Source organism: Microcoleus sp. Pol10D4, from assembly GCF_036701555.1.
In the GTDB taxonomy this organism is placed as follows: Bacteria; Cyanobacteriota; Cyanobacteriia; order Cyanobacteriales; family Microcoleaceae; genus Microcoleus.
Genome location: NZ_JAUBRA010000049.1, coordinates 1 through 55,896, shown reverse-complemented (window position 1 = coordinate 55,896; position 55,896 = coordinate 1). Strand labels below are relative to the sequence as shown.

Here is a 55,896-nt window from a genome sequence, read left to right as displayed (position 1 = left end):
CTGGCAGGAAATCGGAGAATATTTAACAATTCCTAGTCGTCGTAGTCAGCGAATAAATGTACTAGGAATTATGAATCGAAATAACCATCTTGAAACTTATATTTCATCTCAAAGTATTAATTCAGATGTGGTTATTGCCTGTATTGATGCTTTTTTCCCCACCGTAGATAAGCCAACGGTGATTGTCACTGATCAAGCTTCTATTCATACCAGTGATGCTATTGTTGACAAACTTGAAGAGTGGAAACAACGTAATATTACTCTCTTTGAGTTGCCTTCTTACTCTCCAGAATTAAATTTAATTGAAATTTTATGGCGGTTTATTAAGTATGAATGGATTGAGATATCTGCTTACAAGAATTGGGGTACTTTTGTTACCTCTGTGGAAAAAATCCTGAAAGAATTTGGAGAAAACTATGTAATTAATTTTGTCTAGCTACTTACTATGTATTTGTGTAATTAATTCTGTCTGACTACTTAAAAGCGATCGTTCTAGTCCGCATCAAGGTAGTGGAAAACTTCTCCAAAACTTCGGAATCTTGTAGCGGGCTGGCGGCATAGTGGCTAGCCCGCTAACCGTCCGTCCTATCAGAGAAACCCTACAAACCAGAGCAAAGAGAATGCGTTACTTTATGTAGAAGGGCATTGATCACTAAAAATGTGCTCAACGCCTAGCGGTATCAAAAGTTTAGGAATCACAAAAGTTCTTGATGAGTTCCACTATAAAAAAGAGCGATCCACCGTTAACACCTTCGCCTTCAGCAACTATTTGCTCCATTCGTCCCATGCTGCCAAAGCCACTTTTGCGATGACTTCCTCGCGTACCGCATCGTTTGCTCTAGAGTCTGAAACAAAAACAGCGATCGCCAGATGCCGTCCATTGGGGAGCGTCACGAGTCCAACATCATTGGTTGCAGCCGTCACTCCATTTACAGTAGAAGAAGTACCGGTTTTGTGAGCTACAACCGTCCCATCAGGCAACAGTCCTTTAATGCGCTTTGGGCCTGTAGTTGTCTCTGTCATCAATTGCAGCAATAAAGCTTGACTAGATTTGGAAAGTCCTTTTCCCTCATGAAAGGCGCGCAACAAAACGATGGTGGCATCAGGTGTTGCATAGTTACGATACTGCACTGCTGTGTCTTGCCCTAGCTCCTTCTCCGTGTTAGCAACGACGATATCGTTGACGCCAATACCCCGCAAATACTCCGTGACAATCATTGGTTTTCCGAGTTGTCGTAACAGCACATCAGAAGCCGTATTATCACTTTCAGAAACCATGTACTTCAATAGTTCAGCCAGACTGAATTCCATTCCCTGCGATTTCTCGTCGAGAATCCGACTACCCTGGAGGACATCACTGGCTTCAACACGAATTTTCTGGTCTAGCTTCAGTTTTCCTTGGTCTACTTGAGCCAGAACAGCCATTGCAATAGGAAATTTGTAAACGCTTTGCATCGGAAATTGCTGATTTCCATTCAGACTCACTGACTCTCCGGTTTCTAGCACTGTGGCTGTAACTCCAACACGCCCGATCGCTGCTTGAGAAATTTGTTCGATCCGATCGCGTAATTCGTTGGTGCGATCGGCGTTGGATATTGTGATACCGCGAGGCGCACTTGTCTCGGTGTTGGGAGCGTCTTCTCTATTACTGGAGGAGTTAACGCTCGTGCAACCAAGAGTCAGTAAACACAAGCAAAATGTGTAAATCCAAACTTTTTTAATCGCTGGAATCATGTCAATAGTTCTCGGTTAGGGTGAAGCCGTATTAAGGATAGAATAAGTTAGGGGTGAGGTTTTAATGGGTACAGCTTCGACTCTACCTCTCGGCTGTAGCCCTAATAGATTAACGAGGAAAGAATGGTATGTTACATTGATTAACCATTAACCGAGAGAATCGTTAGGTCATCGCACACGAGCGCTCAATTAATTGTTGTAACATCCGATCGATCTCAGCGATCGATCGGATGTTGAGACAAAAAACATTCTCAAGGGTAGCGCGTAACTCTGCAACCGTTGAAAGGACGCGGTGTTCTGTTCGACCATCCAAATAATGCACCGTAAACTGATTGTTCCACAAGGCATAACGACAATTTGAATCCGGTTTTGCCACCATCAAATTAGTAACAAAAATCGAGTTTGGATGAGTTGAAACATACCAATTACTCACCTCATAATCGGGTAATTCTTGCTCCTGAAGGTCGAATCTGTAAAGGGATTTCCACTCCTGCTTGATATATGCTTGCATAATGTAGCTGCGATCGGTTGCAATCAATCGAAATGGTTCATGGGATGTAGGTTGTTCAATATCCGGTATCAAAGCAAGCGGCGCGGTAAGCGTTAATCCTCCGAATCCCACATCTGCAATGTATGGCTCTCCATCAATATTGACCCCCAGCACCATATGGCTGCGAGGTGCGATCGTCCCCCCCCGATGGCAAATTCCACAGCACGCGGGCTGCTAGATTCGTTACCTCAAAGCCAAGAGCAAGCAAAACAGCCCGCAACAATGAGTTTTGCTCAAAACAATAGCCACCCCGTCCTTCGTGGATTAGTTTTTGTTGCAAGGATGCTAAATCCAGCTTCACAGGTTGTTTCAGGAGTGAATTGAGGTTTTCAAAGGCGATCGTGTGGGAATGTCGCTGATGAATTGCCTGTAACGTTGTCAGCCTGGGCGAGGAGTCACCGCTATAGCCAATTCGTTGAAAATAGGCATCCAGGTCTATCTCAGTCAGTCGCTGTTGCAATTGCATATTTTATTATCAGAGTCAATGCTGAGTTTATTCATGGGTAATAATTAATCATTACGCATCCAACGTTCCTTCATGTTTAACATCGGAGAAATCATAGATTGTGAGCGCTCCTTCACGTCGAATCATCCGCTTCCCCAGCATATCGCTCCTTTCATCCCATCAAGTAAATCGGTAATGTCTCTTTGGTCGGGGTCGCGATTAGCGCATAGCTGTGCTGACATAACGCATCTCCTTTGCTAATCTCAAAGTTAGTTCTTTACCGCAATTGCTCATGGGTAGCCAATCTACAGCCAAAACTATCTTTCTGGTCGCCTCTATGGTGGGCTGGCTTATCGTTGGTGCATCTTTGATGTATCTTTTTCCGGTCGTCGCAGATTGGTTAATATCCTCCGCTCGCACCCATCTATGGATGCAGACCCTCAGCCGTAGCGGTTACAATCCTATGCTGGCTTGGGTAGGAGGAGGCATCACTCTGGTTATTACCGTGTCGGGGTATATCCTCTGGCATCAGAGGTTTGAAGGCAAGATTTAGAGCGATGTTGACACTCCTCGACTATCAGGTACGAGGATTCTTGGTTCACAGGGATTCCAACGAATTTACCCTCACCAAGCATCTTGACCGTATGCCCTACGGCTGCAAGCCCTCTAATTAAAACTACTTGTGCTGCTGCAACATCTCTGTCTGTTGTATACCCACAGCTAGAACAAGAATGGGTTCGCTCCGACAGTTCTTTCTTGCCTGTCTCCACACCACAATTAGGACAAATTTGACTTGTTTTATGAGCACTTACTTTCTGAAAACACACACCATGCTTAAAACAGGTTTGCTGCAAGATAGTAAAGAATTGCCCCCAACTAGCATCTAAACAGTGCTTACCGAGCATTGCTCTAGACAAACCAATCAAGTTCAAATCTTCAACAAATATCATTCCTGCATCTTCGCAAAGTTGGTGTGCTAGTTTCCAGTGCCAGTCTTTGCGACAGTTGGCTATATATTCGTGCAGCTTGGCAACTTTCTTCTGAGCTTTTTTTCGGTTATTCGAGCCTAACTTCTTTCGACTGACGCGCTGTTGCAGCAATTTAAGCTTGCGTTCGGCATCAACGAAAAACTTTTGGCGCTTTACTAGAAGACCGTTGGAAGTCGCTATGAAATTAGTTAGACCAACGTCAATACCCAAAGCTTCGCCGTGAGGCATAACCGTCGGTACAGAAACGTCCCATTGCAGGGTTAGCATTACATACCAACCGCTAGCTTTCTTGACAATTCGAGCTTGCTTGATTGTTGCACCATCAGGAATGGGACGCGATTGATGGAATTTCACCCAACCAATCTTGGGTAGTTTCACCCTCTCGCCTTGAACTGGATTGACGCCCATTTCTGGAAACACAAAAGAACGCATTCCACCAATTTTTTTAAAGCGCGGAAATCCGTGTTTCTGTTCCCACATACTGACAAATGCTTTCTCAAGCCTTCGCAATGTTTGCTGCAAGACGTGGACTTGAACCGCACCGAGAGCAGGAATGTTTGCCCTGGCTGCGGTTAAGTTTTTGCACTGACTTGCGTAAGTCGGTCGCTTTGTTTCCGCAGGGATGATGAATTCAGAACGGATAGAGCAAGCGTTAACTTGACAGCTACGAGATTGAAACCAATGTTTGCGTTCAGCTAGCGCGTAATTGTAGACGCGACGGCATTGCTCTAGCCAATCTTCAAACATGGCTGTTTGCACCGCTGTTGGTTTCAGTTTAAATTCGTAGGTTAAGTTAAACATTTGCTCTGTCCTTCCTATCCTAATTATAGAAGTTTGGCTAAACGCAAATGCGATTACTCACAATTCTTAATTAAAGCCGTCCTAGAAGGACGGGGCTTGTATCCCATTTTCTTGGTCACAGATCGATTTTGGAGCGATCGAGTTCTGAGCTTTTAGAAGTGTGGGAGGCATGAGCGGTGAGGCGTAAAAAAAGCCTCCCAAGACGACTATCAGAATTTTAGATATTTATGAATGCTGGTTTGATACAGCCGTGCTTACTTTGGGGAAAACAGCTAAATGCTCTATTTCTAACAGTTTTTGCTGATTTAAAACATTATACTCTGATGTATCTGAAGTGGCAACCGCTAGTACATTCTCAGTGATTTAGCCTTTAAGTTTCTGCTAAATGACCCTTAGCTCTTAATAAGGGCATGGTAGTGGTTTGGAAAACTTAACTTTTATTTACAATAAGCTGTTGCATATTTAAACTGTGATACAAGCATTACCCTTGTTTTTGATTTTGCGACCCCATTTAATTATTAATTGCCCTTCATTTAAGAGGCGGTGCAATAAATACTCTAGCTCTTCAATAGATGTAAAAAGTCTATTGGCTATATATTCTTTAGCCGAATGCCATACTAATTCAATTAAGTTATAGTCGGGGCTATATTCGGGGAGGAATTCTAAAGGTCGGTTAGGCATTTCTGTTTCAATTATTTTCAGGTACTCTTGTTTTTTGTAAAAACTAGCATTATCAAGGATAATTACTATTTTGGCTCCTTTTTTCGCAAATTCTGAGGCTTGATTACCTGCTGACATCCATTCATTAATTAGCTCTTTATGGAACAGTTTTAGCACTTGATAAAAATTATATGAATTGCCTTTGTTGAGGAACTCTACCCACCTCTTTTTATCGGAATTTCTCACTCCTCCCATTACATTAACTCTGCCTTTTCTCCGGTCTCCTCGGACTTTTTTTCGGCTGCCTTTTTTACACCAGTTCTTTCTTCTGGTGACTCTTAAACTAAATCCACTCTCGTCCCAGAACCATACCTGTAAACGTTCTGGCGATTCTTTTTCTATTTTTAAATATTCGGCTATCTTTATTTTAAATGCTGTTCTTTTTTCGGGATTTCTCTTCGACTCCAGGCTATACTTGGCCCAGATATAAACATACTTTTTTTGCTTTAATACCCTCCGAACTTGTCCTCCACTTAATTTTATTCCTGTGGACTCTTCTAAGTATGTTGCTAATCTCTGCGCTGTCCATCATCCAAAATCATATCCTAATTCTTGAGGGTCTTTTTCTATAGTTTCTAATAACATATCTATATATTTATCTGTGGCTTTTTTGTGATTTCCCTTCATCCTCTCATCTATTAGACTTTCTAGATTGTCTGGGTCTCCCTTTATACACCAATAAGATACTTTGTTGACTGAGCAACCCAAAAAATCAGCGATATTAGATTGAGTTCTACCGTCATTTAGCAATAACAAAATCAGAAGTCTTTCTCTGACATTTGCCTTTTCTTCCTCTCTTAAGGCTTTTTGTAGTTTCTCTATTTGTTGGGGATTGAGATGGTTTTTAGCTGGCATTCTTGTATATATTGACTAAACTCCTTTTTTATTATACCCTATTTAAAGGTACAACAGCTTATCTGTTTGTGATCGGCAATTATATTGAATCTACAACAATTGAGCGCGATCGCCTGCGTCAGCTATTGCTTATAAATGGGTACAAATTTTCAGATCAACAGTTGCATCCTTTGTAGAGTAAAAGTTTTAGGACTGTTAGTACATTTGTATGGGGAAAGTGCTGTTTAATCGGCTCACTGAATATCTGCGCGTCACAAGAAGAGTAGCCTGATTTTTTGCGGGGAAAGCAGTGGGCGAAAATGGAAGCGATCCAACGCTTGCAAGCAGTAGGATTGAGCGATGAGCAAATCGCGCAATGTTGGGATCTGACGCTACAAGAGATTAGACAAGTCGATTTGACAGAATAGAATATAGAGCGCTAATAATCGCTGATGGACTCCCCGGCTCAAGCTAGGATAGAGCATCCGATATCCCGTTTTGGCAAGTCGCCCACCCTGGAGAGTTGCGGAACACGCGATATAGCTCTTAATTCTAACAGGTATAACCGATTTTCCCACTGGGTAAAAATAATAGGTAAGTCATTTTAAAAGAGATTGACCGTGAGATTCATTAACCCCAAAATCGAGTTTGCATTCAAAAAAATATTCGGCTCCAACGAAAGCAAACCAATTTTAATCAGCTTTCTCAATGCCATGATTTATGATGGGAACCCCACCATTGCCGACCTAGAAAATATCGACCCGTATTTAGCATCGAGAGTTCCGTATCTCAAAGACTCTTACCTGGATGTCAAAGCTAGGCTTGCAGGAGGCGCAACTGTAATTATCGAAATGCAAGTTTTAAATGTAGCATCTTTTGCGAAACGGGTGGTTTACAATGCTGCGAAAACTTACTAAACTCAACTGATTCGCGGTCAAGGTTACTTTAAGTTAAAACCTGTAATTGCTTTAACAATTACTGATTTTGAAATATTTGAAAATGACCAAGAAGTAATTTCTCAATTTGTGTTTAAGGAGAAAAAGCGTTTATTTGATTATGTCGATCCAGAGATTGAACTGATATTTATAGAATTGCCCAAATTTAATAAACAATTAGATACTTTAGAAACTTGGACTGAGAAGTGGATTTATTTTATGAAAAATGCTCCCAGCTTGGAAATAGTGCCGTCAACAAAGGAAACAGTATCGGAAATACAGCAAGCCTTTGCGATTGCCAGTGAAACTAATTTGAATCCAGAGGAGTTGGCAGATTTAGAAGAACGCGAAATGTTTATTCTCGATCAGCAGGGTGTCTTGCTCAATGGAATTGAAAAAGGCATCGCACAAGGCAGAGAACAAGGCATCGCACAAGGTAGAGAACAAGGTAGAGAAGAAGGAGTCGCGCTAGGAATGAGAGAAAAGGCTCTAGAAATTGCTAGGCAACTTCTGAATGTCCTTGACAATCAAACCATTAGTCAAACTACTGGTTTGAGCGTTGAAGATATCCAAAACTTGCGGAAGGAATAGAAAGGAAGGGAAAAAGTACGATCGCATAAGTAGTGCACCTTTTCTCGTTACCAGGCTGAGCCTAGTAGCGTAGGTTTTTGAGGGTTTGCCTCTTGGATTGAGAATTACGCTAAACATTAACTCTCATCCACTTAATGCTCAAGGATGAGTCTGCCCTCAGTCTAAAGGAAGATTTCATTAAACCAGTAAATTCCGTATGATGCTGTAAAAGTCAGTTATAGGGGAAAGCTATCTCCGACTCTAGCTCCGAATAACTGACCAATCTTACAATATAAAAAAATACATCTCATGACATCAGTCACTCCCAATCAAACTTCCTCTCAATACGAAGTTAGCGAACCAGAAGAAAAAATTGAGTCTCTGGTAGAAGAAGTTAAGGCAGAAATCGAAATCGATTTAGAGTTCCTTTACACCAGAGATATTGAATTCCGACAAGAAACAATTTATTTCATTGTAGTCGATCGCTTTTACGACGGCGACCCCGCAAATAACGAAGGCCCCAATCCAGAACTTTACGATCCAGAAGGGAAAGATTGGGGCAAATATTGGGGCGGCGACTTGCAGGGAGTTATCGACAAACTCGATTACTTAAAAGATATGGGAGTTACCGCAGTTTGGCTGACTCCACTGTTCGAGCAAGTTGAAGCATTATTTGTCGAACAAGCTGCAATTCACGGCTACTGGACTAAAGATTTCAAGCGACTAAATCCCCGCTTTATTGCCACAGGCGACAATCCTTCTATTAACCAAACACAAGAAAGTAAAGATACGGTATTTGACAAATTAGTATACGAGTTGCACCAGCGAAACATGAAACTCGTGCTCGATATTGTCTGCAATCACAGCAACCCAGATTTTAGCGGTAAAAAAGGGGAACTCTACGACGACGGCGTAAAAATAGCTGACTTTAACGACGATGAAGATGACTGGTATCACCACTACGGCGAAGTCACAAACTGGGAAGATGAATGGCAAGTCCAAAACTGCGAACTGTCGGGTTTAGCAACTTTCAACGAAAATAATATTGCCTACCGGAATTACATTAAGTCAGCAATTAAACAATGGCTCGACAGAGGTGTTGATGCTTTGCGGGTTGATACAGTCAAGCATATGCCTATTTGGTTTTGGCAGGAATTTAATGCTGACATTTTAACACACAGACCTGATGTTTTCATTTTTGGCGAATGGATTTACAGCGACCCTAGAAACGATCGTTCTGTGGAATTTGTCAACGAGTCGGGGATGACTATTTTAGATTTTGGTCTGTGCGTGGCAATTCGAGACGTATTGGGGAAGGGTGCCGAGGCAGGATTTAAGTTAGTCCAAGATGTCTTGAATTTGGATCACCGCTACTACGGGGCGACGGAGTTGATTACTTTTATTGACAACCACGATATGCCGAGGTTTCAGTCGTTGAATCCCGATCCTGAAATGCTGCTGTTGGCGATAGGTTTAATTATGACGACTCGCGGCATTCCCTGCATTTATTACGGCACCGAACAGTATCTGCACGATGATACAGATGGGGGAAATGACCCTTACAACCGCCCGATGATGGAAAAGTGGGATAGTGATTCGGCGATTTACCGAGAGGTGCGGTTGCTGTCGGGATTGCGACGGCTGAATCCAGCTATTTCGATGGGGAGTCAGTGGCAAAAATATCTAACTCCTGATGTTTATTGTTACGTGCGCCGCTATCGCGATTCTGTGGTGTTTGTTGCGATGAATCGTGGCAATCCTGTTACAATTGAAGAGGTTGATACTGAGCTGCCTGATGGAGAGCATACGGAGGTTTTATCGCGCCGCAAGTTTGAAGTTAAAGATGGGATGCTGTACAATTTAGAGTTGGGTGCGCGGGAAGTAATGATTTTTAGCCGCGTCGGAGAGCGAGTTAAGGCGACAACTATTGTGCGGGCGCAGCTTAACAGCGTTAGAACTCAGCCTGGGGAAAGAATTGTGGTGATTGGAGATTGTCCTGAATTGGGGAATTGGGATATTAGTAAGGGCTACCCGTTGGAGTATATCAATACTAATACTTGGTTTGGGGAAATTCCTTTTAATGAAAGTGCGGGGAAGCTGATTTCTTATAAGTATGCGCTGCTACGGGAAGGAATGTCGCCGCTGCGAGAAAATCTGGTTTGTCGCCGCTGGGTTTTAGTTTCGGAAGGGACTGTGAAATGGCGGGATAAGTGGGCGAGTGGACGGGAGTCTTAATAGTTTTGATTTGTGAGTTTTGAGTGAAACCGTTTTAGGCACATAAACCGGGTTTGATGAACGAAAATACTTCCTTAAGGCTTTCGATTATCTTTTTAAAACCCGGTTTATTTAGTAGGTACGTAACTGCTGTGAGATTTAATTATTAAATGCACCTCATAATTCCTTACTTTTTAAATATGACTTAGGTAATAAAGAGTTTGGCTTTTTCTCTATAGCAGTAAGGTGTGCATTGTGCATCCTCCAGGCGTGAGTTGTGGTGCGCTTCGGCGCACCCTAAAGTTTTATTAAAGCGATCGCAGCTTCTGGGCTAAAACATCGACATAACGTTCGCTGCTGTGCTGGTTCACAACCATTTCGTAGCCCCGCTGTGCTTGAGATTCAGCTTCTTGAGGATTTTTTAGCAAATGGACGATCGCCTCGCGCAAACCTGCTGCATCTCCCACATCTACCACTTTGGCAATATCCGGGGCCGTTAAATAATCGACGAGACCTTGAGTCCGAGTAATGGCGACCGGCCGCTTGCAGGCCATTGCTTCCAGTAAAGCCGTACCTCCAGCAGCATATTTATTGTCTACCAAACACACTGCAATTACGTCTGCATCGCGGTAAAGCTGCACTAAATCCGGCCATTCGTAGAATTTGCGCGACATATTTTCTGGCATAGTATCGGGGAAAGCTTGCGATAAAGCTTTGGCATCTTTAGAAAAACCGCTAATTTTTACGTCAACATCTAAGTCAGCCGTTGCTGCGGCTAAGAGTCGGTAGTCGCGCTTTTCTAATCCGACGCTAACAACTGTTTGCCGCTTTTTCTCGCCAGAAGCTGGGCCAGGTGTGAAAAATTGGGTGTCTGTCTGTTCTAGAAGCACTAAAATGCGCGATTCAAGTATAGCTAAATAGCTGCGGAGGAAGTTTATTTGAGGGCGGGCGTTGACAATGAATACGTCAATTTTGTCAGCCAAACCGAATAGTTTCAGGGCGAGGCGGCCGCGCGGCCGATCGATATTGTGGAAAAATACAACAATTTTCGGGCGATCGGGCAATTGGCCACACACCGCCGCTACTGGAATCCCAATGTCCTCGCCCGTACAAAATATCACGTCGTCGCTGCTGACTTGCTCGGACAATTTGCGCGCTGCGGCCCAATGTTCGGGTTTAGAAGAAACTTTTGATCGCAGCTTGTCACTCAACGATATCGCTTCGCCATCCGGGGCGTGGACGGTGGCATTTAAGCGTTCTCTGAGAGCCCGCAGGACGTGGCGAGGGCATTTGCCGAGTTGTGCATCGCGGTCAATCCCATCTAGGTCTATTTTGCGACCTAATGCCATATGGTATTTCAAAGTATTCTCCTTATAATTGTGGTGCTGGTACAAATTATCTAACCTCATAAAATTCTATCCTCTACTGTTGAAAGTGCTGGTGCGATCGATCACGGGATTTTAGATTTTAGATTTTAGATTTTAAAACAGATAAATCTAGTAAGCTAAGGCGCATCTAGATTTTATAGTCAAGTTTGATGAAATTTTTGTGGGTGGGTGTCTCGCCCGCCCCAAAAATACAATTTAGATACGGGACAGCTTAGTATCTGCTTAGTGTCTAAAATTTTTTTGAGTTCCACGAATCCTTTCTGGGGCTTGTATCGCAACGACCCTGATGGTTAGGAAACCGGGTTTCTCGACACCCGCGCGCAGATCCTGTACGAGTCAAAAACAGTGAAACGCGCCGATCGATTCCAAGGACTTAAGCTTTTATGCTGAAGTTAGCTAAAAAATTTATGTTTAACCTCATGTATATTTCTCCAGAGCAAGATCAAAAAATTCGCTACACCCTGCGCGAGTGCGGTCAAGAAGCTTACAAGCTCGCAGCCCAACCTTTTGAAGTTTGCGAGAAAGGGCCCAACGACTACGTAACGAGTATAGATCAATACCTAGACCGACAGCTATCAGCAGCATTTAGCGCTTTGTTTCCTGAAGACGGCAGAATCACGGAGGAAAACAGCGCCTCCAGAGCAGCTTACCGCGCCAATTACCAGCGCCTCTGGTGCATAGATCCCATCGATGGGACTGAAGAATTTATTCGGGGAAAACTGCACTACGCTTCGATGGTGGGGCTGCTGCTTGAAGGGGAACCGGTGGCCGGCTGGCTCTACGCCCCGGCTTTTGACCAAATGTATTTTGGGGGCAAAGATTGGGGATTGTTCCAAAGTGTCGGAACCCAAGCGCCGCAGCCGATCGCCCTATGCAAACCCCCGGCTCCGACAGCGGAAAATTGTAAAATTATTCTCGGAGACAAAGACCAGAAAAACTACGCCCAGGCGATCGCCCAAAGCATCCCCGGAGCCGAATTTTACTCGCTGGGCAGCTTTGGCTTAAAAGTAATGGAAGTTATCTTCGGTCGAGCTGGTTTGTACCTATATCTCAACGGCAGAGTTAAAGTGTGGGATACCGCCGGTCCTCTGGCTTTAGCAAAAGCAGCCGGATTGGTTTGTTGCGACTTGCAAGGTCAACCGCTGAGGTGGACTAAAGATGCGATCGAGCCGGAGACTCTGGCCCACACGCAGTCAATCGCGATCGGCTGGCCGGAATACATAGAACCTCTGTTGGGCAAAGTTCAACAGGCAGTGGCAGGCTTGTAAACCCGTTTAAGATTAAAGAATCTGCCAATTTTACGTGAACCGGGCCTCTGCACCCTTATCATCAATTAAAGGAGCAACGGATTGTTTGTGTTCCCAAACATCGATCGTTCCCTAGCTGTTGGGTGTCGCCTAATCATATTTCCCACCTCCGCGAGTTTGCGTCAGGAACCTCAGCTATCAGGCGTGAGGCTTGGAAGAGTAATCTGACAAGCCATTCTGACGGGCTATCGTCTTAACTGACTACGTTTTTTGAGTCACGACACTCCTTGAATGCGAAGCCAGTTTTGGGCTCTGTCGCTGAAGGTTAAACAGCCCTAATGTCACTGGGGCAGTGCTTTGGGCCCAACAAGCTCACTAAACCAAGGCGCAGGCTAACATCACCCCGAAAGGGAGGCTCGAAAGAGCAAAACACTATGCGTACAGGGCTGGGAAGTTTGAGGCGGTAATTGTCCCGCTGAAAGTGCAACACAAAAGCACACCGAGCCAACCAGTCCCAAGGCGGTAGTAATCAAAAAAAGACAATATAAAGCCGTCCTTCAGGACGGAGTTTCTACCCATTTTTTTGATGAAGACAGAAGCTTTCAGTGAGCTATTCCCTCTATTTAAGGGTGCTAACCCAGAAACCTTGGGAGGGCTGCTATCAAATGCCGTCAAGCATGAGTATCCCCCGGGCCGAGCTGTGGTGATGGAGGATTCTTGGGGCAACGCGATTTACTTTGTCGTGTCTGGCTGGGTAAAAGTCCGCCGCTTGTCAAACGATCGAGCTGTATCAATGGCTATTTTAGGACGGGGTGCCTTCTTCGGCGAAATGGCCATTCTGGACGAATCACCTCGATCGAATGACGTACTTGCTCTATCGCCCGTGCGACTTCTCAGCGTCACAGCTCAGCGATTTATCCAAACCCTGTTTAAAGACCCGCAATTGCACCACCGGATGCTGCAACTGATGGTGCGGCGGCTCCGCCAAACCAATCACCGCTATCAACTCCGAAACCGCCAGCCAGCGGTTAAACTAGCAAATACTTTAGTCGAGCTGGCAGAAAACTACGGTCAGAAAACTGCTGAGGGCAAAGAGATCTTCAATATTCCTTATGAAGACTTAGCTGATGTCACAGATATCACCCTAGATGAAACCAGCAAAATTATGGAAAAACTCGATAGTAAAGGTTGGATCAAAATCGATCCAGACCGCCAAACTATCCATTTGATCAACCTCAAGCACTTGATTAATTTGGCAAGTCAATGACTGATGTTACTTCTTTGGATACCTTGTCCGCTGCCGACAACCGTGAGGGGCAACTAACAGCACCGACAATTCAATATTCGGTGGCGATGCCGAATCCGGAATCCCACCTGTTTGAAGTGACTTTGCGCGTGCAAGGTTGGTCGAAGCCGGTTCTGGATTTAAAAATGCCTGTCTGGACTCCCGGTTCTTACTTGGTTCGAGAGTACGCCCGCCACCTGCAAGATTTTAGCTCCCATGCGGGCGATTCCCTACGGGATAGCTACGCTTCACGTGCTTTACCTTGGCGCAAGCTCAGCAAAAATCACTGGCAAATCGAGACAAATTCGGTGTCAGATGTCACGGTTTTCTACCGCATTTTTGCCAACGAACTGACAGTGCGAACCAATCATCTAGACTCGACTCACGGTTATTTCAATCCGGCGGCTTTGTGCTTTTTCTTGTCCGGTTTTGAGAGCAACTGTTACACCGTAACCGTTGTGCCGCCGCAGCCCGAATGGCGCACAGTTACTACTTTGCCACCTGTTTCTGGCCCAAATCTTACTTTCGCTGCAGCGGATTTTGACACTCTCGTAGACAGTCCTTTTGAGATTGGCTGTCACGAAGTATACGATTTTGAAGTGATGGGAAAACCCCACCAGCTAGTTGTTTGGGGAAAAGGTAATTTAGAACCAGAACGCACGATTCGAGACATCCAAAAAGTGATAGAAGTCGAGGCAAAAATGTTCGGCGGTTTGCCTTACGAACGCTATGTGTTTTTCCTGCATTTGTCCGGCTCTGGTTTTGGCGGTTTGGAACATAAGGAGAGTTGTACTCTCAACTATCCGCGTTTTGGTTTTCGGGCTAAGGAAAAGTATGAACGCTTTATTCAGTTGGTAGCTCACGAGTTTTTTCACCTCTGGAATGTCAAGCGCATTCGACCGAAAGCTCTCGAAGTATTTGACTACGAAAAAGAAAATTACACTCCTTCTTTATGGTTCTCTGAAGGCACTACCAGTTATTACGATTTGGTGATTCCTTTTCGATCGGGTCTCTACAGCGTTAAAGGTTTTTTCCAAGGTATAGCTAAGGAAATTACTCGCTTGCAGACGACTCCGGGGCGGAGTGTGCAGCCTCTGAGCGAGTCGAGCTGGGATGCTTGGATTAAACTTTATCGCCGGGATGCTAATAGCGACAACTCGCAGATTTCCTATTATTTGAAAGGGGAAGTTGTTTCGTTTTTGCTCGATTTGTTGATTCGAGCCAGACACGGCAACGATCGCTCGCTCGACGATGTGATGCGTTTGATGTGGCAGCAGTTTGGCAATGCTAATTCGGCTGGAAACGGCGGTTTTGAGCTGAAGTCGGAAACGGATGGCAAATCGGCGCATTTAACCTCAAACGGAGAGTTATATTCTCCTTCGCTGCCAGCAGCAGAAATAGGCTTTACTCCCGAACAGTTGCAAAGTGCGATCGAGTCGATCGCCGGCATTGATTTGAGCGACTTTTTTGCGCGCTATATAGACGGTACAGAAGAGTTGCCTTACAACAAGTATCTGGAACCTTTCGGGCTGGAACTTACCGCAAGTGAAACTAGCGAAACACCTCGCATCGGTTGGACGTTGGGAACGGAAAACGGGCGGGAAATGGTTAAATTTGTCGAAGTAGGATCTCCGGCACAATTGGCCGGAATTGATGCTGGAGACGAGTTGCTGGCGATCGAAGGTTTTCGGGTAAATTCAGAACAAGCGGGCGAGAGACTAAAAGATTTCAAGCCTGGGGATATCGTCTCGGTGACAGTTTTTCACCAAGACGAACTGCGGACTTGTCCTGTTACTCTCGCCCCGCCGCGCCCGACGCGTTACTCGATCGTGCCAGTGGAACAGCCCACCGCTATTCAGAAACAAAACTTTACTGGATGGCTGGGAGTTCCTCTATCGAAATTGTGACATAAATGAAGGGGAACGGGAAAGAAAAGACAAGAAGGAATCAGGCTCAATTCCCAATTCCCAATTCCCAATTCCCAATTGCCCATTCCCAATTCCCCATTACCCATTTTGATTATGCAAACCCCACCTCCTCCATCAATTACGCCCCGCCAAATGAATCTGCTGAGAATTGTTGCTTCTATGGCCTGGGCTGACGGCGAACTGGCCACAGAAGAAGTTAATTTAATGCTCGATCGCTTTTGTCGTTTGTTTGCCCCAGATACCGACGGACAACAAATGCAACAAGAACTGCGGGATTACATCATGCAAAATATTCCCCTTGATGAGTTGATCGGTCAACTAGAAACTCAAGATGAAAAGGAATTAGTCTTGCAACTCGGCTATGAAGTGATTTCCTCTAGTTCTCGTACTCCCGACGAACCAAAAATTAACGCTGAAGAAGCCGCAGCTTATCAAAAATTAGTGCAGTTGCTGAATCTTTCAGAGGATGTGGTCAAGCGTATTGAAGCTGAATCATCGGCGGGAGATACTTCGGAGGGAATTGTCGAGAAGATGGCTCAAAAATTAGAAAAGTTCATCAAAGGCTAGTTCGGGACTTGCGTGCGCTTGGCTTAACAACCCGGTTGACTCCTAGATTTCTCGTTACTCAACCTGGAATTTTTCGTAGAAACCGGGGATAAGCCTCCATGCCTAAATCTTGTTAGGTAAGTATCAGCATAGTAATTTTCTGAGTGCAACTATTTACAACTAAATCAGAAGGGAAATAAACCGGATGGTGACTCCCACTTTCCTAAGATATACTAACAAATAAACACGCAAAAGTCGAGAATACTTTTCATCGCCGAGAACGGTAACAGAATTTGCGTGAAGCGAAGCTATCCCGCTCTTAATCGCCCTTCCCGCGCCCTGCCTTACCCTTAATGATAATTAGGGACTTAGGCAAAGCCTAAATCCCTAATTGAGCTACCGATTTTTTGCCATAACTGAAAGTGGTATCGTTTCCGGTTGCATCGGCATAATAAGATCGAGTAAACAGTCAACACTCAACCATTCAGTTTTTCAACACCGAGTAAACAGTCAACAGTCAACAGTCAACAATCATTTCGCTCGTACAACCGAAATAGATATTAATCCAACCCGTCATTAGTGCGGTAACTTGCTGAGGGCGTGCCAAGTTCTGTAGCCGACAATTCCATCTTGCGGTAAAGCCTTGCTCAGTTGTAATTGTCGCACTGCTACATCTGTCATCGCCCCGAAGAATCCGTCAATCGCACCGAAATAGTATCCATTGATTTTCAAGACATTCTGAACTATTTTAACAGCATTACCAGAACTGCCCTTCATGACGATCGGCATATTCACAGGTGCACCAGAGTATAGTGCTTCCCAAGTGATAGGGCCGACAATCCCATCTTCTTTTAAAAAGACGCGGTGTTGATAGCCTTTGACCGCGTTTTGAACTTGGACGCCGAAGATACCGTCAATCGGGCCAAAATAATATGCCCAATGATATAGAAGCTGTTGTAGTTCCTTGACAGCTTGGCCTGTTGAACCCATTTGTAAAGTGGGTTTGTTTACTCCCGTGGTTTCAGCAAATGCCAGAGTTGATTGAGCAGTAGTATCGGCGACGAGAGCCATAGTTTCATTGTTCAAGCTTCTTTCTTCGGTGTACATAATGTGGTTCCTCTCAATATTTAAGTTTTGGTCTTTGATATTTCAGGTATAACTGCTGGGATTTGTGGATGCACAGTCACTTTTTGGAGTGTCACTCATGTGAGTGTCACTCGTTTGAGTTACCCGTTGGTTTGTCGTAAGGAATGCAAGTTGTAATATTTTGATGATGAGTTCCGTTGTCAATACTAACCAAGGGGTAAGGTGCGCGGTGCACACCTACCCAATACAAAGATGCGGGGTACGCATCCTACCCATTACTGTTGATTGTTTACTCCGCAAATTCTCGCAAAGCTGGAATTAAATACTGTGTCAAAGTAAAGGCATCTACTCCTAATTCCGTCCGTTCTTTGGCCGCAAGGATTCCGGCTTGAGCGTGCCACCAAACTGCTGTTGCAGCAACTGATTCGGGGGGGGATTTGCGTGCGATCGCACTTGCCAATAGTCCCCCTAACAAGCCGGTGAGAACGTCGCCGCTGCCGCCTCTGGCGAGGGCTGGGGTGCTTTCGGGATTGAGGTAGGTGATGGTACGTGAAGCGTAGCTATCCCGTAGGGAATCGCCCTCATCGTTCCAACTTATGCACACTCTGGCTCCTTTGAGCAATATCGTTGCGCCGCAAAGCTGAGCTGCTGCTTGAGTGGCGGCAATTCGATCATCGCCGGTTTCGTCGGCTAATTCGGGAAATAAACGCTTGAATTCGCCCGGATGAGGCGTGATAATTGTCAGTGCTGGGCGTTCGGACAAAATCGGGACTGTGCCGAGTTGAGCGAGGATATTTAAACCGTCAGCATCTAACACCAGAGGTCGATCGCTCTCCAGTACAGATTCTACAGCTATTGCGGCTTCCAATGTCAGACCTGGCCCTGCGGCGATCGCATGATAGCTACTCAAATCAATTGCTACTGGCAATTCGCTAATTGCACCGCTCTGGGTTTCGGGACATCCTATAACTAATGCCTCTGGCAACTGGCTGCTCAACATCGATTTAATCGACTCAGGAACAGCAATTGACAGCATTCCGATGCCGCTAGCTCTTGCTCCCAATGCTGCCAAAATTGCGGCTCCGCTGTAGCGGCGGGAACCTGCAATAATTAGTAAGTGACCGTTAGTGTATTTGTGCGAAATTGGCGATCGGGGTAACGGCAAATGCTGAGTTGCCGAGGCTTCTGTAATGCGTTGTATTGCTGGCTTTTCACCCAATATTGCTGCAATATCTGGTGCGGGAATATCAAAATCAATTAATTCGGAACTCCCGATATATTCTAACGCTCTATCTTGCAGAAATGCCATTTTCCACAAACCCAAACATAATGTATGTTTGGCCCGAATTGCCGTTCCCAAAACTTCTCCGGTATCTGTATGAATTCCCGATGGAAGGTCTATACTTAAAATGGGTATATTTAAATTATTTATTTCGTCAATCGCGGCTGCTGTGGCGTTAGTAATTTCTCGTTCTAATCCAAAGCCAAATAAACCATCTACGAGTAAATCGCAGTTTTTCAGCAGTTCAATTTTATCAACAAATGGAATATTTAAATAACTCGCATAATCAGCGTGATTTTTTGTTAGCTCTTTTAGTTTAGAAAACGGGCAGTAAATAACTACTTGGAATCCTTGAAAGTGCAATTCGCGGGCAACAACCAAAGCATCGCCGCCGTTGTGTCCGGGCCCAACCAATACGCCGATAATTGGCAATTGAGAATTAACAAGACTTTTCCCTTGTTCCCTTTTCCTTCTATCGGTTAAATCCCGTACACTGCTACTTGCCAAACTTCCTTCCGCTTTCAAAAGCTCCTGAATGCGTAGGGCAATCAGTCCCGCGACTTTTTCCATTAAAGCTGCGACTGGCATTCCAGCAGCAAAGATTCTGGTTTCTATTTGCCGCATTTGGTCGGCGGTGACAACAAATTTTTGAATAGTCATATTAGTGCTAAAATTTCAGCTAACAGCAGCAGTGGCAAGTTGTAGTATACTTGTGGTATAATAAATTAGCTCGATCAAACAAAGTAACCGTAAAATAGCAATTTCTCCCCAACCATGAACAAGATTGTTGTAGGCCTCTCCGGCGGGGTCGATAGTTCCGCAGCAGCCGCAATTTTACACCATCAGGGATATGAAGTGGTGGGTTTAACGCTGTGGTTGATGAAGGGCAAAGGTCAGTGCTGCTCTGAGGGAATGGTCGATGCCGCTAAAATTTGCGAAGATTTGGGCGTTCCCCACCACATTGTTGACAGCCGCGAGGTCTTTCAGGCAAGTATTGTCGATTATTTGGTGGAGGGTTACAGTGCAGGAGTTACGCCTTTGCCTTGTTCGCAGTGCAATAAAACTGTGAAGTTCGGGCCGATGCTTAAGTTTGCTCGCGAAGAACTCGGAATTGAAAAAATCGCTACAGGCCACTACGCTCGCATTGCTTACGATGCTGCTACGGGTCGCTATCAGTTGCTGCGGGCGATCGACCCGGCGAAAGATCAGTCTTATTTCTTGTATGATTTAACACAGGATTTGTTGGCGGGTACGGAATTTCCTTTGGGGGAAATTACCAAGACAGAAACTCGCAGAATTGCGGCGGAATTTGGCTTGACAACTGCTGATAAGCCGGAAAGTCAGGATTTGTGTTTGGTGGAAAGTAACGGTTCGATGCGGGCTTTTCTGGACAAGTATATTGCGCCGCAAAAGGGTGACATTGTGGACAAGTCAGGGCGGGTGCTCGGACAGCACGACGGCGTGCACCACTACACCATCGGCCAGCGGAAGGGACTCGGTATTGCTGCACCGGAACCGCTGTACGTGATTGAACTCGATGCTACTGGCAATCGGGTAATTGTGGGCGATCGACAGTTGGCAGTAGAATCTGAGTGTACAGTCCAGAAAGTGAATTGGGTTTCTGTGGCTGCACCGACGGCTCCGATTCGGGCTCAGGTACAGATTCGATATCGATCGCAACCCGTCCCGGCTACAATTATTCCGGTGGAATCCTCCCAAGCAGAGGAAAAAGCCGGCGGTACAAGAGTTAAGTTGATTTTTGACGAACCGCAGTTGAGCATTACCCCCGGACAAGCGGCTGTTTGGTATGACGGCGATGTGCTATTAGGCGGCGGCATCATCGAAAGAAACCAACTCCCAAATTAAAGCAAGGGGCGGGCTAGAAGCCCAACCCCTACTCCCCACAAGAAACCACCCACAAGAAAACTCACTCTTTGTGGAACAGGCATCTTGCCTGTTCCAAAAGGAAGTTTATTTTTGATTTCACATGGGTACATTTACTTAACTAACTTTTTTTCCAAACGCAAGATATTTCCCCTAGCATTAGTACGGTAAACCCAAGTTTGCCTACCATCAGAAACCACAACCCGCCAACCTTCGACAATCATTTGACCGCAAATTTCATCCGCTTTCGCGAGTCCTAAACAAGTATTCGGCCAACTTTGTCCGTTCGATTCAGTTACTTTCAACTTGTCAGCAGCAATGCCAGTTGAGTCCGACAACTCTCGGCGAACTGCTTCTGCTACGGTTGCGGGCAATTGCTTAGGGGGATTTTGGCGCGTACCCTCGGCCAAATTGCCCGGTTCGGAAGTGAGAGTATTAAGTGCCAATACCGAATAGCTGATGTTTTGGGGCACCGCGGCTGAGGAAAATTGCTGCGCGGTTTGCTGCTGTTGCCTTTCCAACTGGGCAAGGGAATCTTTGAGGGCGCCCGCGTTAGCCGCAGCGGTGTGTCTTAGCGCCGGATACATTTCCCATACCAGAATTCCTGTCAGCACCAAAGCCAAGATTACAGGATTGGGCTGCTTTTGGTCTCGGTTTTTATTTTTTGAAAATTTATTTGTGGAGATTCTTTTCATCATACGCCCTCTGCCTCACTTTACACAATGCGCGATCGCTCCTGAACACTCAACTACAGATACTTATTTAGACACTATTGCTGGTGCTATTGGTTCCTTTGTGCAGAACCGATTTGACTGCTGGTGCGTGCGGCGCAAGTATTTTCTACTCGCCGCCTGCAGTTGTGTTTCAGGAAACTTGCACTACCCAGTTATTACTTAATTTTTACTTTTTGTCTCAGGGTATTAAGAAAAATTTATGCTTAAGTCAATACTTCGGACAGTTTTATATCTAATCGAGTGTCCGAAACCCAGACTGGCTATATGGTGGACTATTATTTCAAGGTTTAAGTCCAGCCCTAAGTTTCCTAAAATGCGTTAAAAATGGCAGGGCTTTCTCTGTAAGGCTTACAGGGCCGTTAAAAAACTGTCCGAAGTATTGTTAAGTAAATATTCTTAAAAGCCTCTAATCCTGCCCCCAACTCTCAGTACAAATTACTATTCTGCGTTCCAAAACTGCTAAACGTGTTTTAGACTGTGGGAGGCGAGCTGAGCCAAGGATATCACAGGGATGCCGCAAAAATTGTTGCAATAGGACAAAAACGCATTAGAAATTAAATCAGCTATCGCTGATTAATTGTATTAGTATTGTGGTTTTCTAGAGCGAGAGTCCCGCAACTACTTTAGTAGCAAAGGCTACTTTTTGAGTACAATTTTGTTGACATCTATTCATTATGAACAGGAAATCCCTGGCAATCTATTTAATGAATCGGCTGAGTTATCCTCAAAAATTTCTCCTGATCGGTTTTCTATTTGCAATACCGTTAACCTTGGTCATGTACCTGTTGATTTCCGAAATTAACAGCAGGGTAGATTTTACTCAAAAATAAATCTACGATAATGAATACCTGCGACCGGCGCCAGTTGAGGGAATATATACCGAAACTTCAACTGTTAAATTATCAGAGTTTAAATACAAATTTAAGCCTACCAGATACGAGAGTAGATTTAGAAGCTAAGATGGACGCAAACTTTCAATTCCTGGCTAATACAGCTCGCCAGCTTGGAAACATATTAATGTTCAGTGATAAAATTAATAATATTTATCAAGATTGGCAAGATTTAAAACTTCGCCGCAGCCAGTGGAGTTTAGAAACTTACGATTTTGTCATCAACGTTTAGCTACAGAAGTTGATAGACTGAGCGCTCGCGTCGGCGATACTTGCAATCTAATTCCAGATCCAGATTTGGATACCTATTATTTAATAAATGCTACTTTGCGTCAGCTTCCAGAAATGGAAAAACTTTGGTCAGAAATTAGGCGAATTTCTCAAAAAATTAGCCTGCGTTCCGATGCAACACCAGAAGAAAGAGCGCAACTAATTACTCTTTCGAGCAGATTAAAAGAAATTAATAATGATTTGGAAATTAATATGGATGTAGCATTTAGCAATAACCATCAGGGTAATTTGCGCTCGGCATTAACAGAGGATTTAATAAAATTCAACTCTCTGGTTAAGCAGGTAACTAAGCAACTAGATAAAACAATATATCAAACGGTATCACTAAAATATTATACCTAGATCACTGGAAGCAATTTTGCTTTAAGTACAAGTTTTCAACTCGGCGATAAAACTGTAGTAAATGAGTTGTATTTTATTTTTCAGCACCGGATTGATGCTTTTATTAACAGAAAACAATTGATTTTTATTTTACTGTTAATAATATTAACTATCGTTATTCATCTATTTGTGTCTTCTTACAGGGCAGTTATGCAAACTGTATTTGCTCTTGATGAAACATCAAAAAAGATGGTCAGTGTAAATTTATCCCAAAAAACTATTTTGGATAACAGAGAGGAACTGGGGCAAGTTGTGGGTGCGTTTAACAAAATTGCCGATGCCTTAGTTGGTGCAAATCACAAAATTACTGTTTTCAACGATCGCCTAAAAGCTGAAAATATGCGAATGAGCGCCGAACTACACGTTATTCGCAAGATTCAGCAGATGCTACTGCCGAAAGACCGAGAACTCAAGGAATTTATCGGCTTAGATATTGCGGGATTTATGCAAGCTGCTGAGGAAGTAGGCGGCGACTATTACGATGTACTCCAACACAACGGTAGAGTAAAAATAGGCATTGGGGATGTGACGGGACACGGATTTGAGAGCGGTATTTAATGATTATGGTTCAGACGGCAGTGCCAACTTTGCTAGCCTACAATGAACCAGACTCAGTAAGATTTTTAAGTGCTATTAACAGTGTAATTTACGATAATGTGCAGCGGATGAAATGCGATAAAAACGCCAGCCTTGCCTTGCTAGACTATCAGCAAGGAATGCTGAAGTTGAGCGGCCTGCATGAAGAAATGATTGTCGTGCGGTGTAATATCATGTCCGGTCGATTCCCTCCGCTTCGCTTCGCCCGAAATCAGGTAGGGGGGGTAAACCTGCCAATATCTGCCAATAATTGACAATCTCAAAAACCCGCCCGGTAGGGATATTATGGTCAATCGATCAGACATCATATAACGGTTCTGTCGAGCGGTTTGATACAATCGATTTGGGTTTCCAGATCGGGCTGGATGCAGATATTGCTGAATTTGTTGCTGAAAAAATTGTGCATTTGCATTCAGGAGAGGTGGTTGTACTGTACACTGACGGGATTACGGAAGCTAAAAATATGGATAAACTGCTTTATGGTTTAGATAGGTTAATTGAGGTAAGAGAGATTAATTGGCAGCGCTCGGCTGCTGAAATCAGGCACGCTGTAATTAAGGACGTGCGATCGCATATCGACGAACAAAAAGTTTTTGACGACATCACATTGCTGGTACTCAAACAAAAATAACTACTTGGATATCCATTCTAAAGTTTAAAATATGTTCACTGGGGTACCTCATCTAAAACTTTAGCTCTTACATTGATATGATTAACATTTTAGGCGATTTCATAGAGCAGCCAGCTAGCCAAGAATACTTAATAATTGGATTTTCTCCGAGTTCGGTTCCTCTCAAGCAGCGGTGGCGAAACAACGGTTTGTCAGCGGATTTTCTGGCTGACTACCTGACGAGTTTTTTTCCGGGAAATCAAGATGATCCCTCGACAATTGAAAGACAAGCTGAAATAAAAAGCGCTGTTAGCTACATTGCTAACGAGTTATTGGAAAATGCCATGAAGTTTAATGATGAAACCTCGGAGTACCCGATCGATATTAAACTGCAATTAGAGAGCGACGGAGTGATTTTCTCAGTTGCTAACAGCATCTCTCCGCAAGCTGTGGAAAAGTTTCAGGCTTATATTCAGGAGTTGCTGACCTCGGAACCAAGCGAACTTTACCTTCAGCGGTTGGAAAAAAATGCTGCTGACGACAACTGTACCAATTCTGGATTGGGTTTGTTGACCATGCTCACCGATTATACCGCCAAACTTGGCTGGAAATTCGAGACTTTGCACAAAGACCCTGAAGTAATTGCGGTCACAACTATGGTGCAATTAACAGTATAAGCAACGCTGGCGATCGATAATATCTAAGGGACTTTTTTGTGTGGCTATGGAAATTAATACAGAAGATTACGAGATCTGTTACGATCCAGCAACGGCAACCGTGATTTTTATTGGATCTCTAAGGCTGAGCGGGCCTGCAGAGTACGCGCCGATAGCGCAGTTTCTGACCAAGGTTGCCGACTTGGAACCGACTAAAATTACCCTCAATTTGCAGCAGTTAGAATTTTTGAACAGTTCGGGCATCAATATGCTATCAAAGTTTATTATCGAGATCCGCAAAACAGCCAAGGTGCAAATGGCGGTACAAGGCTCTCAAAGCATAGCTTGGCACGGTAAATCTTTGAGGAATTTCCAGCGCCTGATGCCTGGTTTGCAGTTGGAATTTATATAGAAACATGATTAATTTTAGGGTGCGAGATGTTGAGCAATTTTTGTTAGTCGAGGCGCCAATTCTCGAGTTATGCTGGAAGAACAACCATCTAGAGAACAGCTACTTTTAGAGATAGAAAGATTGCGCCAGCAAGTGGAAGACTTGAAGGAGGAAAAAGCGGATCTGGAAATCTTGCTGGAAACTACTGCTGAACATTCTGATACGGTTGAAACTGAGTTACGCTCTCGCGCATTCGAGGCCGTGCGCGAAGGTGAAATTAAGCTAGCTCAATTTCTAGAAGCGATTCCCATAGGTGTGCTCGTGCTGGATTCTCTAGGCCAACCTTACTACGTAAATAACGCCGGGCACCAGTTACTCGGCCAAGGAGCTTTGCCCTTAAATTCAGTGGAGGATTTGTCAGAAAGTTATCAAATTTATATCGCGGGAACTGAGACTATTTACCCTTTCGAGAATTTGCCGATCGTCCGAGCTTTGAGGGGCGAAAACGCGACGGCTGATGATCTGGAAATTTATCAACCCCACAAGAAAGTTCCCCTAGAGATTTGGGGAACGCCAATTTTTGACGATGGTGGCAACGTTGCTTTTGCGATCGCAGTTTTTCAAGATGTCACGGAACGCAAAGAAGCTGAAGCCGATCGCCATTTATTTATTAAGAAACTATTTGATCTTAACCAAAATCTAGAAAAATCTCTGGATGCCGAATCAGACTTAACTGATGCCTACGGCAGATTTGTGCCACACCAATTTCTAAATCTGTTGGGATATGAAAGTATTATAGATGTCCATTTAGGCGACCAAGTGCAGCAGGAAATGTCGGTGCTATTTTCGGATATTCGAGACTTCACGACGCTTTCAGAAACTATGACTCCCCAAGAAAATTTTAAATTTATCAACGCTTACCTTTCACGGATGGAGTCTGCTATTACTAGCAATAACGGGTTTATTGACAAATACATCGGCGATGCAATTATGGCTTTGTTTAGTGACTTCGCAGATGATGCAGTGAAAGCGGGTATTGAAATGCTAAATATCCTGAAGAATTATAACGAATACCGTCAAGGGGTCGGCTACGTCCCGATTAAAATTGGCATTGGCATCAATTCCGGTTCTTTGATGCTGGGGACAGTCGGGGGTACAAGCCGAATGGACAGCACTGTGATTAGCGATGCTGTTAATTTAGCATCTCGCATTGAAGGACTGACCAAAGATTACGGCGTACCTCTATTAATTTCTCAGCAGACTTTGGAACGGTTGCGAAATCCCACAGATTATGCTATTAGAATTGTGGATAAAGTACAGGTAAAAGGAAAATCTCAATATGTCGTAGTCTATGAGGTATTTGATGCAGATCCGCCGGAAAGTTTGTCGGCAAAGCTAGCAAATTTGTCTGTATATAATGAAGCTATGTTACTGTGCGAACGGAAGGAATTCCGAGAAGCAGGAAAATTATTTGAAGAGTGTTTGCGAACAAATCCCAGCGATCATGTAGCTCGCATTTACCTGAAACGCTGTCGGGATTGGCGATCGCTCCTTAAAGGAATTTAGTTGATTGTAGATTGTAAATTGTAGATTGTAGATATACTCCACAGATGAATCTGGGAGATTAAAGTTTGGTATAAAAAATTGAGCTGCTTACGACTTCTGGCGGAAAGCAAGTATCCATTTTTGAGCGGAGTTATGAATCAAGATTCATATCAAGTCGGTTGAATTTAAATAATATAACAGTCGCCAAGGCTGTTAGGAAAGATACTAGAGATAGTCCCTCGTCTTAATAGTGTTCACTCCCCTCACGGCCAAACCATACAGTTACAATCTACTACGTCACAAAGTCATCCAAGCCCTGAGAGCTTTCTGGGATGAAAAAAACAGAAGTCTGTCGCGTGTTTAAAATCAGCCACAACATCATCAACAATCGAGCTTTTAGGCACAACCCAGAGACTTTCAATAAAAGCCGAATCGTCCCCGGTACGACACTGGTTTTTAAGGTGAAACGTTTATATTTTCAAGCTAGTATAACTAAAATATATCTTGAGGGGGGTAACTGACCTCTGGAATCTGTCAAAGGTGTAAAATATAAATAGCTTGATACTTGTTACTTCTGAGGGTTGTCAAAATAGAACGGCTTAGGGAACAAAAACCAGCGATCGGTAATTTGCTGCGAGAACGGCGGCCAGCGCTAAACCTGTCTTAGAAAAAGTTGGCGAATGAATTAGGTATGACCTTACCCCGATTAATCGTTGGGAAAATGGACACGCTACGCCTTCTCGCTTGGCACTCAAGCAAATTTAGATATTGCTGGATGAGTTAGGTGATTCGCCAGATGCAACGGCGAATGCAGTAAGGCACAGCGAGCAAGATATTTTTCGGATAAGGAGTAAAAAGGGTGAGTGTAGAGGGAATCAACAGCATTTTCAGAGATATTCGACTACTTCCCTATGGTGTGGCCACCCTCTCCGTGGCTCTGGCACTGGCGCTAACCCGATCGCTTTTACCGTGGATCTACCCAACCACGACACCCCTGTTTTTCATCGCGGTGATAGTGAGTAGCTGGTATGGCAGTTTCGGGGCTGGGTTACTGGCAACAATTTTATCCACGCTGGCAATCAACTATTTTTTTATTGAGCCGTTCTATTCTTTACAGATAGTTAATGTAGAGACAATTCTTCGGATTGGTATGTTTTTGCTCGCGGCAGGATTGATCGCTTCACTCAATCAATCGTGGCGCACTGCTATAAAAAACGCGAAAGCAGCCTTGCAAAATTTACAGCAGTCAATGGAAGTAGAACAACAGGTGCGCGGCGAAGCAGCACAAGCTGCGGCGACTGAGGCAAAAGAACAACTAGAAACGGTACTTTCTACCATCAACGATGGGTTTTACATCCTCGATCGCGATTGGCGCTACACCTATGCCAACGATCGCTACTGTGAAATGGTTGGAATGCCCCGGTCAGCGATTCTGGGTCAGAACGTTTGGGAGTTATTTCCGGCAGCCGTTGACACCGATGCTTATGTGCAGTTTCATCGGGCAATGCGCGAACAAACGCCACTCCAGTTTGATTATCTGTACTCACCTTGCAAGGGTTGGCATGACCATCGAATTTACCCTTCGCCCAGTGGACTGACCGTTTTGCTTGCTGACATTACCGATCGCAAACAGGCGGAACTCCTCCTAATCGAGCAGACACGACTGCTGGAGTCGATCGCATTCGGGCAGCCACTAGACGACTGTCTGGCAGCCGTGTGTGACTCAGTATCCAGGCTGAATCCGGGTACCCGCGCCTGCTTCCTGCTAACCGATGCTCAGCGGCTGACGTTTAAGAGATCAATTACTCCAGACTTTCCAGCCTCTTTTGGTGAAGGACTCCAAGATGCTCCGATTAACGATTTGTGCATTGGAACCTGTGGCGAAGCAGTGTATAGCGGTCAGCCCGTGACCTGCGCCGACATTGCCAAGGACGATCGCTGGTCGCAAGCATGGCGAAATTTATGCGTGGCTCATGGCATTCTAGCCTGCCATTCTCAGCCCGTGTTCAGGCACGACAATCTACCTATGGGGTCGCTGATGCTGTGCTTTAGCGAGGCGCGGATGCCGACTGATTGGGAACATAAACTCGCGGAGTTCGGCACCCAAGTTGCCAGCATCGTCTTTGAGCGCGATCGATCGTTCCAGGCGTTGCGCGAGAGCGAAGAACTGCTCCGATTGGCTTCCGAAGGCGGCAATTTGGGTTTGTGGTATTGGGATATGGAAACAGACACGCTGAGTTTGACGGACATAGCCAAAGCGATGTTTGGTTTACCCGTGGATACGGCAATGTCGGTGCAGGTGTTTTTAGAAGCGGTGCATCACGACGATCGCCCATTCGTTCACACCGTGATCACGGAGCTAAAAGCGAATCAACCGCATACTGAAATTGAGTATCGGACGCTGTGGGCAGATGGCACCGTTCGTTGGATTTTGGCAAAGGGCGATTGCGCCTACAACGCTGATGGCGTCAGAATTTCGACGCGCGGCGTATTAATCGACATCAGCGATCGCAAACAAGCCGAAGAAGCCTTGCGTCAAAGCGAAGAGCAGAGTCGCAACATTCTAGAGAGTATTGATGATGGATTCTTTTCCCTTGATGAGAATTGGCGTTTCACTTACGTGAATCGGTCAGCGGAAATTCTGCTAGACCGCACTCCGGGCGCTCTGATTGGGAAGAATTTTTGGGAAGAATTCTCAGGACTCAAGGGCAGCGAGTTTGAGCGGGTTCATCGGCGCGTGGCAAACGAGCGCGTGGCTTTGTCAGTCACGGCGTTTTATCCCGATCACGATCGGTGGTATGAGGTTCGCACCTACCCTGCCGCCAACGGGATTACCATTTATTTCCGAAATGTCACCGATCAAAAACTGGCCGAGGAGGTATTGCAACAACGAGAAGCAGAACTTCGTTTAGTCACCAATGCCGTGCCTGCCTTGATTTCCTTTGTAGACTCAGACCAGCGCTATCGCTTCAACAATCGAGCATATGAAGAATGGTTTGGACATCCGGCAGCGCAAATTTATGGCAAGCACCTTCAAGAGGTTTTAGGGGAAACTGGCTATGAAGGGATTCGTCCTTATGTTGAGCAAGTCTTGGCAGGACAGGAAGTGACCTTTGAAAGCCAAATTCCCTACAAAGATGGTGGAACCCGTTATATCAATGCGACCTATGTTCCCCGCTTCAATAGCCAGGGAAAAGTTGAAGGGTTTGTAGCACTGGTCAACGATATCACCGATCGCAAACAAGCCGAAGCCACACTACGGGAGAGTGAGGCAAGGTTCCGGCTGATGGCAGATGCCGCCCCTGTGCTGATTTGGATGTCGGGCATCGATAAACTCTGTTATTACTTCAACCTCCCGTGGCTCAACTTTACCGGACGGACGATCGAGCAAGAAAGGGGCAATGGTTGGGCACAAGGAGTCCACCCCGACGACCTCGATCGGTGTTTAAACACCTATGTGACTGCCTTTGATGCCCGTCAACCGTTCAAGATGGACTATCGCTTGAAACGCTGTGATGGCATATACCGTTGGGTTATGGATGAAGCTGTTCCTCGCTACGGATTGGAAGGTGAGTTCTTGGGCTACATCGGCTCCTGTGTTGATATTGAAGACCACAAACAAGCTGAGGAAGCCCTGCGCGAGAGTGAATCCCGCCTCCGTCTGATCATTGAAAGCGCCAAAGATTATGCCATCTTCACCATCGACCTTAACGGCATCATTGCCAGTTGGAACTCAGGGGCAGAAAGGTTGTTGGGCTATACCGAGACAGAAGCAATTGGTTGCTCGAGTCAGATGATCTTCACACCCGAAGATAACGAACAAGGACAAGCCGAGTACCAGAGGCAAACGGCTCTACTGCAAGGACGGGCAGAAGACGAACGCTGGCACGTCCGCAAAGATGGGAATCGCTTTTGGGCCAGTGGATTGATGATGCCCCTGCTTAACGAAGCGGATTGTCCGCAGGGATTTGTCAAAATAATGCAGGACAAGACCGCACAACGGCAAGCGAGTGAGCGACTGCAATTACTGTATGAAACTACCCGCGATCTGATGAAGACAGAACAGCCTCTGGCTTTGATGGACACGCTATTCCGCAAACTTGCAGTGCAACTCGATCTGCACTCTTACTACAACTTCATGGTCGAAGAAAAAGACAACCGCCCGATGCTGCATTTGAGAAACTATGATGGCATCTCTGAAGAAAGGGCGCAGGCGATCGCATGGATCGAATTAGGGGAATATCTCTGTGGACTGGTTGCCCAAACGCAGCAGCAACTTGTCTTGAATCAAGCCGAACTTTCCACTCATCCGAATGCTAAAGCCGCCTCTGAACTGGGCATCACGGCTTACGTGGGTCAACCGTTAATCGCTCAAGGGCGGTTATTAGGGACGCTCTCATTTGCCAGTCTGACTCGGACGCACTTCACGCCTGCAGAAATCGAGCTGCTGGGCTCTATCTGTGACCAAATCGCGATCGCCCTGGAACGGGCAAACCTGAACGATTCACTGCAGCAGCAAGCGGAACAGCTAAAACAGGCAAATCGGATCAAGGATGAGTTTTTAGCGGTTCTATCCCATGAATTGCGATCGCCCCTCAATCCGATCCTGGGGTGGACAAAGCTGCTGCAAACTGGCAAGCTGGATGCGGCCAAAACTGCACAGGCGTTAGCCACAATCGAACGCAATGCCAAGCTGCAAACTGAATTGATTGAAGATTTGCTTGATGTCTCGAAAATTCTCCAAGGCAAGCTCAGTCTTAATATTCGTCCAGTCGATTTAGCTTTAACTGTGGAATCGGCGATCGAAACTGTCAATTTGGCTGCTGTTGCCAAATCCATTGATATTCGGACTGTGTTAGATCCTCAGATTGGACAAATTTTGGGGGATTCGGGCCGTTTGCAGCAAGTAGTCTGGAATCTTGTTTCCAATGCGGTCAAATTTACTTCAGCCGGGGGGCGCGTTGAGGTGAATTTGATTCGTGTTGGCAATCAGGCTCAAATTACTGTAACGGATACAGGGATTGGCATCGCACCGGAGTTTTTACCCTACGTGTTTGACTACTTCCGGCAAAAAGATGGCGCTACAACCCGCAAGTTTGGTGGCTTGGGATTGGGGCTGGCGATCGTGCGGCATCTAGTCGAACTGCACGGTGGCACCGTTGGGGCCCAGAGCCAGGGTGAAGGGTTAGGAGCTACCTTTACTGTAAGACTGCCCCTATCAGAGAAGGTAAGACAAGAAAACTCTCTTGCAAGACTTTCGGAACGATCGACTGCGGATGAACCGTTATCCGGGATGCGGATACTTGTGGTAGATGATGAGCCGGATATGCGAGAGTTGATTTCTTTTTTGCTAGAAGATGCAGGTGCAGAGGTACTGACTGTTGCTGTCCCTCAAGAAGCCCTCACAGCGTTGACTAATTTCCAGCCAGATGTCCTGTTGAGCGACATTGGAATGCCGGGGATGGATGGCTATATGCTGTTGCGGCAAGTGCGAGCCATGCCGCCAGAACGGGGTGGGCTGATTCCCGCGATCGCCCTGACTGCCTATGCGGGTGAGTTTAATCAACAGCAAGCTTTGCAAGCTGGATTTAACCGACATCTGGCAAAGCCGATCGAACCGGATCAATTAATTAAGACGATCGTCGCACTTCTTAGCAAGAACACTCATGACCCAGCAAGCTATAAAGATTGAGCCGAAGGATCTCAAACCGCTCAAACATCACCAAGCTTTTAAGTTTCTGTGCTTAGGCAGCGATATTTGTATTAGAGGAGAATCTACAAATAAATCCGGTTTCTAGTCTAACAGTGCGTAAGTCCTGATAATATAATCAATAATTTGGAGTGTCAAAAAAAGACGATGGGAATTCACAAGCACCAGCCTAGAATACGTATAAAACCTTCAGTGATTAAAGCAATAGCTCTGTTCTTTATGTGCTGCTTGTTAACTGCAAGTTGTGGACAAAGAACACGTCCATCGGTCACTGCGAGCGGCGAAAATGCTAATAACCGCGTTACTATTGGCACAACCTTGAAATTACGGACGATCGACCCTGCGGACGGTTACGAAACCTTATCAGGACAATTGCTGCGAAATTTGGGCGACACTCTCTACACTTACAAGTCGGGAACTACAGAGTTAATCCCCCACTTAGCGACAGCAATGCCAAAAGTTAGCCAAGACGGATTGACATATACAATCCCCTTGCGTCAAGGCGTTATTTTTCACGACGACACACCGTTTAACGCCGCCGCAATGGAATTTTCCTTGCAGCGGTTTATCAAAAATGGTGGCAGTCCGGCTATGTTGTTGAGCGATGCAGTAGAATCGGTAAAAGCCACGGGCGAATACGAATTAACTTTTCAACTCAAAAAGCCTTTTTCTGCTTTTCCTTCCCTGTTGACATTTTCCGGTATGTGTGCTGTTTCTCCGAAAGCATACGAGATTGGACAGGGTAAATTTAAACCCGATACGTTTGTGGGAACTGGACGTTACAAGCTGGCGAAGTACGGCAGCGATTCTGTCAAGTTTGACGTGTTTGACAAGTATTGGGGGGAAAAGCCGGTTAATCAAGGAATTGACATTTTGCTGCTTTCTAGTTCGTCAAATTTGTTCAATACTTTTCAGACTGGTGCAGTTGATGTGGCTTATTTGTCTATGGATGCAGACCAAGTTCAAAGCTTGGACGAGGGAGCAAAAAAAGGGAAATGGCAGGAAATCGCGGGGGAAAGCAGTACGGTTAATTACATAACGCTGAATACCAAGTCTAAACCGCTGGACAAGTTAGAAGTCAGACAGGCTATCGCAGCAGTGATGGATCGCCCGGTGATTAACGAGCGCGTACTGCGGGGACAAGCACAACCGCTTTACAGTCTGATTCCCACAAACTTCGACGTTCAAAAACCAGTTTTTAAAGAACTCTACGGTGATGCCAACACGACAAAGGCTAAGGAACTTTTAACGAAAGCGGGGTACTCGGCCACCAATCCTTTCGTTCTGCCAATTTGGTATGCTTCATCTTCCACAAAACGAGCTTTAGTGGTGAGTATGATGGAGGCGCAAGCTAAACTCAAAATGGACGGGATAATGAAGGTAGAAATTAACAGCGTGGAATCTCCGACTTTGTTTCAAAACATAGAGAAGGGAATTTATCCTGCGGTTTTAGTGGATTGGTCTGCGGACTTTTTTGACGCTGACAATTACATTCACCCGTTTTTAGATTGTGCGACAGGTTCCGAGGCTGAGGGCTGCTCCAAAGGTCAAAGTCAAGGTCAGGGTTCGTTTTATTATAGCGATCGGGTAAATCAACTGATCGACAAGGAGCGCAAAGAAACAAACCCTGAAACCCGCAAAGCCCTATTTGGCGAAATTCAAGACATACTGGGTCAAGATGTACCTTTCATCCCTCTTTGGCAAGATAAGGACTATACGTTTGCTCAGAACAGCATTACCGGCGTCCGTCTCGAACCGACGCAATCTTTTCCTTTTTGGTTCCTGAAAAAGCAATAATTCTTTACAAGAATTTCCAGGAGGTGAAACGTCAATAATTATTGCATATTGTGTACACAATAGGGTGATGATTGTCACAGTTTATCAAAGAGACTGATCACCCAACCCTCTTTAATAATGTGCGATATTATTAAAGAGAGATATTGCTGAGGGTGGGTATATGAAACTTGGGATTTTAACAACAACAGGGCTGCTGATTGCGATCGGTTGTGCCTCGGGAGTAAAGGCAGAAAACGTATCGCACGTCAAGCAATTATTAGAAACTAAAAAATGTAGCCAATGTGACTTGACAGGAGCGCAGCTTGCTGGTACTGATTTGACTGGCGCAGATTTGAGCGGTGCGAACCTGAGCGGTGCGAACCTGAACGGTGCAAATTTGAACGAAGCCAAACTGAATGAAGCAAATCTGAAACAAGCTAAATTGCAAGGTGCAAGTTTAATTGCGGCTAAAATGCACGGGGCTAATTTGGAGAGTGCTGATTTGAGCCGCGCTAATCTGAGTTTGGCGGGTTTAGTGATTGCGAGTTTGAAAAATACCAACCTCACCAGTGCTAATTTAATCGGCGCTAATTTAGAAAGCGCAAATTTGGCGGGTGCAAACCTGAGAAATGCTCGCCAGTCTGTAGCGAATTTAGCTAATGTCAGCCTCAAAGGTGGCAGTTTGTCTGGAATAGACGTACAGGGAGTCAACTTGCGGGATGCAAATTTGACTAATGCAAATTTGAACGGTGCTAATTTGAACGGTTCGGACTTGACAGGTGCTAATTTAAAGAATGCCAATATGGCAAATGTAGATTTGAAAAACGCTTCTTTGCCGTAGGATGATCGCCAATTGCTATATCAAATTCTGGTGCTTAACAAAGTTAGTATAATAAGGTAGGGGCAATTATGAAATTGCCCCTAAATTTTTAATTGTAGGACTTATCTTGTTTCCGATCGCTGCGTAGCGTAGATGATTGTTCGGTGTGCGAAGCTTTTCCTTAGCGTCTGCGATTGTTTCATATTTGGATCTCGGATCAATCTTCCTCGTGAGAATCTTGGGCGAAGCGGATAATGTCATCATCGCCGAGGTATTCACCATTTTGGATTTCGATCATCACCAGGGGAATAACGCCTGGATTTTCTACGCGGTGAGCAGTATTCATGGGAACGTAGGTTGACTGTTTCTGCATGAGAATCGTCTCTTTGTCATCGCAGATAACTTTAGCGGTACCGGAGACGACAACCCAGTGCTCGCTGCGGTGATAGTGCATTTGGGTGCTGATGTGATGCCCCGGCTTGACTTCAATGCGATTGATCTTATAACGATCGCCCGCATCTATTACTGTAACTTGACCCCAGTAGCGGGTTTGTGTGCGATCGTCAATTTTTTCGATTGTGTCCACTGTTTCCACCATCCTGTTTATCTCGCCAACGGTGTCTGTCAAAATATCTGTAGTTCAAAGTATAGCAGGGATTGGCTAAGTGCGTAAGTGCGTAAGTGCGATCGATTTCAACATTACTCAATTAGCCGCCATTCACGAGCATCCACAAATTGCGACAAATGCCCCACATTTGTTGTAGCAATTACCACCTGATTTCCTTCACTAGCCTCCAATATTGCTTGAGCCGCCAAAATCACATCCCCGTCAAGTGCATTGGCTTCTGCGGTTGGTCTTCCTCTCATTCTCGCGTCAGCCCACAACTGAGCCGCTAGAAGCATTACCTCCGAAGTCAAAGGACGGTAGGGGATTTGCGATTTAAGTTGATCAAGTCGTCTAATACCTTCCGTTTTACCTGCACGAATTAATTCGCGCCTCACCTCATAGTCAGCAATTTCAGGAAGCATGACAATGTAACCTTTTAGCGGCAAAGATTGCAGCCAGACTTTACCCTCTTGAGATAAAGGAGAGTCGGCTTTGGGATTTGTAACAATTCCTAATGGCCCCGAATCTAACAACACTATTCTGCTCATGGAATGCTCTTATATATGCACGGGGCTTTCTTCTAGTGCCTTGCGGAGAACTTCAGCGGTTTCTGTTTGCTCCTGTTCATCTCCATCATCTACCCAAGACTGTAACAGCTTGCTCAGAGCTTCGTGCTGCTGTAAAGGATCGATAATTTCTGGTTTTTCGTTATCCTCATTTCCTTCCTTTAGCCCCGCTAGCATTACTCTGGTCATAGCTTGATTTCTGTTGATACTTCCCTCCTTCGACAGTTTAGTAAAATCTACATTTTCAGGTGTGTCGGCGGGTTCCGACAATCCTGGCTTAACTGTCACAGTTTCCAGAAATAACCTCATCATTTTAAGCAAATTAGGCCAATATTCTCTCGGAGTTTGCTGAATTACACTGAGAAACTCTACCATTTCATTACCAATGCGAATTTCTGGCACTGAAGTTGGTGTCTCTGGGTTTTCAGTGATTAAAGCTCGTTCAGACATACTTTTTTTCTCCTCAAGCGGATTTATAGGGATTGGCAGGTCGATATCCTGGATCGGAATTAGAGACTGGCGATCGAACTCGCCTCTACTTATATTTTAAACAAAAAACGGGGGATGATTCATGGAGATTCTGGGATTTGTTGTAACCGCAGATGTCAGCGGATTAACACAAATGAACGCAGATAAAATTCATCTGCGTACACCTGCGTTCATCTGCGTTTCAAGATAAGCAGTTCGCTGAGTTTCGACGAAATTACTTGCTCAAAACACCATCAGGAATCCCCAAAAGATCCTCAATGCGAGGCATATCTTCCAAAGCAATCACTCGTCCTTCATCCTCAAAACCGGCAATTTGATCGAAATTCAAATACCGATACAAATCACCCGCAAAAGGATCGATTCTTTTAGACACAATGTCATTGTATTCTTGGACTGTAGGAATGCGACCTAACAGCGAACAAACGGCCGCCAATTCCGCCGAACCGAGATAAACTTGTGCATCTTTGCCCATACGGTTGTTAAAGTTGCGAGTAGAAGTTGAAAAAACCGTTGTCGCATCTTTAACCCGCGCTTGATTGCCCATACAAAGACTGCAACCGGGCATTTCTGTACGCGCTCCAGCGGCTCCAAAAATGCTGTAATAACCTTCTTCTTTGAGTTGCTGTTCGTCCATCCGAGTTGGCGGACAAATCCACAGGCGAGTTTTGACTTCGCCTGCACCTTCCAACACCTTGGCAGTGGCGCGGTAGTGACCGATATTTGTCATGCAAGAACCGACAAATACTTCGTCAACCCGATCGCCCGCAACCTCACTCAACAACTTAACATTATCCGGGTCATTGGGAGCAGCCACAATGGGTTCTTTAATCTCGTTCAGATCGATTTCGATGATTTCAACGTATTCCGCATCAGCATCCGCCTCCATCAGCACCGGATTTGCCAGCCATTCCTCCATCTTAGCCACCCGGCGCATCATCGTCCGCGCATCTTGATAGCCCCGCGCCACCATGTTTTTCAGCAGCGCGACATTGGAGCGAATGTACTCGGAAACAGTCTCCACGCTCAATTTAATCGTGCATCCAGCGCAAGAACGCTCGGCCGTCGCATCTGTCAATTCAAAAGCCTGCTCGACCTTCAAATCGGGCAAACCTTCAATCTCCATAATCCGCCCAGAAAAGATGTTTTTCTTGTTCTGTTTCGCGACGGTTAGCAAACCTTTTTGAATTGCTACATAGGGAATGGCATTCACAACATCCCGCAACGTTACTCCCGGCTGCAATTCACCTTTGAACCGCACTAAAACCGATTCCGGCATATCCAAAGGCATGACGCCCAATGCCGCAGCAAATGCCACCAATCCCGAACCCGCAGGAAAGGAAATTCCCAAAGGAAAACGAGTGTGAGAATCGCCGCCAGTTCCCACTGTATCCGGCAATAACATTCGGTTCAGCCAAGAGTGAATAATGCCATCTCCGGGGCGCAAAGCTATGCCGGCGCGTTCTGCCATGAAATCGGGCAATTCATGGTGAGTTTTGACATCAACTGGTTTTGGATAAGCGGCGGTGTGGCAGAAACTTTGAATTACCAAATCAGCGCTAAATCCCAAACAAGCAAGTTCTTTCAATTCGTCCCGAGTCATCGGCCCGGTGGTATCTTGCGAGCCGACTGTTGTCATGACTGGTTCACAAGATGTACCGGGACGAACGCCGGACAAACCGCAAGCTTTCCCTACCATTTTTTGTGCTAAAGTGAAGCCTTTGCCTGTATCTACTGGGATTGTAGGACGGGTAAAAATAGTGCTAGGTTCTAGTCCTAAAGCTTCGCGGGTTTTGTCTGTTAAAGTGCGTCCAATTAATAGCGGAATTCGACCACCGGCGCGAACTTCGTCTAGAATTGTGTCGGGTTTGAGGGTGAAGGTGGAGATGATTTCTCCGGCTTCGTTGGTAATTTCGCCTTTGTAGGGATGGATGGTAATTACCATTCCTGTTTCCATTTGGGAGACATCGCATTCGATCGGCAAAGCGCCGGAATCTTCAGCGGTATTGAAGAAAATCGGGGCGATCGCACTTCCTAAAATATAACCGCCGCTGCGCTTGTTGGGCACAAACGGAATATCATTGCCAATGTGCCACAGCACGGAATTAATCGCCGATTTCCGCGAAGAACCGGTACCGACAACATCACCAACATAGGCTACCGGATGGCCTTTTTGCTTCAAATCTGCAATGGTTTGCAAAGATCCTGGCATCTTACTTTCCAGCATCGCCAAAGCGTGTAGGGGAATGTCCGGCCGCGTGGTAGCATGAGGTGCTGGCGACAAGTCGTCAGTATTGGTTTCTCCAGGAACTTTGAAGACTGTAACGGTAATCGCTTCTGGCAACACAGGACGACCCGTAAACCACTCGGCATCCGCCCAAGAATCGACTACCTGCTTGGCATAGGGATTGGTATCAGACAAAGCTATAACGTCATGGAAAGCATCGAATACTAACAACGTTTTGCTCAGTGCCCGGGCGGCGGTGGCGGGAATTGCAATTTCGGCAGTGGGATTGAGCAAATCGATTAAAGATTGCACGTTGTAACCGCCCATCATTGTCCCCAGCAGGTAAACTGCCCATTTGGGAGCAATTAGGGGGCTGTGGATTTCGCCTTTAGCAATACCGGTTAAAAAACCAGCTTTGACGTAGGCGGCGCTGTCTACTCCGGGTGGGACGCGATCGCGCAATAATTCTATTAAGGTTTCTTCTTCTCCAGCCGGCGGATTTTTCAGCAGTTCACACAGTTCCGACGTTTGCTGGGCGTCTAGCGGCAGCGGGGGAATTCCCAAAGCTGCCCGTTCGGCAGCGTTACGGCGGTAAGATTCAAGCATTTCTCCTCTCTCCTGGGATAGTTTCAGTGGTTGGCAAGCAGATGACTTTACTTTTTAGATTAGGAGCTTCCGCTGCACATTGGGTAAAGTACCTCGCTCTACATAAAAACTTAACGCAACTTTAAAAACAGTAGATTGTCATACCAAAGAGAGATGTGTTCTTCACCGGGAGTGCAAAATATCAAACTCCTGCCGAGCAGTTTAGAGGCCTTCAGTTGCATTGTTGTGGTTAAGATTAATGTGTTGTGGGGTACTTTTGATCGTCCTCTGCATCCATCCCTGACAACTCAAGCTAGGGAAGCATTTGTCAATGAGCAATTATGCTCAGAATTTACTCTGATTATGGGTACAAAACTCAGATTGGCGCGATCGAGGAATCATGCCAAGCGCCATATTTATGCCTACCCACTCCCAAATCGCGAATTTTCTACTCCTAGAAAAGCTGTTTTTTTGAGTAATCTTACTGATTGACAAATGAAATTAAGTCTTCAGTTGTTACTAATGCTCTGCGTCTGAAATCGTCATTTACCACAAGTTTAAAAAAGTTGTCCTGCTAATGGATAGATTGAAAAATGGAAAGTTTTATCCCTGAAAACTCTGAAGACTCTCACGGCTGGGCCTCCAAGCCAGATTTGTACAAAGAGCTGCAAGGAACCAAAGAATTACTGCTGACGATCGCCAACTCGATGCCGATGCCCCTGATCGTGAGCAGTCTGGCGGACGGCACAATTCTTTATAGCAATGATTTATGCCGTCAGGCTTTCGGGTTCACAGGATTCAAGTCGATCGACCGCCAAAAAGCCGAAATGCTGTACCACAAAGCTGCAGAGCGCCAAGAATTGCTGTTGCGGCTCGCCCACAACGGACACGTCCGCGAGACAGAAATCCGGCTTAAAAAAGCTGACGGCACGCTATTTTGGGCAAGTGTATCGATGCGGTATCTGACATTGGTGTCGGGAAAAGCTGTTCTCTCGGTGTTCAGCGACATTACGGATCGGAAGCGAGCGGCCGCCAAGGAGCAGGAATTGCTCACGTCAATCCACTCGCGGGCCCGCCAGCAAGCTGCCGTCGCTTACTTGGGGCAGCAGGCCCTCGCCGAAACAGATTTGTCCGCACTGATGGACAAAGCTGCGGTTTTAATTGCTCAAACCCTGGACGTTGATTATTGTCAGTTGTTAGAACTGTTGCCCTCTGGTCATGCTTTTCTCCTGCGAGCGGGGGTTGGCTGGCAGCCAGGCCTCGTCGGCAGCGCTACTGTTGCCGCTTCTGCCCGATCGCAAGCCGGTTACACATTGCTAGTGGGTGAACCGACAATCGTGGAAGATTTGCGGGTGGAAACACGCTTTAGCGAGTTGCCGCTGCTGCACAACCACCGCGCTGTCAGCGGCGTTACTGTGATCATTCCCGGCAATCGAGGACTGGGGAGCAACTGGGGACAAGCAGAACCAACGAACAGTTCCTCCTCGCAGGCCTGGGGCATTTTGGGGGTTCATACCAGCCAAAGGCGGGTTTTCAGTCAAGATGATGTTTATTTTGTAGAAGCGATCGCCAACGTGTTAGCTGCGGCGATCGAGCGGATTCGATCGCAAGAGCGCTTACAAATGATGGAACGGGCGATCGAAAGTTGCAGCAACGGCATTGCAATCACCGACGCCACCATTGCAGATAATCCGATTATTTATGTAAATCCTAGTTTTGAGCGGATTACTGGTTATAGCAGAGACGAGTTAATGGGGAAAAATTGCCGATTTTTGCAGGGTACAGACACTGACAGCCCCGCTGCCAAACAATTGCGAATTGCGATTGAAGAAGGGAGAGAATCTCAAGTTATATTACGCAACTTTCGGAAAGACGGCACGCCTTTTTGGCACGAACTGTCGATCGCTCCGATTTACAACTCGCGGCGACACTTAACCCACTTTATTGGAGTACAAACAGACATTACCGACCGCCAGCGCTCGGAAGAAGAATTATTTTTAAAGTCTCAAGCTTTAGCAGCTTTTAGCGCTAATCTCAAACACTTGCACCGGATTACAACTTATCATTATCAAAACTTTGAAGAACGGGTTGACGATTATCTAACAGCAGGCTGTTTGATGTTTGGACTTTCTATAGGGATCATGGCTGAAGTTGAGAGCGAAACTTTTATTGTCCAAGCAGCGAAAACAGATTTAGGATACTTCGTGCGAGGCTTAGAATTGAACCTCAGCGATACTTACTGCGCCGCAGTCATTAAGCTCAACAAAACAGTTGCGTATTCTCATATAGGAGCAGACATAGAGATGCGCGAACATCCAGCTTATCAAAGCTGCAAATCAGAATCTTACATCGGAACGCCGATATTTGTTAACAATAAAACCTACGGAACTTTAAGTTTTAGTTCGCCAGAAATAAAAAAAAGGAAGTTCAAGTATGAGGAGATAGAAATTATAGAATTGATGGCTCAAAGTATTGGCAAAATTCTGGCGGTTCACCAAATGGAAGTCGAACGCCAGCAAGCTGAAAAAGAGCGATGCGAGTTAATAGTATCACTCAAAGAAAGTGAAGAACGCTATCGCCGTTTAGTAGAACTATCTCCCGAAGCGATCGCCGTTCACAGTCAAGGGAGAATCGCCTACATCAATGCTGCCGGCGCGAAACTCCTCGGTGCGATCTCTCCCGAAGCGCTCATCGGCTTTCCCGTATTGCATTTCGTCCATCCAAACTATGTGGAAACTGCCAAAGAGCGCATCCGGCTAGTCGAGACAGAAAATCAGCCGATCGACCTTGCCGAACAAAAACTGATTCGGTTCGATGGACAAATAATAGACGTTGAAGTTGTCGGCATCCCCGCTACTTATCAAGGCTCAACCGCCGCCCAGATTATTATCCGAGATGTCACCGAGCGCAAGCGAGTAGAACGGGAACTGCTGCACGGCGCTTTTCACGATGCGCTGACAGGTTTGCCCAACCGCGTTTTGTTCCTAGACAGGCTAGGACAAGCCATCCGCCGAGCCAATCAGTCCCCGGATTACAAATTTGGTTTACTTTTCCTCGATTTAGACCGCTTCAAAGTAGTTAATGATTCTTTAGGACACGTTTTAGGAGACAAACTGCTAATCGCCCTAGCCCAGCGACTGCAAACCTGCGTCCGGGTTTCTGATACCGTCGCCCGGCTGGGGGGAGACGAATTCACCATCCTGCTAGACCACATTCAGAGCCTCAGCGACGCCACCCTCGCAGCTAAAAAGATACAAAAAGAACTGACGAAGCCGTTTCATATCGAAGGGCACGAAGTATTTACCACCGCTAGCATTGGCATTGTTTTCAGTCGAGGCGAAGCCACCGACAGTGGGGAATCGAATCCGTACACTCACCCGGAAGAATTCCTACGCGATGCTGACATCGCTATGTACCGCGCTAAAGCTTTGGGTAAGGCCCGCCACGAAGTGTTTAATTTGGCGATGCACGACCAAACTATGTCGCTGTTGCAGTTAGAAACTGACCTGCGGTTGGCTATTTTGGGCAAGGAGGAATTAGGAGAGAGCAAGGATCAATGTTCGCACTTTATTGTGCACTACCAACCGATTGTTTCGATCGCCAGCGGTGCGCTCGAAGGTTTTGAGGCCTTGGTGCGCTGGCATCACCCAGTTCGGGGTCTAGTTCCGCCGTCTACTTTTATCCCTGTAGCTGAAGAAACAGGTTTGATCGTGCCTCTGGGAGCCTGGGTGTTGCGGGAAGCTTGTCAGCAATTGCGGATTTGGCAAGAAATGTTAACCGAGGAACAGGGAAGAAGTCCAATGGAAGTCGGAACAAGGCCCTTCGACTCCCTTGGGCTGCACTCAGGACAAGTTGCTCAGGGTAACAAGAAGGAAGAAGGCGCTTCGACTTCGCTCAGGGTAACAACAGGGAAGAGGACAACGGGCAATGTAGGGAATTTAACTGATGTAACAGATACAGGGCATGAGGAACACGGAACTTTTACTGAGCGTAGCCCCAGTATTAGTCACAGAAAAGAAAGAATAGGTAAAAAATTACCAATTCCCAGTTACCAATTCCCGATTACCGATTTCCACTCATCTATTACCAATTCCCAATTCCCAATTACCAATACTTCGGCTACGTTCAGTACAACTGCCCAGGTACCAATTCCTAATTTTAAATTACCAATTATTGATCCTTCGCAATTAACAATGAGCGTCAATCTCTCTCCTAAACAGTTAGGTTTTCCGAATTTAATTGAGGAAATCGATGAAATTTTAGCAGAAACGGGCTGCGCTCCGAGCTGTTTAAAATTGGAGATTACTGAAAGCGCGATCGTGGAAAATGTCAAGAAAGCCAATATTGTGCTAGCCCAATTAAAAAATAGAAATATTCGATTGTCGATCGACGATTTCGGTACTGGCTATTCGTCTTTGAGTTACTTGCACCGTTTTCCGCTGGATACACTGAAGATCGATCGATCTTTTGTAAGTCGCTTAGGGGCTGTGGAAAATGGTGACGACGGGGGCCAGCCTTTGCAGATTGTGCGGGCGATCGTAACTTTGGCTCACAATTTGGGATTGAATGCGATCGCCGAAGGTGTAGAGACACCCGAACAATTATCACAGCTTCGAGAACTAGACTGCGAATTAGCTCAGGGATATTGGTTTTCTAAACCTTTGGACAGTTCTACCGTGACAGAAATGCTGATCAATCTCGGTAATAGAGCAATTATGGACTGAGTGAGGGACAGATTGGTAAATTGTGCGTCACCCCGTGAAGACATTTTTGCTACAAACTCACAATCTCAAAACTGATGCACCGGCCCGAGAAATTCTCTTTTTAAAACCGCAGATGATGGCAGATAAACACAGATTAACGCAGATGAATTAGATCCATTCCGGTTGCATTGTCGGTAATTGTTGACTATTGACTGGATTTTATCAGGACGATGCTACCGGATTTGATATGGTTGACAATTACAAAACTGACGCACCGTAACGCTTTCGCAATTGCCAATTGCCAATTATATCATTTCCGGTTACACTCATACATGATGTTGACTGTTGACGGTTGACTGTTGACGCCGTGAACAGTGAACAGTCAACAGTCAACCGTCAACTCGAATTTACTATTCCGATGCTAACGGATTTGATATTACAACTTACCAATTCCCCATTAACAATTAGCTTAGAGGGGAATCTCGATCGCCAATTCAGTACCCTGTCCCGGCGAAGAAGTACATTTCAGCGAACCTTTGTGTCTGTCTGTAACAATTTGATAGCTAATTGACAAGCCCATCCCAGTGCCTTTACCCACAGGTTTAGTGGTAAAAAACGGGTCAAAAAGCCGAGTGCCGACCGTCTCCGGTATTCCCGGCCCGTTGTCAGCAATCCGAATGATTACCTTGCCCGCTGGCGATATTTCAGTGCGGATGCGGATGTGGCTGGGCTGTTCCCGCATTTCCTCAGCAGAACGACGCAGATCCCGTTCTTCCAAAGCATCCAAAGCATTGCTCAAGATATTCATAAATACTTGATTTAACTGTCCGGCATAACATTCTACTAAGGGCAGTTCAGCGTATTCTTTAATCACCTCAATTTCTGGATGATTGTGTTTAGCTTTGAGCCGGTGCTGCAAAATCATCAGGGTGCTATCTATGCCCTCGTGGATGTTGACTGCTTTCATTTCCGCTTCGTCCATGCGGGAAAATGTGCGGAGAGAAGCAACAATTTGTTGAATTCTGTCTGCACCGACTTTCATTGAAGAAAGCAACTTGGGCAGGTCTTCCATCAGGAAGTCTAGTTCAATATTGTCTACTTCCTCTTGAATTTCCGGGACTGGATCGGGATAGTGATTTTGGTAAAGTTCGATCAGGTGTAGCAAGTCTTGAGTATAGTCGTTGGCGTGGGTGAGATTGCCGTAAATAAAGTTAACTGGGTTGTTTATTTCGTGGGCGACTCCTGCCACAAGTTGACCGAGACTTGACATTTTTTCATTTTGAATTAACTGCGATTGAGTGCTGGTTAATTTCTGCAAGGTTTGTTCTAATTCGATAGCTTTATTGCGAGTCTGGGCGTAAAGATCGGCTTGGTTGAGAGCGATCGCCAATTGAACTGTAATCGCTTGCAACAATTCTACTTCGCTGTCGCTCCAGGGTCGTACAGAACAGCAGGAGCAGCAGCTAACTGCACTTATTACCCCAGAAAGTGCCTGCATGGGAATGATTAATACAGATTGGTAGCCCATCGATCGAACGATTTGTTTCCAAACAGGATCTGCGACTGTTTCGACATCATCCACCCGCAGCATTTCCATCTGCAATACTTTTTCTCCCACAGGACCGAAGTCGGAAGCTTGATAGCTACCTGTTAAATCGGGAAGTTCCCGAAGGCGAGATTCTTTAATAATTTCCCAGAAAGGCTCCTCTCCGTCGTCGCGATACCAGGCAAAATTGCAACGATCGATCTGCAGGAAAGCGCGAATTTCCTTAACTGCGACTGTAACGATGCTGTCGAAATCGAGGGAATTGCGGATTTGAGTAGTGAGGTTGTTGAGCAATTTTTCTCGCTCGGCCTGCTGCTTGAGTTGGGCTTCCGATCGCCTCAAGGCAATTTCTCCCCGCTTGCGATCGGTAATGTCTTCGGTGACAGCTAATAGATATTGCGGTTTGCCATCAGCATCGAGTATTGCTGTTTTCTTGGTATGAAATATCCGCGTTTCTCCTTGGCTTGTTTCAATCTCTTCTTCGGCGATTTCTACAATTTGCCCGCTGTTGAGCACTTCCCGGTCTTTGGCGGTAAAAAAATCAGCTTGTTCTGTTGGGAAAAAGTCGTAATCATTTTTGCCCATAACTTCTGCTGCACTGAAACCGAGTAACTGTTCAGCTACTGGGTTCCACAGAACAAACCGCAGTTCTTGGGCATTCTTGGCAACCACTCCTACGGGTATGGTTTTGAGCACTGACTCCATAAACTGTTGAGCGTGTTGCAGTTCTGCTTCTGCCTGTTTGCGATCGCTAATATCTCGGACGTTTGCAATGATGCTGAGATTGCCGTTGAGATGAATTCTGGACAGGGCAACTTCTGCATCAAAAGTTGAACCGTCGTTGGGACGCCTCGCTTTCCATTCCACGCGACCTGTTTCGCCTGCTAATACTCTTTCCCAAAGTTCTTCCATTTGTTCAATGGGATTGTCGTCTGTTGAATAGTCGTTTTTAATTGATAATTTTGTTGCTTGCTCACGGGTAACTCCGTACATTTCTAACATTCGATTATTGACATCAAGAATGTTTCCTTCTAAATCGTGAATAAAGATAGCATCGTAGACATTGTTAAATATGGTTCGCAGGTTTTGCTCGGAAACTAGCAGCGCTGCTTCTGCCTGTTTACGATCGCCAATTTCTTGTTCTAATTGCGTGACTGCTTGGGAAAGTTCAGCCGTGCGATCGCTTACTCTGTCTTCTAACTCGACTGCTGATTGCCGTAGTGCTGCTTCGGCGGCTTTGCGATCGGTAATGTCGAGCGCCGTACCGAACAGTTTTACCACCTTGCCGTTCGCATCGGTTTCGGCTTTGCCCACGGCGTTCAGGTATCGCAAGGTGCCGTCGGGACGGTAAAAGCGGTAGTCAAAATCGTAGGGAATGCCGAATTCAAGGCTCTGCTGTATTTGCCTTTGCCACAATTCCACATCTTCTGGATGGTACAAAGAGATTTGCTGCTCTACGCTGGGCGCTGCCGCAGCGGGTTCGAGTCCGTAGATGCGGAAGAGTTCTTCCGACCAAGTGACGGTATTCGTAGCTGGGTAGAATTCCCAATTGCCGACGTGGGCGACTCTCTGGGCTTCTTTTAGCTGCCGCTGGCTCTCGCGGATGGCGGTTTCGGCAACTTTGCGATCGGTAATGTCGAACAATACGCCGCAAAATACGATTTCGCCGTTCTCGCTGCGGGTGGGCATGGAGTCGCCCTGCCACCAGCGAATCTCACCGTCGGGCTTGACTAACCGTCCTTCGTAGTGCCAGAGGGAAAGGTTTTCTACGGCTTCGTTGACGGAGGCGATGTAGCTTTCCAAGTCTTCGGGGTGGACGCGGGAAATGAATGTATTCATGTCTCGCATCATTTCTGCTGCTGTGACGCCGCTGATATATTCGATGCGATCGCTCATGTAGTCAATGCGCCAAACTCCGTCACGGTTGCAAAACTGGAACAAAGCTCCGGGCATGGTGGCTGCGATCGTCCGAAACTTGGTTTCGCTGGCACTGAGGGCGGCAAAAGTCTGGCGCAGTTCTGCCGTGCGTGCTTCTACTCTGCGCTCTAGTTCTGCGTTGGCGTGTTGTAAGGCTGCTTCTGCTCGCTTGCGATCGGTAATGTCGGTGGCTGTACCGGTGGTGCCGAGGCAGTTTCCGGTTTCGTCGTAGAGGGCGATCGCGTTAAACATTAAATGTTTCATGCTGCCGTCTTTGGCGATTTGGGTGGTTTCGTACTGGAAAATTGATTCTCCGGCAAACAGGCGGGCGAACACTTCTAAATCTTTCTGGCTTTGTTCTGGTGTCGCAAAGTCGGAGAACGGCCGACCGATCATTTCTTCTGGTTCGTAACCGTAGATGTACTTAACTGCTGGGTTGACGAAGGTGTAGCGCCCGATCGCATCGACCGACCAAATCATGTCTTGGGAGGTTTCTACCAGGCTGCGGTATTTGGTTTCGCTGGCTTTGACCGCTTCTTCTGTTTTTTTGCGTTCCGTCATGTCGCGGGAGACGCCGACTGTCATTGTGATTTGGCCGTCTTCATTGCGGATGGGTGTTTTGACGGTGCTCCACAGCCGCACTTCTCCGTCGTAGCGAGTCACAGGTTCTTCGGCAATTTGCAGGGTTTGTCCGGTTTCAAATACGAAGGCGTCATCTTTAATGTACTGGAGAGTGTGGTCAGGTTCGGCGAAAGGTGCGTCTATGATGCCTTGCAGTTCCTCTTGACTCATGCCGTAATAGTCGCGGAAGGCTTGATTTGCCCAGACGATTTGGGCTTTGGGGCCTTTGACTAATACCATATCGGCGATCGAGTCGAGAATTTGGTGATATTTTTGCTCGCTGTCGCGGAGTTTCTGCTGCGTGGATTCGATTTGTGCTATTTGCCTCTGGGTTTGCAAGTGCAGTTCGGCTTGGTAGATGGCAACTGCTAAATGGTCGCCTACTTGTCTGGCAAATTCGATTTCGTCTTCTTGCCACTGGCGGGGTTGACCGCAGGAGTGAATGCACAGCAATCCCCACAAATGTTGCCCTTGCAGTAGGGGTACAACTAAGTTTGCTCTGATTTGAAATCGCTTGAGAATTTTGAGGTGACAGGGGCTCAACCGGGCTTTGTAGATGTCGGTGACTGCTTGAACGTATCCTTTGGCGTAGTTGGCTGCAAATTGTTCGCCGAAGCAGTGGTCGTGGACTTTTGCGCCCAAGGAAGGGCTGTATAGGGGCAGTACGTCTTCTGAGACTACTTCGCCGTCGTTCCAGTCGGATTCGGGAATGAAGCGGTAGACGGCGACTCGATCGGCCTTGAGGAGTTGCCGAACTTCGGTGGCTGTGATTTTGAATATTGTTTCTAAGTCTAGGGATTCACGAATTTTGCTAATAACTCCCATGAGCGCTTGCAGCTTTTTGAACCAAGTTTGAGACTGCGTTTCTCTTTCTAGGTGAGCTAGTTTCTCGCGCAGATTGCTGACTTCGTAATACAGGTATTCATGAAACATAATGCTTTTTCTTTAGTTATTTTGCGGTTTGTTATCCAGGTTGATGGCATCTCAATAGCGCTCTGCAAGTTGAGCCTGGTAACTCAAAAAGGCAAAGAACATATTCTCCTCCTTCTGCTAGCACTTAGCAGCTACTCAGGCTGCATTTCCGTATTTTTTCTAGATTGGGAGGTCAATCCACCATCTTAGAGTCCGTATATTTACTGGAAAAAGGCATAACTTGCTACTTCATAAAGTGCCAATTATTGAGAATTATGATAACAAAACTTACACATAAACCCTGTTTGTTAACGTAATTAAGTCAGGGAAGCTCCGAAAGTGGAAACAAGAAACCCGGTTCCCTTGCGGGATCGGGAGGAGCGTCTCTGGCTAATTTTGACATTGTTTTGGCTCGCCTTTGGTTGCAATTGTCACCTTTTTATTATTTACCGCAAACTCGATCTATGGTTTCCTTGGTTTGGCGAGCGAATATCCTGTTGCGATCGCATCTATTAAAATAAGTTTTAATAGATGCGATCGCCTTTTCTAGAGTTTTCATTAATTCTCGGTTTCTCTGTCCTAAATTAGATTTTATACAGCCTTTGGGGCAAGCCAATATTTTAGATATTTTTCCTTGCATTCTCATTGTTTTATGCGAGGGATTAGATTTTTTAAACTGATTACAATTCACCGAGTCAGAGGTTAGTTTTCGGTCAAACAGTTGAGGTAGTTGCAGGCTATGGTTAAATTGGCTCAACTCAAGGGCGATTATTGCCTACCGCAAAGGGTTCGCACGCGCGTTCGGGATAGCTTCGCAGGCGCGGAGACTTTTTGGCAGATTTTTGCGACTTTTGACAAGTGTAAAAATTTTAGATAATACAAATATTTAGGCTATCACATTTTTGGGGAAAGTAAAGGTATTTCAAGCTTGATCAATAGAAATGGGGATCGCGAGGATTAAAGTTTGGGCGAAGTAATGATAAATTCCGTAGAAACTCGCATTTCGCTTTCTACCTTTAAACTGCCACCGTGTTGTTGGGCAATCCGATCGCGAGTGAGAGATAGCCAAAACCGACTGCTTCTGCTGTTGGTTTAGTAGTAAAGAAAAGATGCCAGATTTTTGCTTTAATTTCTAGAGAAACTCTGATGATATTGTCGCGCAGACCAAGTTCAACTGCTTTTGCCAGCTTTTGCGTTTTTACCAAATTTTTGAGAGTAAATTTTATATTTATTGATCGGTTCCTTGCGGCCATTTTTCGGTTTGTGAAATACAGCCTAACAAACATGATTAATGATATTTATCAAAGCGCGCTTGAAATCCGAGAAGCCTAATTCCGACAGAGCGATCGCACTGTCATACTCAATATAAATTATTATATTGAAGTGGCGATCGGCTGCTATGTTCAAGGAACTGCTACAAGCTTAAGAAGCAGTTTTCAGTATCGCCTTGGCTTCCTCAATATTCTCGGCAACCAATTTGCCCGACTCGATAAAGGCTGCTCTTTCGGTATCGCTGAGTTCGAGTTCCACTATTTGTTCTACTCCCTGATATCCCAAGCGGCAGGGTACTCCTAAAAAGATATCTTGCACGCCGTATTCGCCGTGCAAATAAACGCAGCAAGGCAAGAGTCGCGACTGATTAAATAAAATAGATTCTACCATCAAACAGGCAGAAGATGCGGGTGCAAAATAAGCACTACCAGTCTTCATCAATTCGACAATTTCTGCGCCGCCGTGGCGAGTCCGCTGTACGAGTCGATCGATCGCCCCAGCATCCATAAGTTGATTGATGGGAATACCGTTGACAGTGGAATAGCGGGGCAAAGGAACCATTAAATCGCCGTGAGAACCGATGACAGTTGCATTGATTTCAGCATTTGAAACGCCCAATTCCATGGCAATAAAAGTTTGAAAGCGGGCGGAGTCGAGAACTCCCCCCATACCCATGACTCGGTGTTTGGGCAAATCCGCAGCTTCCCAAGCTAAATAAGTCATGATATCTAGGGGATTGGTGATGACGATTAAGATTGCTTCGGGAGAATGCTCGATCGCCTGTTTTGAGGCTTCGGTGACAATTCGAGCATTGATTTTTATTAAATCTTCGCGATTAATGCCGGGTTTGCGGGGCACTCCGGCGGCAATTACTATGATATTTGAGTTTGCCGTATCTGTATAATCATTTGTACCAACAATTTGGCGATCGTGGCGTTCCACTCCCCTAGCTTCCATCAAATCCAAAGCAACGCCCTGCGGCCAACCCTCCACAATATCTAGCAATACTACATCTGCCAGATTTTTCTCAGCAATTCGCTGGGCTAACGTACTACCGACTTTGCCTGCACCAATAATTGATACGCGGTTTGATGGAGAATTCATTAGATTTTAGATTTTAGATTTTAGATTTTAGCAATCAGCTTAATTGGGGAAAGGTGCGCGGTATGCACCCTTCGCTACATTAAGAACAGTGATGTTTAGTTTTGGTGAGTTACTTAAAATCTTCGAGTTGGTCTACCCGCAGCCAAATATTCGGGGTGGGAACTTTGCCAAATTTGACGAAGGCGTAGTCGCCGCGAACATCCATCACTTCGCCCTTTGTTTCAAATATATACGAGGAAAAGCGCTGGTCGCTGGCTTTGGCTTCTAGACTGTTTTCCAATTTTTCGCGTACAGCGCGAACTATACTGCCTTTTTTGATTGCCATAACTTGCTTTGTTTAGTTTAAAAAACTATACAAATTTTAATCTAGATTTGGCTTGAAAGTCACTCGTCGATTGAAATCGCTACTAAACAAACGAAGTCCGCCTACGCGGACTAAGGAATAAAGGGGTGTGATTCGTGGGGTAAATCTACAATCTAAAATCTAAAGCCTAAAATCCATTGACTGCTTCCTATGTCTGACAAATGGGGCAAAAATGAGTCGATCGCCCTGCTAATTTTATACGTTCGATGGTTGCGGAGCAAGTGCGGCAGGGTTGGCCGGTGCGATTGTACACCCAAGCGACGCCGCCGTAGTTGCCGTTGACACCTTGGACGTTGAGAAAATTGCTAAAAGTGGTGCCGCCGGATGCGATCGCCTTCTGTAAAACTTGAATAATAGCTGTATGGATGCGTCCAATTTGCTCTGCGGTCAAATCCGCGCACAGATTTGTGGGCATCACTCCCGACAAAAACAAAGTTTCGTCTGCGTAAATATTTCCCAAACCAGCTATCAGTGACTGGTCTAGCAAAGCTGTTTTAATGGGTCGCACTCGCCGGTGCAGCTTGCGGGCCAAATATTCTGTTGTAAACTCGTCGGAAAACGGTTCTGGGCCTAAGAGTTTCAAACCGATGACTGTGCTCGAAACCTCGGTTTCTGCCGGCACGTACCACATTTGCCCGAAGGTGCGCTGGTCTACAAAGCGCAATTCTTGGTTTCCCTCAAAGAATAGCCGCACTCGCGCGTGTTTTTGCAGGGGTTCGGATCTGTTCACCCACAGCAGTTGTCCGGTCATCCGCAGGTGAACGCCCAGCCAGCCGGCTTTTGAAGGCAAAAGGGAGGGGGAGAAAGAAGGCGTTCGGGAAGAGTTTGGAGTTTGGGCAAGAAATTCTCCCACTCTCCCCCTCTCCCCCTCTCCCTCTCTCCCCCTTTCCCTTTCTCCTTCTGGGAATTGAGATAGTTCTGCCAGTAGATATTTGCCGCGTCTGTACCAGCGGGCGATCGACTTTCCTTTGAGTTGTGTCAAAAAATCGGTCGCAGAGATTGAGCGGGCGATCGTGCTGTTTAACAACACGTCCCCGCCCAACATTTCTCGATCGAGGGTTGCTTGATTCAAACCCCGGCAAATAGTTTCAACTTCTGGCAGTTCTGGCACAATTAGCGTTGTTCTGTTCCTTGACCTTGAGGCGAACCTTCGACCGTGCCGGTCACTTCGGCGCCCGGTTTGCTGCCCGTAGAAGTTTTCGGCTGCTGCGAGGGGGTACCGCTGCCAGTTTTCCGAGTCTTCTCGTCGAGCGTGGTTTGTTTGCCGCCGGAAGCTACTGGAGTCCCTGTTTTCGCTTTTGCTTTGGGTGCTGCCACTTCCACTAATTCGCTTTGGGCGAAGTTGTTGGTGTTGACGCCTGCATAATTTACGTTGTTAAAGCGAACGATAACTGGGTATTTAATGCCGCTTTGGTCTACCGTAGCAACGGTGCCCACTTCTTGATACCAGTAGGATTCTTTGCGGAGAATCCGGACTGTAGAACCGCGTTGAACCATGAGCTTTTTTTCCTTTGCGATGAATAAACGGATCAAGCCATTTTTTTTACTCTAGTCGATCGCGCGGCGCATTTAAAGTCTGCAACGGAATTTTTACCTCGCGCGTCGTTTTTTGTCTGCGGTTTGTAAAGAAAAGTAAATACTTTGGTAGGGCGATCGCTGCCGTTGCAAAATAAATAAACTCACATTATCCGTCAAATAAAACCAGTACGAGCGAGTTGAAAACAAACTTTACAAATAGTTATGAATTGGTACAGTTAAATGTTGTTCTGCGAAATTCTGATAAGGCATGACTGAACCTCACGCAACAGTAATACTCGCGATTAGTGCGGACGGTAAAATTGCAGATGCAGTACGATCGCCCGCGAGATTCGGTTCTGCCAACGACAAAGCGCACCTCGAACAGCAAGTAGCAGCAAGCGACGCCGTTTTGTTCGGCAACGGCACTTTACAGGCTTATGGAACGACGATGAGAGTGATTTCGCCGGAATTGGTCAAACAGAGGGAACAGCAAGGGAAGCCCCCACAACCGGTGCAAATTGTATGTTCGCGATCGTCCCAATTTGACCCAAATTTGCGATTTTTCCAGCAACCGGTGCCTCGCTGGCTGCTGACAGGGCAAGACAGTAGGGAAAGGGCATTGCCGTCTCCCTACGCGATGACAAACAGTAAGTTCGATCGAATTATCTATGCGAAAACCGTAGGTGGAGAGATTGATTGGATTGATGCGTTTCAACAGCTAGCAAGCTTCGGTATCAAACGCTTGGCGATTCTGGGCGGGGGAAAACTGGTAGCGTCTGTGCTGGCTGCAGGCTTGGTAGACGAACTTTGGCTGACGGTGTGCCCGTTAATTTTGGGCGGCGCGGATGCACCGACACCAGTGGAGGGAAAGGGTTTTTTGGCGAATCTAGCTCCGAAATTGGAGCTTTTGGCGGTTAAACAGGTGGGACAAGAGGTATTTTTGCATTATCGGGTCGATCGATAGTCGCGCATTTAACTGGTTCCCAAGAAGAGCCTGGTAACAAGTGTCGAACAGGGGAAATTATATTAACTTAAATGAAGTTCGATCGCTCTACGCACAAATCTCCCTATGCTGAAACAGCCAAAACCTCAATATTCTGTAGCCTGGATTAGCAAAATAGGCGAAATCCCGCAAGCGTCGTGGGATGCCCTAGCGATGCCACTAAAAACTCCATTTCTGGAATGGGATTGGCTGAACAATCTCGAAGTATCGGGCAGTGCAACAGGTAAAACCGGTTGGCTGCCGCATCACTTGACTGTGTGGCGAGACAAACAGTTGATTGCTTGCGCGCCACTTTATGTCAAAAGCCACAGCTACGGCGAATTTGTGTTCGACAATCAGTGGGCCGATTTAGCTCAACGTTTGGGTGTTCAATATTATCCCAAATTGATGGGAATGACGCCGTTTACTCCGGCTGAAGGCTATCGGTTTTTGATTGCCGAGGGAGAAGATGAAGACGAGTTAACGGGAGTAATGGTAAGCGCGATCGACCATTTTTGCGATCGCCACAATATCTCCGGCTGCAATTTCCTTTATGTCGATCCCGAATGGCGCGAAAGAATGGAACGCCACGGTTTCAGCAGTTGGCTGCACCACAGCTATATTTGGCAAAATCAAGGCTATCAAAATTTTGACAATTATTTAGGCGCATTTAATGCCAACCAGCGCCGCAATATAAAACGCGAACGCAAAGCAGTTGACCAAGCTGGTTTGTTGGTAAAAACGCTGACGGGCGATGAAATTCCCCAAGCTATGTTTGCTCAAATGTATGCTTTTTATGAGAATACTTGCGACAAATTTGGTTGGTGGGGAAGCAAGTATCTGACTAAGCGATTTTTTGAACAGTTGCACCACAATTATCGCGATCGAGTTTTATTTGTAGCCGCCTACGACAAGGAAGATGACAGACAGCCGATGGGTATGTCTTTTTGTTTGTATAAGGGCGATCGACTGTACGGGCGTTATTGGGGAAGTTTGCAGGAAATCGACTGCTTGCACTTCGATGCTTGTTACTATACGCCGATCGAATGGGCGATCGATCGGGGCATCCAAAGCTTCGATCCCGGTGCCGGCGGGAGGCACAAAAAACGGCGTGGCTTTCCAGCTACGCCAAACTATAGTTTGCACCGATTTTATAATAACCGTCTGGCCCAAATTCTCAAGTCTTATATCGGTCAAATCAACGAAAGAGAACAGGAAGAAATTGATGCAATCAACGAGGATTTACCTTTTACTAAGTTACCTCCGTTGTTACTCGGCGAGTGACGGTTGACTGGGAATTTGGAATTGGAAATTGGGAATTAGTAACAGCCCATCGGTGTCAACCTAATACTAAAGCCCTGTGTATATCTCGTTTGTATCGAAGTTTTGATTCCCATAAATCCCCTTTGAGAAAGGGGACTTTGAATGCTCTTTCCCCTTTATTAATGGGAGTTAGAGGGGGCGTAAGAATACTCTTGTCCCCCCCCTTATTAATAGGGGTTAGGGGGACTAGAAACTCAACTATAAACGATATTTATTATGGATTTTAGTCTTAAGTTGACACGAATGATAACAGTCAACAGTCAACAGTCAACAGTCAACAGTCAACAGTCAACAGTCAACAGTCAACAGTCAACAGTCAACAGT

Annotated in this window: 36 protein-coding genes and 3 pseudogenes; 20 read left to right on the top strand and 19 right to left on the bottom strand. The window is 45.8% G+C overall.

What is annotated here, in order from left to right:
• Positions 1-436: transposase (locus QUA36_RS21875; RefSeq protein ID WP_333459090.1), on the top strand; the 436-nt coding region annotated here is incomplete at its 5' end.
• 329 nt (positions 437-765) lie between these two features.
• On the opposite strand, the gene bla is transcribed toward QUA36_RS21875, so the two are convergent.
• The 5 genes and pseudogenes from bla to QUA36_RS21850 all read right to left on the bottom strand — a co-directional run bounded on the left by bla (position 766) and on the right by QUA36_RS21850 (position 6,094).
• A complete protein-coding gene (bla, locus tag QUA36_RS21870; RefSeq protein WP_333459089.1) occupies positions 766-1,734 on the bottom strand; it encodes a class A beta-lactamase in 969 nt (322 codons plus the stop codon).
• Between the two features lie 163 nt (positions 1,735-1,897).
• Complete coding sequence (locus tag QUA36_RS21865) at positions 1,898-2,401, bottom strand: arylamine N-acetyltransferase (protein WP_333459088.1); 504 nt, start codon at positions 2,399-2,401, stop codon at positions 1,898-1,900.
• Positions 2,379-2,750, bottom strand: coding sequence for an arylamine N-acetyltransferase (locus tag QUA36_RS21860; RefSeq protein ID WP_333459087.1), 372 nt, complete (start codon positions 2,748-2,750; stop codon positions 2,379-2,381). Before QUA36_RS21860 ends, QUA36_RS21865 begins: the two co-directional genes overlap by 23 nt.
• Positions 2,751-3,229: 479 nt before the next feature.
• Positions 3,230-4,519: a transposase gene (locus tag QUA36_RS21855; RefSeq protein ID WP_333459086.1), complete on the bottom strand. Its 1,290-nt coding sequence runs from the start codon at positions 4,517-4,519 to the stop codon at positions 3,230-3,232.
• 462 nt (positions 4,520-4,981) lie between these two features.
• Positions 4,982-6,094: pseudogene (locus tag QUA36_RS21850) on the bottom strand (IS630 family transposase).
• A gap of 599 nt (positions 6,095-6,693) precedes the next feature.
• Here QUA36_RS21850 and QUA36_RS21845 point away from each other — a divergent pair.
• Both QUA36_RS21845 and QUA36_RS21840 read left to right on the top strand, forming a co-directional pair.
• A pseudogene (locus tag QUA36_RS21845) lies at positions 6,694-7,599 on the top strand (Rpn family recombination-promoting nuclease/putative transposase).
• A gap of 288 nt (positions 7,600-7,887) precedes the next feature.
• Positions 7,888-9,813: an alpha-amylase family glycosyl hydrolase gene (locus QUA36_RS21840; RefSeq protein WP_333166019.1), complete on the top strand. Its 1,926-nt coding sequence runs from the start codon at positions 7,888-7,890 to the stop codon at positions 9,811-9,813.
• Positions 9,814-10,100: 287 nt separating this feature from the next.
• On the opposite strand, the gene QUA36_RS21835 is transcribed toward QUA36_RS21840, so the two are convergent.
• Positions 10,101-11,201, bottom strand: coding sequence for a glycosyltransferase family 4 protein (locus QUA36_RS21835; RefSeq protein WP_333459085.1), 1,101 nt, complete (start codon positions 11,199-11,201; stop codon positions 10,101-10,103).
• A gap of 386 nt (positions 11,202-11,587) precedes the next feature.
• Here QUA36_RS21835 and QUA36_RS21830 point away from each other — a divergent pair, with 386 nt between their 5' ends.
• The 4 genes from QUA36_RS21830 (at position 11,588) to QUA36_RS21815 (ending at position 16,207) form a co-directional block, all read left to right on the top strand.
• A complete protein-coding gene (locus tag QUA36_RS21830) occupies positions 11,588-12,448 on the top strand; it encodes an inositol monophosphatase family protein (protein ID WP_333459084.1) in 861 nt (286 codons plus the stop codon).
• A 565-nt stretch (positions 12,449-13,013) separates the two neighbouring features.
• A complete protein-coding gene (locus tag QUA36_RS21825; RefSeq protein WP_333165702.1) occupies positions 13,014-13,694 on the top strand; it encodes a Crp/Fnr family transcriptional regulator in 681 nt (226 codons plus the stop codon).
• Positions 13,691-15,619: a M61 family metallopeptidase gene (locus QUA36_RS21820; protein ID WP_333459083.1), complete on the top strand. Its 1,929-nt coding sequence runs from the start codon at positions 13,691-13,693 to the stop codon at positions 15,617-15,619. The genes QUA36_RS21825 and QUA36_RS21820 overlap by 4 nt, the downstream gene beginning before the upstream one ends.
• Positions 15,620-15,733: 114 nt before the next feature.
• A complete protein-coding gene (locus tag QUA36_RS21815) occupies positions 15,734-16,207 on the top strand; it encodes a TerB family tellurite resistance protein (protein ID WP_333367221.1) in 474 nt (157 codons plus the stop codon).
• A gap of 555 nt (positions 16,208-16,762) precedes the next feature.
• On the opposite strand, the gene QUA36_RS21810 is transcribed toward QUA36_RS21815, so the two are convergent.
• Together QUA36_RS21810 and QUA36_RS21805 are read right to left on the bottom strand one after the other, a co-directional pair.
• On the bottom strand, positions 16,763-17,293 hold the full coding sequence (locus QUA36_RS21810) for a peptidoglycan-binding protein (protein WP_333459082.1): 531 nt from the start codon (positions 17,291-17,293) through the stop codon (positions 16,763-16,765).
• A 268-nt stretch (positions 17,294-17,561) separates the two neighbouring features.
• On the bottom strand, positions 17,562-19,214 hold the full coding sequence (locus QUA36_RS21805; RefSeq protein ID WP_333459081.1) for an NAD(P)H-hydrate dehydratase: 1,653 nt from the start codon (positions 19,212-19,214) through the stop codon (positions 17,562-17,564).
• Between the two features lie 114 nt (positions 19,215-19,328).
• Here QUA36_RS21805 and mnmA point away from each other — a divergent pair, with 114 nt between their 5' ends.
• Positions 19,329-20,420, top strand: a complete 1,092-nt coding sequence (gene mnmA / locus QUA36_RS21800; RefSeq protein WP_333459080.1) for a tRNA 2-thiouridine(34) synthase MnmA — start codon at positions 19,329-19,331, stop codon at positions 20,418-20,420.
• 131 nt (positions 20,421-20,551) lie between these two features.
• On the opposite strand, the gene QUA36_RS21795 is transcribed toward mnmA, so the two are convergent.
• On the bottom strand, positions 20,552-21,136 hold the full coding sequence (locus QUA36_RS21795) for a hypothetical protein (RefSeq protein WP_333459079.1): 585 nt from the start codon (positions 21,134-21,136) through the stop codon (positions 20,552-20,554).
• Positions 21,137-22,012: 876 nt separating this feature from the next.
• Here QUA36_RS21795 and QUA36_RS21790 point away from each other — a divergent pair.
• The 9 genes and pseudogenes from QUA36_RS21790 to QUA36_RS21740 all read left to right on the top strand — a co-directional run bounded on the left by QUA36_RS21790 (position 22,013) and on the right by QUA36_RS21740 (position 34,860).
• The gene (locus QUA36_RS21790; protein WP_333459078.1) at positions 22,013-22,294 is read left to right on the top strand and encodes a hypothetical protein; all 282 of its coding nucleotides are present in this window, start codon (positions 22,013-22,015) and stop codon (positions 22,292-22,294) included.
• Positions 22,295-22,359: 65 nt separating this feature from the next.
• Positions 22,360-22,695: a hypothetical protein gene (locus tag QUA36_RS21785; protein ID WP_333459077.1), complete on the top strand. Its 336-nt coding sequence runs from the start codon at positions 22,360-22,362 to the stop codon at positions 22,693-22,695.
• Positions 22,696-23,016: 321 nt separating this feature from the next.
• Positions 23,017-23,962, top strand: a pseudogene (locus QUA36_RS31420) (PP2C family protein-serine/threonine phosphatase); the annotation flags it as partial.
• A gap of 77 nt (positions 23,963-24,039) precedes the next feature.
• Entirely contained in the window at positions 24,040-24,618 is a 579-nt protein-coding gene (locus QUA36_RS21765; RefSeq protein ID WP_333165724.1) for a DUF6272 family protein, read from the top strand.
• A gap of 46 nt (positions 24,619-24,664) precedes the next feature.
• Positions 24,665-25,009 carry a slr1659 superfamily regulator gene (locus tag QUA36_RS21760; protein WP_333165726.1) on the top strand — a complete coding sequence of 115 codons (345 nt, stop codon included), beginning with the start codon at positions 24,665-24,667 and terminating at the stop codon, positions 25,007-25,009.
• A gap of 69 nt (positions 25,010-25,078) precedes the next feature.
• The gene (locus QUA36_RS21755; protein WP_333459076.1) at positions 25,079-26,554 is read left to right on the top strand and encodes an adenylate/guanylate cyclase domain-containing protein; all 1,476 of its coding nucleotides are present in this window, start codon (positions 25,079-25,081) and stop codon (positions 26,552-26,554) included.
• A gap of 838 nt (positions 26,555-27,392) precedes the next feature.
• A complete protein-coding gene (locus QUA36_RS21750) occupies positions 27,393-32,225 on the top strand; it encodes a PAS domain S-box protein (protein WP_333459075.1) in 4,833 nt (1,610 codons plus the stop codon).
• Between the two features lie 165 nt (positions 32,226-32,390).
• Positions 32,391-34,040 carry an ABC transporter substrate-binding protein gene (locus QUA36_RS21745; protein WP_333459074.1) on the top strand — a complete coding sequence of 550 codons (1,650 nt, stop codon included), beginning with the start codon at positions 32,391-32,393 and terminating at the stop codon, positions 34,038-34,040.
• Positions 34,041-34,200: 160 nt separating this feature from the next.
• Positions 34,201-34,860 carry a pentapeptide repeat-containing protein gene (locus QUA36_RS21740; RefSeq protein WP_333165734.1) on the top strand — a complete coding sequence of 220 codons (660 nt, stop codon included), beginning with the start codon at positions 34,201-34,203 and terminating at the stop codon, positions 34,858-34,860.
• A gap of 196 nt (positions 34,861-35,056) precedes the next feature.
• Here the strand turns inward: QUA36_RS21740 and QUA36_RS21735 are convergent, their stop codons facing one another.
• The 4 genes from QUA36_RS21735 to acnB form a co-directional block, all read right to left on the bottom strand.
• Positions 35,057-35,437: a cupin domain-containing protein gene (locus QUA36_RS21735; RefSeq protein WP_333165736.1), complete on the bottom strand. Its 381-nt coding sequence runs from the start codon at positions 35,435-35,437 to the stop codon at positions 35,057-35,059.
• 101 nt (positions 35,438-35,538) lie between these two features.
• Complete coding sequence (locus QUA36_RS21730; RefSeq protein WP_333459073.1) at positions 35,539-35,994, bottom strand: nucleic acid-binding protein; 456 nt, start codon at positions 35,992-35,994, stop codon at positions 35,539-35,541.
• A 9-nt stretch (positions 35,995-36,003) separates the two neighbouring features.
• Positions 36,004-36,462, bottom strand: a complete 459-nt coding sequence (locus QUA36_RS21725; protein WP_333459072.1) for a hypothetical protein — start codon at positions 36,460-36,462, stop codon at positions 36,004-36,006.
• Positions 36,463-36,715: 253 nt separating this feature from the next.
• A complete protein-coding gene (acnB, locus tag QUA36_RS21720; RefSeq protein ID WP_333459071.1) occupies positions 36,716-39,331 on the bottom strand; it encodes a bifunctional aconitate hydratase 2/2-methylisocitrate dehydratase in 2,616 nt (871 codons plus the stop codon).
• Between the two features lie 572 nt (positions 39,332-39,903).
• Between acnB and QUA36_RS21715 the strand changes: the two genes are divergently transcribed.
• Positions 39,904-44,034, top strand: a complete 4,131-nt coding sequence (locus QUA36_RS21715) for an EAL domain-containing protein (RefSeq protein ID WP_333459070.1) — start codon at positions 39,904-39,906, stop codon at positions 44,032-44,034.
• A 448-nt stretch (positions 44,035-44,482) separates the two neighbouring features.
• On the opposite strand, the gene QUA36_RS21710 is transcribed toward QUA36_RS21715, so the two are convergent.
• The 6 genes from QUA36_RS21710 to QUA36_RS21685 form a co-directional block, all read right to left on the bottom strand.
• A complete protein-coding gene (locus tag QUA36_RS21710) occupies positions 44,483-49,030 on the bottom strand; it encodes a PAS domain S-box protein (protein ID WP_333459069.1) in 4,548 nt (1,515 codons plus the stop codon).
• Positions 49,031-50,025: 995 nt separating this feature from the next.
• Positions 50,026-50,214, bottom strand: a complete 189-nt coding sequence (locus QUA36_RS21705) for a hypothetical protein (RefSeq protein WP_333459068.1) — start codon at positions 50,212-50,214, stop codon at positions 50,026-50,028.
• A 217-nt stretch (positions 50,215-50,431) separates the two neighbouring features.
• The gene (mdh, locus tag QUA36_RS21700) at positions 50,432-51,385 is read right to left on the bottom strand and encodes a malate dehydrogenase (RefSeq protein ID WP_333165751.1); all 954 of its coding nucleotides are present in this window, start codon (positions 51,383-51,385) and stop codon (positions 50,432-50,434) included.
• Positions 51,386-51,494: 109 nt separating this feature from the next.
• Positions 51,495-51,710, bottom strand: coding sequence for an NAD(P)H-quinone oxidoreductase subunit O (locus QUA36_RS21695; RefSeq protein ID WP_015178120.1), 216 nt, complete (start codon positions 51,708-51,710; stop codon positions 51,495-51,497).
• Between the two features lie 187 nt (positions 51,711-51,897).
• Complete coding sequence (locus QUA36_RS21690) at positions 51,898-52,860, bottom strand: DNA-formamidopyrimidine glycosylase (RefSeq protein WP_333459067.1); 963 nt, start codon at positions 52,858-52,860, stop codon at positions 51,898-51,900.
• Positions 52,861-52,862: 2 nt separating this feature from the next.
• Complete coding sequence (locus QUA36_RS21685; protein WP_333165755.1) at positions 52,863-53,246, bottom strand: photosystem I reaction center subunit IV; 384 nt, start codon at positions 53,244-53,246, stop codon at positions 52,863-52,865.
• A 289-nt stretch (positions 53,247-53,535) separates the two neighbouring features.
• Between QUA36_RS21685 and QUA36_RS21680 the strand changes: the two genes are divergently transcribed.
• Both QUA36_RS21680 and QUA36_RS21675 read left to right on the top strand, forming a co-directional pair.
• The gene (locus QUA36_RS21680) at positions 53,536-54,231 is read left to right on the top strand and encodes a dihydrofolate reductase family protein (protein WP_333459066.1); all 696 of its coding nucleotides are present in this window, start codon (positions 53,536-53,538) and stop codon (positions 54,229-54,231) included.
• 105 nt (positions 54,232-54,336) lie between these two features.
• On the top strand, positions 54,337-55,533 hold the full coding sequence (locus QUA36_RS21675) for a GNAT family N-acetyltransferase (RefSeq protein WP_333451109.1): 1,197 nt from the start codon (positions 54,337-54,339) through the stop codon (positions 55,531-55,533).
• Positions 55,534-55,896: the final 363 nt, after the last annotated feature.

Excerpts from the sequence above, each read along its gene's own strand:
- bla (WP_333459089.1), bottom strand. The coding sequence starts at position 1,734 with ATGATTCCAGCGATTAAAAAAGTTTGGATTTACACATTTTGCTTGTGT.
- QUA36_RS21865 (WP_333459088.1), bottom strand. The coding sequence starts at position 2,401 with ATGGTGCTGGGGGTCAATATTGATGGAGAGCCATACATTGCAGATGTG.
- QUA36_RS21860 (WP_333459087.1), bottom strand. The coding sequence starts at position 2,750 with ATGCAATTGCAACAGCGACTGACTGAGATAGACCTGGATGCCTATTTT.
- QUA36_RS21855 (WP_333459086.1), bottom strand. The coding sequence starts at position 4,519 with ATGTTTAACTTAACCTACGAATTTAAACTGAAACCAACAGCGGTGCAA.
- QUA36_RS21840 (WP_333166019.1), top strand. The coding sequence starts at position 7,888 with ATGACATCAGTCACTCCCAATCAAACTTCCTCTCAATACGAAGTTAGC.
- QUA36_RS21835 (WP_333459085.1), bottom strand. The coding sequence starts at position 11,201 with ATGAGGTTAGATAATTTGTACCAGCACCACAATTATAAGGAGAATACT.
- QUA36_RS21830 (WP_333459084.1), top strand. The coding sequence starts at position 11,588 with ATGTTTAACCTCATGTATATTTCTCCAGAGCAAGATCAAAAAATTCGC.
- QUA36_RS21825 (WP_333165702.1), top strand. The coding sequence starts at position 13,014 with ATGAAGACAGAAGCTTTCAGTGAGCTATTCCCTCTATTTAAGGGTGCT.
- QUA36_RS21820 (WP_333459083.1), top strand. The coding sequence starts at position 13,691 with ATGACTGATGTTACTTCTTTGGATACCTTGTCCGCTGCCGACAACCGT.
- QUA36_RS21815 (WP_333367221.1), top strand. The coding sequence starts at position 15,734 with ATGCAAACCCCACCTCCTCCATCAATTACGCCCCGCCAAATGAATCTG.
- QUA36_RS21810 (WP_333459082.1), bottom strand. The coding sequence starts at position 17,293 with ATGTACACCGAAGAAAGAAGCTTGAACAATGAAACTATGGCTCTCGTC.
- QUA36_RS21805 (WP_333459081.1), bottom strand. The coding sequence starts at position 19,214 with ATGACTATTCAAAAATTTGTTGTCACCGCCGACCAAATGCGGCAAATA.
- mnmA (WP_333459080.1), top strand. The coding sequence starts at position 19,329 with ATGAACAAGATTGTTGTAGGCCTCTCCGGCGGGGTCGATAGTTCCGCA.
- QUA36_RS21795 (WP_333459079.1), bottom strand. The coding sequence starts at position 21,136 with ATGATGAAAAGAATCTCCACAAATAAATTTTCAAAAAATAAAAACCGA.
- QUA36_RS21790 (WP_333459078.1), top strand. The coding sequence starts at position 22,013 with ATGAATACCTGCGACCGGCGCCAGTTGAGGGAATATATACCGAAACTT.
- QUA36_RS21765 (WP_333165724.1), top strand. The coding sequence starts at position 24,040 with ATGATTAACATTTTAGGCGATTTCATAGAGCAGCCAGCTAGCCAAGAA.
- QUA36_RS21760 (WP_333165726.1), top strand. The coding sequence starts at position 24,665 with ATGGAAATTAATACAGAAGATTACGAGATCTGTTACGATCCAGCAACG.
- QUA36_RS21755 (WP_333459076.1), top strand. The coding sequence starts at position 25,079 with ATGCTGGAAGAACAACCATCTAGAGAACAGCTACTTTTAGAGATAGAA.
- QUA36_RS21745 (WP_333459074.1), top strand. The coding sequence starts at position 32,391 with ATGGGAATTCACAAGCACCAGCCTAGAATACGTATAAAACCTTCAGTG.
- QUA36_RS21740 (WP_333165734.1), top strand. The coding sequence starts at position 34,201 with ATGAAACTTGGGATTTTAACAACAACAGGGCTGCTGATTGCGATCGGT.
- QUA36_RS21735 (WP_333165736.1), bottom strand. The coding sequence starts at position 35,437 with ATGGTGGAAACAGTGGACACAATCGAAAAAATTGACGATCGCACACAA.
- QUA36_RS21730 (WP_333459073.1), bottom strand. The coding sequence starts at position 35,994 with ATGAGCAGAATAGTGTTGTTAGATTCGGGGCCATTAGGAATTGTTACA.
- QUA36_RS21725 (WP_333459072.1), bottom strand. The coding sequence starts at position 36,462 with ATGTCTGAACGAGCTTTAATCACTGAAAACCCAGAGACACCAACTTCA.
- acnB (WP_333459071.1), bottom strand. The coding sequence starts at position 39,331 with ATGCTTGAATCTTACCGCCGTAACGCTGCCGAACGGGCAGCTTTGGGA.
- QUA36_RS21715 (WP_333459070.1), top strand. The coding sequence starts at position 39,904 with ATGGAAAGTTTTATCCCTGAAAACTCTGAAGACTCTCACGGCTGGGCC.
- QUA36_RS21710 (WP_333459069.1), bottom strand. The coding sequence starts at position 49,030 with ATGTTTCATGAATACCTGTATTACGAAGTCAGCAATCTGCGCGAGAAA.
- mdh (WP_333165751.1), bottom strand. The coding sequence starts at position 51,385 with ATGAATTCTCCATCAAACCGCGTATCAATTATTGGTGCAGGCAAAGTC.
- QUA36_RS21695 (WP_015178120.1), bottom strand. The coding sequence starts at position 51,710 with ATGGCAATCAAAAAAGGCAGTATAGTTCGCGCTGTACGCGAAAAATTG.
- QUA36_RS21685 (WP_333165755.1), bottom strand. The coding sequence starts at position 53,246 with ATGGTTCAACGCGGTTCTACAGTCCGGATTCTCCGCAAAGAATCCTAC.
- QUA36_RS21680 (WP_333459066.1), top strand. The coding sequence starts at position 53,536 with ATGACTGAACCTCACGCAACAGTAATACTCGCGATTAGTGCGGACGGT.
- QUA36_RS21675 (WP_333451109.1), top strand. The coding sequence starts at position 54,337 with ATGCTGAAACAGCCAAAACCTCAATATTCTGTAGCCTGGATTAGCAAA.